At 53.5% G+C, this 57,671-nt stretch carries 50 protein-coding genes, 1 other RNA gene, 2 pseudogenes and 1 other annotated feature (1 of these 54 running past the window's edge); of the genes and pseudogenes, 26 read left to right on the top strand and 27 right to left on the bottom strand.

Annotated features, from left to right (window positions below):
• The 4 genes from AK59_RS0104030 to AK59_RS0104010 form a co-directional block, all read right to left on the bottom strand.
• Positions 1-869 carry the 5' portion of a TolC family outer membrane protein gene (locus AK59_RS0104030; protein ID WP_013098387.1) on the bottom strand. It extends 535 nt beyond the left edge of the window, so only the first 869 of its 1,404 coding nucleotides appear in the window; the start codon lies at positions 867-869; its stop codon lies beyond the left edge, outside the window.
• A gap of 83 nt (positions 870-952) precedes the next feature.
• The gene (locus AK59_RS0104025; RefSeq protein ID WP_029882105.1) at positions 953-11,593 is read right to left on the bottom strand and encodes a BapA/Bap/LapF family large adhesin; all 10,641 of its coding nucleotides are present in this window, start codon (positions 11,591-11,593) and stop codon (positions 953-955) included.
• Positions 11,594-12,290: 697 nt separating this feature from the next.
• Positions 12,291-12,647 carry a hypothetical protein gene (locus AK59_RS0104020; RefSeq protein WP_013098385.1) on the bottom strand — a complete coding sequence of 119 codons (357 nt, stop codon included), beginning with the start codon at positions 12,645-12,647 and terminating at the stop codon, positions 12,291-12,293.
• A gap of 359 nt (positions 12,648-13,006) precedes the next feature.
• Positions 13,007-14,413 (bottom strand): MFS transporter, encoded by a 1,407-nt coding sequence (locus AK59_RS0104010; protein WP_081852439.1) that lies wholly within the window; start codon positions 14,411-14,413, stop codon positions 13,007-13,009.
• A 340-nt stretch (positions 14,414-14,753) separates the two neighbouring features.
• Here AK59_RS0104010 and AK59_RS0104005 point away from each other — a divergent pair, with 340 nt between their 5' ends.
• Positions 14,754-15,668, top strand: a complete 915-nt coding sequence (locus tag AK59_RS0104005; protein WP_029882103.1) for a LysR family transcriptional regulator — start codon at positions 14,754-14,756, stop codon at positions 15,666-15,668.
• Here the strand turns inward: AK59_RS0104005 and AK59_RS0104000 are convergent.
• Together AK59_RS0104000 and AK59_RS0103995 are read right to left on the bottom strand one after the other, a co-directional pair.
• Positions 15,652-16,245 (bottom strand): L-threonylcarbamoyladenylate synthase, encoded by a 594-nt coding sequence (locus AK59_RS0104000; RefSeq protein ID WP_013098382.1) that lies wholly within the window; start codon positions 16,243-16,245, stop codon positions 15,652-15,654. The two genes, AK59_RS0104005 and AK59_RS0104000, sit on opposite strands and share 17 nt — an antisense overlap.
• A 38-nt stretch (positions 16,246-16,283) precedes the next feature.
• Entirely contained in the window at positions 16,284-17,063 is a 780-nt protein-coding gene (locus AK59_RS0103995) for an L-threonylcarbamoyladenylate synthase (RefSeq protein ID WP_023620864.1), read from the bottom strand.
• A gap of 235 nt (positions 17,064-17,298) precedes the next feature.
• Here AK59_RS0103995 and AK59_RS0103990 point away from each other — a divergent pair, with 235 nt between their 5' ends.
• From AK59_RS0103990 to AK59_RS0103960, 7 genes are all read left to right on the top strand, one after another.
• Complete coding sequence (locus AK59_RS0103990) at positions 17,299-17,775, top strand: YbhB/YbcL family Raf kinase inhibitor-like protein (protein ID WP_013098380.1); 477 nt, start codon at positions 17,299-17,301, stop codon at positions 17,773-17,775.
• A gap of 10 nt (positions 17,776-17,785) precedes the next feature.
• The gene (locus tag AK59_RS0103985; RefSeq protein ID WP_029882102.1) at positions 17,786-19,012 is read left to right on the top strand and encodes an HlyD family secretion protein; all 1,227 of its coding nucleotides are present in this window, start codon (positions 17,786-17,788) and stop codon (positions 19,010-19,012) included.
• Positions 19,013-19,024: 12 nt separating this feature from the next.
• Positions 19,025-19,630 carry an L-threonylcarbamoyladenylate synthase gene (locus tag AK59_RS0103980; RefSeq protein WP_029882101.1) on the top strand — a complete coding sequence of 202 codons (606 nt, stop codon included), beginning with the start codon at positions 19,025-19,027 and terminating at the stop codon, positions 19,628-19,630.
• On the top strand, positions 19,627-20,853 hold the full coding sequence (locus AK59_RS0103975; protein ID WP_029882100.1) for an MFS transporter: 1,227 nt from the start codon (positions 19,627-19,629) through the stop codon (positions 20,851-20,853). The genes AK59_RS0103980 and AK59_RS0103975 overlap by 4 nt, the downstream gene beginning before the upstream one ends.
• Before the next feature lie 108 nt (positions 20,854-20,961).
• Positions 20,962-22,317 carry a 3-isopropylmalate dehydratase large subunit gene (locus AK59_RS0103970; protein WP_029882099.1) on the top strand — a complete coding sequence of 452 codons (1,356 nt, stop codon included), beginning with the start codon at positions 20,962-20,964 and terminating at the stop codon, positions 22,315-22,317.
• Positions 22,307-22,846 carry a LeuD/DmdB family oxidoreductase small subunit gene (locus AK59_RS0103965; RefSeq protein WP_013098375.1) on the top strand — a complete coding sequence of 180 codons (540 nt, stop codon included), beginning with the start codon at positions 22,307-22,309 and terminating at the stop codon, positions 22,844-22,846. Before AK59_RS0103970 ends, AK59_RS0103965 begins: the two co-directional genes overlap by 11 nt.
• Positions 22,847-22,933: 87 nt before the next feature.
• Positions 22,934-23,944, top strand: coding sequence for a TauD/TfdA family dioxygenase (locus AK59_RS0103960; protein WP_013098374.1), 1,011 nt, complete (start codon positions 22,934-22,936; stop codon positions 23,942-23,944).
• A gap of 99 nt (positions 23,945-24,043) precedes the next feature.
• On the opposite strand, the gene AK59_RS0103955 is transcribed toward AK59_RS0103960, so the two are convergent.
• The gene (locus tag AK59_RS0103955; protein WP_231501486.1) at positions 24,044-24,457 is read right to left on the bottom strand and encodes a DUF7079 family protein; all 414 of its coding nucleotides are present in this window, start codon (positions 24,455-24,457) and stop codon (positions 24,044-24,046) included.
• Entirely contained in the window at positions 24,454-25,023 is a 570-nt protein-coding gene (locus AK59_RS0103950; RefSeq protein WP_231501485.1) for a hypothetical protein, read from the bottom strand. The genes AK59_RS0103955 and AK59_RS0103950 overlap by 4 nt, the downstream gene beginning before the upstream one ends.
• Before the next feature lie 283 nt (positions 25,024-25,306).
• Between AK59_RS0103950 and AK59_RS0103945 the strand changes: the two genes are divergently transcribed.
• Entirely contained in the window at positions 25,307-25,618 is a 312-nt protein-coding gene (locus AK59_RS0103945) for a hypothetical protein (protein WP_029882096.1), read from the top strand.
• Here AK59_RS0103945 and AK59_RS0103940 read toward each other — a convergent pair.
• Positions 25,599-26,399, bottom strand: a complete 801-nt coding sequence (locus AK59_RS0103940) for a DUF4225 domain-containing protein (protein WP_029882095.1) — start codon at positions 26,397-26,399, stop codon at positions 25,599-25,601. The two genes, AK59_RS0103945 and AK59_RS0103940, sit on opposite strands and share 20 nt — an antisense overlap.
• 489 nt (positions 26,400-26,888) lie before the next feature.
• Between AK59_RS0103940 and AK59_RS1000000124910 the strand changes: the two are divergent.
• Positions 26,889-27,215: pseudogene (locus AK59_RS1000000124910) on the top strand (phage polarity suppression protein); the annotation flags it as partial.
• Positions 27,216-27,494: 279 nt separating this feature from the next.
• Here the strand turns inward: AK59_RS1000000124910 and AK59_RS0103930 are convergent.
• From AK59_RS0103930 to smpB, 5 genes and pseudogenes are all read right to left on the bottom strand, one after another.
• Complete coding sequence (locus AK59_RS0103930; RefSeq protein WP_029882093.1) at positions 27,495-28,526, bottom strand: DUF262 domain-containing protein; 1,032 nt, start codon at positions 28,524-28,526, stop codon at positions 27,495-27,497.
• Positions 28,527-28,535: 9 nt separating this feature from the next.
• Positions 28,536-29,129, bottom strand: coding sequence for a hypothetical protein (locus tag AK59_RS0103925; RefSeq protein ID WP_032618395.1), 594 nt, complete (start codon positions 29,127-29,129; stop codon positions 28,536-28,538).
• Positions 29,130-29,239: 110 nt separating this feature from the next.
• Positions 29,240-30,397: pseudogene (locus AK59_RS1000000124210) on the bottom strand (integrase domain-containing protein).
• Positions 30,398-30,563: 166 nt separating this feature from the next.
• Positions 30,564-30,927: a transfer-messenger RNA gene (ssrA, locus tag AK59_RS1000000124205) on the bottom strand.
• A gap of 89 nt (positions 30,928-31,016) precedes the next feature.
• Positions 31,017-31,499, bottom strand: a complete 483-nt coding sequence (gene smpB, locus AK59_RS0103920; RefSeq protein WP_008502505.1) for an SsrA-binding protein SmpB — start codon at positions 31,497-31,499, stop codon at positions 31,017-31,019.
• 156 nt (positions 31,500-31,655) lie between these two features.
• On the opposite strand from smpB, the gene AK59_RS0103915 reads away from it, so the two are divergent.
• The gene (locus AK59_RS0103915) at positions 31,656-32,093 is read left to right on the top strand and encodes a type II toxin-antitoxin system RatA family toxin (RefSeq protein ID WP_008502504.1); all 438 of its coding nucleotides are present in this window, start codon (positions 31,656-31,658) and stop codon (positions 32,091-32,093) included.
• Positions 32,083-32,370, top strand: coding sequence for an RnfH family protein (locus tag AK59_RS0103910; RefSeq protein WP_028028154.1), 288 nt, complete (start codon positions 32,083-32,085; stop codon positions 32,368-32,370). The genes AK59_RS0103915 and AK59_RS0103910 overlap by 11 nt, the downstream gene beginning before the upstream one ends.
• 108 nt (positions 32,371-32,478) lie before the next feature.
• On the opposite strand, the gene bamE is transcribed toward AK59_RS0103910, so the two are convergent.
• The 3 genes from bamE to nadK all read right to left on the bottom strand — a co-directional run bounded on the left by bamE (position 32,479) and on the right by nadK (position 35,581).
• Positions 32,479-32,817, bottom strand: a complete 339-nt coding sequence (gene bamE / locus AK59_RS0103905; RefSeq protein WP_003863121.1) for an outer membrane protein assembly factor BamE — start codon at positions 32,815-32,817, stop codon at positions 32,479-32,481.
• A gap of 138 nt (positions 32,818-32,955) precedes the next feature.
• Positions 32,956-34,617, bottom strand: coding sequence for a DNA repair protein RecN (recN, locus tag AK59_RS0103900; protein WP_029882091.1), 1,662 nt, complete (start codon positions 34,615-34,617; stop codon positions 32,956-32,958).
• An 85-nt stretch (positions 34,618-34,702) separates the two neighbouring features.
• Complete coding sequence (nadK, locus tag AK59_RS0103895) at positions 34,703-35,581, bottom strand: NAD(+) kinase (protein WP_013098356.1); 879 nt, start codon at positions 35,579-35,581, stop codon at positions 34,703-34,705.
• A 122-nt stretch (positions 35,582-35,703) separates the two neighbouring features.
• On the opposite strand from nadK, the gene grpE reads away from it, so the two are divergent.
• A complete protein-coding gene (grpE, locus tag AK59_RS0103890; RefSeq protein WP_013098354.1) occupies positions 35,704-36,297 on the top strand; it encodes a nucleotide exchange factor GrpE in 594 nt (197 codons plus the stop codon).
• A gap of 52 nt (positions 36,298-36,349) precedes the next feature.
• On the opposite strand, the gene AK59_RS0103885 is transcribed toward grpE, so the two are convergent.
• Both AK59_RS0103885 and AK59_RS0103880 read right to left on the bottom strand, forming a co-directional pair.
• The gene (locus tag AK59_RS0103885) at positions 36,350-37,636 is read right to left on the bottom strand and encodes an HlyC/CorC family transporter (protein ID WP_028028086.1); all 1,287 of its coding nucleotides are present in this window, start codon (positions 37,634-37,636) and stop codon (positions 36,350-36,352) included.
• Positions 37,637-37,654: 18 nt separating this feature from the next.
• Entirely contained in the window at positions 37,655-38,446 is a 792-nt protein-coding gene (locus tag AK59_RS0103880) for a cytochrome C assembly family protein (RefSeq protein WP_014832951.1), read from the bottom strand.
• Positions 38,447-38,612: 166 nt separating this feature from the next.
• Here AK59_RS0103880 and ffh point away from each other — a divergent pair, with 166 nt between their 5' ends.
• The 7 genes from ffh (at position 38,613) to AK59_RS0103845 (ending at position 44,029) form a co-directional block, all read left to right on the top strand.
• Positions 38,613-39,974 carry a signal recognition particle protein gene (ffh, locus tag AK59_RS0103875; RefSeq protein ID WP_013098351.1) on the top strand — a complete coding sequence of 454 codons (1,362 nt, stop codon included), beginning with the start codon at positions 38,613-38,615 and terminating at the stop codon, positions 39,972-39,974.
• 116 nt (positions 39,975-40,090) lie between these two features.
• Positions 40,091-40,339, top strand: a complete 249-nt coding sequence (rpsP, locus tag AK59_RS0103870; RefSeq protein WP_003863133.1) for a 30S ribosomal protein S16 — start codon at positions 40,091-40,093, stop codon at positions 40,337-40,339.
• Positions 40,340-40,354: 15 nt separating this feature from the next.
• Complete coding sequence (rimM, locus tag AK59_RS0103865; RefSeq protein ID WP_013098350.1) at positions 40,355-40,894, top strand: ribosome maturation factor RimM; 540 nt, start codon at positions 40,355-40,357, stop codon at positions 40,892-40,894.
• Positions 40,895-40,925: 31 nt separating this feature from the next.
• Complete coding sequence (gene trmD, locus AK59_RS0103860) at positions 40,926-41,693, top strand: tRNA (guanosine(37)-N1)-methyltransferase TrmD (protein ID WP_008502493.1); 768 nt, start codon at positions 40,926-40,928, stop codon at positions 41,691-41,693.
• A gap of 43 nt (positions 41,694-41,736) precedes the next feature.
• Positions 41,737-42,084, top strand: coding sequence for a 50S ribosomal protein L19 (gene rplS, locus AK59_RS0103855; RefSeq protein WP_002914145.1), 348 nt, complete (start codon positions 41,737-41,739; stop codon positions 42,082-42,084).
• A gap of 132 nt (positions 42,085-42,216) precedes the next feature.
• Complete coding sequence (locus AK59_RS0103850; RefSeq protein WP_029882090.1) at positions 42,217-42,621, top strand: DUF2946 domain-containing protein; 405 nt, start codon at positions 42,217-42,219, stop codon at positions 42,619-42,621.
• 37 nt (positions 42,622-42,658) lie between these two features.
• Positions 42,659-44,029, top strand: coding sequence for a PepSY-associated TM helix domain-containing protein (locus tag AK59_RS0103845; RefSeq protein ID WP_029882089.1), 1,371 nt, complete (start codon positions 42,659-42,661; stop codon positions 44,027-44,029).
• A gap of 2 nt (positions 44,030-44,031) precedes the next feature.
• Here the strand turns inward: AK59_RS0103845 and AK59_RS0103840 are convergent, their stop codons facing one another.
• The 4 genes from AK59_RS0103840 to AK59_RS0103825 all read right to left on the bottom strand — a co-directional run bounded on the left by AK59_RS0103840 (position 44,032) and on the right by AK59_RS0103825 (position 46,808).
• A complete protein-coding gene (locus AK59_RS0103840) occupies positions 44,032-44,517 on the bottom strand; it encodes an OmpA family protein (protein WP_029882088.1) in 486 nt (161 codons plus the stop codon).
• 12 nt (positions 44,518-44,529) lie between these two features.
• A complete protein-coding gene (gene dgcN, locus AK59_RS0103835; RefSeq protein ID WP_029882087.1) occupies positions 44,530-45,750 on the bottom strand; it encodes a diguanylate cyclase DgcN in 1,221 nt (406 codons plus the stop codon).
• Positions 45,743-46,279 (bottom strand): YfiR family protein, encoded by a 537-nt coding sequence (locus tag AK59_RS0103830; protein ID WP_032618390.1) that lies wholly within the window; start codon positions 46,277-46,279, stop codon positions 45,743-45,745. The genes dgcN and AK59_RS0103830 overlap by 8 nt, the downstream gene beginning before the upstream one ends.
• A 154-nt stretch (positions 46,280-46,433) precedes the next feature.
• Positions 46,434-46,808 (bottom strand): DUF2799 domain-containing protein, encoded by a 375-nt coding sequence (locus AK59_RS0103825; protein ID WP_029882085.1) that lies wholly within the window; start codon positions 46,806-46,808, stop codon positions 46,434-46,436.
• A gap of 214 nt (positions 46,809-47,022) precedes the next feature.
• Here AK59_RS0103825 and aroF point away from each other — a divergent pair, with 214 nt between their 5' ends.
• Genes aroF through AK59_RS0103810 form a run of 3 tightly spaced genes read left to right on the top strand, consistent with a single transcriptional unit; the run spans position 47,023 to position 50,158 of the window.
• Positions 47,023-48,093 carry a 3-deoxy-7-phosphoheptulonate synthase AroF gene (aroF, locus tag AK59_RS0103820; RefSeq protein WP_013098343.1) on the top strand — a complete coding sequence of 357 codons (1,071 nt, stop codon included), beginning with the start codon at positions 47,023-47,025 and terminating at the stop codon, positions 48,091-48,093.
• Between the two features lie 10 nt (positions 48,094-48,103).
• Positions 48,104-49,225 (top strand): bifunctional chorismate mutase/prephenate dehydrogenase, encoded by a 1,122-nt coding sequence (tyrA, locus tag AK59_RS0103815; protein WP_013098342.1) that lies wholly within the window; start codon positions 48,104-48,106, stop codon positions 49,223-49,225.
• Positions 49,226-49,285: 60 nt separating this feature from the next.
• Complete coding sequence (locus AK59_RS0103810; protein WP_029882084.1) at positions 49,286-50,158, top strand: SMP-30/gluconolactonase/LRE family protein; 873 nt, start codon at positions 49,286-49,288, stop codon at positions 50,156-50,158.
• Here AK59_RS0103810 and pheA read toward each other — a convergent pair.
• The 4 genes from pheA to bamD all read right to left on the bottom strand — a co-directional run bounded on the left by pheA (position 50,155) and on the right by bamD (position 52,922).
• Positions 50,155-51,315, bottom strand: coding sequence for a bifunctional chorismate mutase/prephenate dehydratase (pheA, locus tag AK59_RS0103805; RefSeq protein ID WP_029882083.1), 1,161 nt, complete (start codon positions 51,313-51,315; stop codon positions 50,155-50,157). The two genes, AK59_RS0103810 and pheA, sit on opposite strands and share 4 nt — an antisense overlap.
• A gap of 30 nt (positions 51,316-51,345) precedes the next feature.
• Positions 51,346-51,471 (bottom strand) — a sequence feature (Phe leader region).
• A complete protein-coding gene (gene pheL, locus AK59_RS1000000124905) occupies positions 51,423-51,470 on the bottom strand; it encodes a pheA operon leader peptide PheL (protein ID WP_100249759.1) in 48 nt (15 codons plus the stop codon). It overlaps the preceding feature by 48 nt.
• A gap of 103 nt (positions 51,472-51,574) precedes the next feature.
• Positions 51,575-51,916 (bottom strand): ribosome-associated translation inhibitor RaiA, encoded by a 342-nt coding sequence (raiA, locus tag AK59_RS0103800; RefSeq protein ID WP_008502470.1) that lies wholly within the window; start codon positions 51,914-51,916, stop codon positions 51,575-51,577.
• A 268-nt stretch (positions 51,917-52,184) separates the two neighbouring features.
• Positions 52,185-52,922, bottom strand: coding sequence for an outer membrane protein assembly factor BamD (gene bamD, locus AK59_RS0103795; protein WP_013098339.1), 738 nt, complete (start codon positions 52,920-52,922; stop codon positions 52,185-52,187).
• Between the two features lie 131 nt (positions 52,923-53,053).
• Between bamD and rluD the strand changes: the two genes are divergently transcribed.
• The 3 genes from rluD to clpB all read left to right on the top strand — a co-directional run bounded on the left by rluD (position 53,054) and on the right by clpB (position 57,465).
• Complete coding sequence (gene rluD / locus AK59_RS0103790; RefSeq protein ID WP_029882082.1) at positions 53,054-54,034, top strand: 23S rRNA pseudouridine(1911/1915/1917) synthase RluD; 981 nt, start codon at positions 53,054-53,056, stop codon at positions 54,032-54,034.
• Entirely contained in the window at positions 54,031-54,762 is a 732-nt protein-coding gene (gene yfiH / locus AK59_RS0103785; RefSeq protein ID WP_029882081.1) for a purine nucleoside phosphorylase YfiH, read from the top strand. The genes rluD and yfiH overlap by 4 nt, the downstream gene beginning before the upstream one ends.
• A gap of 129 nt (positions 54,763-54,891) precedes the next feature.
• Entirely contained in the window at positions 54,892-57,465 is a 2,574-nt protein-coding gene (gene clpB, locus AK59_RS0103780; protein WP_029882080.1) for an ATP-dependent chaperone ClpB, read from the top strand.
• Positions 57,466-57,671: the final 206 nt, after the last annotated feature.

The raw sequence follows: 57,671 nt of genomic DNA, 5'->3' as shown, positions 1-57,671 counted from the left end.
GCGTAATCAAGGTTGGCCTGCGCAACGTTCGCCTGCGCCCAGGCCGCTAACACCGCTGGCACCAGACGATCGTCCGGTTCGGCGATATCACAGCTGCGGGCCAGCTTTTGCGGAAAATCGTTGCCCACCTCGTTGAGGGTGTTCCAGCCGAGAAAACTCATCAGCGTGGCGCGGGCGCTGTCGAGGCTGGCCTGGTACTGCATGAGCTGGGCGCGGGCCCCTTCGATACGGGCATCGGTCTGCACCACGTCAGAGAGCGAGGTGGCCCCTTCGTCGTTACGCTGGCGGGTCAGCTTGCCAATGGAGGAGAGGGCGTCGAGCTGTTCTTTGGCGGTATCGACCATCTGCTGCCAGGTTTGCACTTCCACCATGGCGATGGCGGTATCGTGGGCGATGGTGTCGATGCTCACCAGCACGTTGGCCTGCTGCTGGGCAACCCCGGCGTTTTCGGCACGCACCTGGCTTGCCACCTTGCCAAAGTCGTACAGCATCTGGGAAAGAGAGAGCACCAGCGATGGCGTAAAGCCATTATCGTCGCCGTCATGGGTATAGCCATTGTCCATACCGGCGTTAATTTGCGGGTAGTATTTCGATTTGGCGACGTCCACCTCTTCACTCTGTTGGTAGAGTTTTCCTACCGCTTCACTGATGGCCGGGTGCCAGGTGACGGCGCGGTTGACGGCGTCGCCAAGCTGCAGCGTGCCGGGGGCGGCGTTGCCCGCCACAGGCGCCACGCGGCCATTCAGGGAGGGGAGTTCCTGCGTTTCGCGAAGTTGTCCGGTATTAATCATCGCCGCCGGATTAGCGGAGAGTGCGGGCACAGATATCAGGCAGCACGAGAGCCACCAGTAAGGCATCATCTTTCCCATGTCATGTCCCTAATAAAAAATAAGTACAGCTTTATTGTTTATGCCCGGGCGCAGTGCGCCCGGGTCAGGTACTACAGGTGCTATCAGGTCACGATGTGTTGCTGGTTAACTAACTCGTCGTAGGTGGTCTGGACGTTATCAAGCGTCACGAGCGTGGTATTGGTATAGGTGCTTCCTGTACCGTCACGGTCGATGGCGATCACGGTACTGCCATTGCTGTTCGTCACATGCAGGTAATTACCGAGCGTTGACGCACTGCCGTTCCAGCCCACCAGCAGATCGCCGATGTCAATTTTGTCTCCCTGGGCCAGCGAGAAGTTGGTCCAGTGATCGCCGGCGGTACTGCTGACGTTACCCGCGGTGGCGTTGCCTGCGGTGCTGTTCAGCACCTGATAAATCAGCGTATCGCCGTACGCGGTGCCGGTAATGACATCGTTATGCTCAGAACTGACGAACTGCGGCGCCATATTGATGGTCAGCGTGGCAGTGTCCGTATTGCCGTTGGCATCGGTGAGGGTGTAGTTGAAGACCTCCTTCGACGTGATGGTTGAGAGCGACACCCCGCTGTTGAGGGTGTAGGTGTAGTGGCCGTCTGCGCCAATCGACAGCGTGCCGTAATGACCCGTGACGTTGACCAGCGTGCTGCCGGTGTAAGGATCCAGCGTGGTGGTGGTGCCGTCGAAGCCGGTAATGGTCACGCGGGTATCGACCGACTGCAGTTGATCCATCGCTCCGGCGGAATCCGTACCGTCGAAGATATTGCCGTCAACGGTGTGGCCGCTGGTGGAGTCGAACTGGGTCAGCGAGTAGGTGGTACCGTTCACGCTCGGGGTGATGGTGATATTGCCCACGCTCAGCCCGGGTACGCTGCCGGTATAGCTCAGCGTATAGGTCCCGGCATTCAGATCCAGCCCGGTCAGGGGCACGTCGATACTGCCGCCCAGCAGCGAGCCGCCGCTGAAGGAGCCGGTGCGGATAACACCGTTGGCATCACTGATCGTCCAGTTCACCGTCAGCCCGCCCAGCGCCAGCAGCGACGCGACGTCAAAGTGCAGCGACGCGCTATGCAGGGCGGTGTTCGGATCCACCACAAAGGTCCCGCTTCCGCTGCCCGTGGTGGTACCTAGCAACGAGGTGGTCCAGCTGGCGCTGCCGACGGTGGTGTCAGAGTAAGCCGAGGTATGGTGTACCGACGTGACACTCATCTCGGTGCTGACATCGTTCACCGCATCCATTGCCCGCGCGGTTGGGGTAATGTTGAGCGAGCCCGTATCTTTCGCGCCGTTTGGTGCCGTAATGGTATAGACGAAGGTGTCCGGCGTGCTGATATGGTCCGCACCCACGCCGCTATTCAGGGTGTAGGTGTACTGGCCGGACGAATCAATGGTCAGCGTGCCGTATTCTCCCTGAATGTCGGTTGTTCCACTGCTGTTAACCGCCACACCGTTCACTTCCGTCACCACCGTGCCATCCGGCACCGGATCGTTCGCCAGCACATCCCCCGTGGTGCTCTCCCCGATGCTGGAGACGCTGTAGACATGATCCTGCAGCACGCTCAGGGTGTAGGCCGTCAGCGCGGTGATCCCTGCCGCCGTATTGAGCAGGAACAGATACTCCCCGGCAGGCAGGTTCAGCGTCAGCTGCGAGGAGGTGCCGCCCAGCAGCGGCGCACGCAGCCAGCCCGGCTCAACGCGCATCTGCTCGAAGGTCTGGGTCGCGTTGTTGAACTTATAGACGTACAGGTCGAACACCGATGCCAGGGCTACGCCCCCCACGGAGGCCTGAATCGTCATGGTGCGGGTTGTACCTTCCTCCACGGTGTAGATGATCGGGTTGGTCATATCGTCCAGCAGGTTCAGCCCCAGCGTGTTGCCGAGATTGATCCCCACCAGGGTAAAGCCGCTTTGCGACGATGTGCCGTTATCGATGGCCTGGACGGTGGTGTCGAAGGTCAGGGAAGCCGCGTCGTCTACGGCGACAATGCCATTCGCCACGCTGCCCGAACCGAGCGACAGCACGAGATTTGCCGACGCGCTGACACCGTTATGGGTAATGGTGTAGGTGAAGCTCTCCGTGCGGCCAATCACCGCGGCACTGGTGTCGGTGAGGTTGTAGGTGTAGCTGCCGTCGCGGTTAATGGTCAGCGTACCGTACTGCCCCTGAATCACCGTGCCGTCGGCGTTAACGCTGGTGGTGACCCCCAGCGCGTTGGTCACGGCGGAGACGGTCGTACCTGCCGGGGCGTTATCGCTGCCTGCGGTAGGATCGGTATCCAGGATCACGTTACCGTCCAGGCTGGTGTCGCCCGTTACGGTCCCGGCGCTGGTCTCTTTCACCGCCACATCCAGACTAGTGTACGAGCCGGTTGCCAGCAGGTTGGTATTGTAGCTCAGCACGCGATACTGGCCATCAGCGAGCCCGGTCAGGTTCAGCGACACGCCGGTGGCCCCAAGGGTCAGCAGGTCGGCGAACTGCGGTTGTCCGGTATCCACGACGGTGGTCCAGGTGTTGTTGACGGTATCGAAACGCTGCACCACCAGCTCCAGGGTGTTGAGCAGCGAAAGTACCGCCCCCGTGGCGTTGGCATTGACCACAATATCCGCACTGCCGCCGCTGCCCACGTTGAACTCAACCTGGGCTGTATCGTTGCCCAGCAGGGTCAGCACGTTGCCTACGGCACCCACCAGCAGGAAGCCATAGTCGCTGTACTGGCTGTTGGTGACGGTGGCGGTGGTACTGAGATCCAGCTCTTCAACGTTATTGCTGGCAGAGAGCGGCACCACCGGCGCAAGGACCGAGCCCGGCTGCGAGGTGTTACCCGCCGCATCGGTGGCCGTGATCTGCAGCGTCTGGCCTTCGGTCTGCTTGTTGAGGAAGGTGTAGCTGTAGGCGCCATTGCTGTCTGCGGTGGTGGTCACCGTTGAGCCGTCCGCGAGGCGGATGGTGACGGTGCTGCCCGCTTCCGCCGTACCGGTCAATACGCTGCCGTCAGCGTTAAAGGTCCCGGCAGGCGCGTTTGGCGCCGTCACGTCGACGATAACGGTTGTCGAGAGCGAGATCGGGCTGGTGCCGGCTGAGTTGGTTGCCGTGGCGGTAAAGGCGTGTGATCCCTCGCTTAATGCCGGGGTCGTAAAACTCCAGTTACCGCTGGCATCCGCCACTACCGTACCCATCGACACGCCGTTGTTATACAGCGTGACGGTGGCGTTCGGCTGTGCGGTGCCGCTCAGGGTTGGCGTGGTGTCATCGGTGGTTTTACCGTTGGTCAGCCCTCCGGTAACGCTACCGACGTTATCGTCAATGTTGGCGATAACCGGTGCATTTGGAATGTTGGTTGATGGCGCAACCACCGAGGCGCTGACGCCAGCGTTACCGGCTTTATCGGTCGCATAGACCAGCAGCGCTTCACCGTTGGTCTGCGCCGTGGTGAGGGTAGCGCTAAAGTTGCCGTTACCGTCTGCCGTCGCGGTACCGAGCACCGTGCCGTTACCGCTGGTGATGGTGACGGTGCTGCCCGCTTCCGCGGTACCGGTGACCTGGGTTCCGTTAGCGATCACCTGCAGGCTGGTCGGTGCGCCCGGTGCCGTCAGGTCCACCAGGATTGTGGTCACGGTTGATGGCGCGCTGGTATTGCCCGCGGCATCGGTGGCGGTGGCGGTGAAGCTGTGCGAACCTTCCGTCAGCGTGGTGGTGGTCTGCGCCAGCGTCCAGTTGCCGTTGGCATCGGCGGTGACCGTGCCAACCAGCGTGCTACCGTCGTAGATACGCACCGTCGCATTGGCTTCGGCGGTACCGCTCAACGCTGGTCGGGTGTCGTTGGTCGGGTTATTGCCCGTCACCGGCCCGGTAACGCTGCCCACGTCGTCTACAATCGCGCTGATAACCGGTGCGGCTGGCGCGGTGGCATCCACGTTGATCACATACCCGCTGGTGGGTGCGCTGGCGTTGCCCGCCGCATCGGTGGCGGTAAACGTCAGGCTGTGCTGACCATCGCTGAGCGCCGGGGATGGCGTAAAGCTCCAGTTACCGCCGGTGGCGACAACGCTGCCAATCTGCACGCCGTTATCGAAGATTTTCACCGTCGCGCCCGCTTCCGCCGTGCCGGTGAGGGTTGGCTGCGCGTCGTTGGTCAATCCGCCATTGGCGACAGGCGTGGCGGCATTCCCGACGTCATCCACAATGCTGCTCAGCACCGGCTGCGCAGGCGGCGTGGTGTCGATGGTCAGGTTGAAGGTCGCTGACGGCGCGCTGGTGTTACCTGCCGCATCCGTCGCCTGAGCCGTAAAACTATGTGGACCGGTTGCCAGCGTAGTGGTCAGCAGAATGCTCCAGTTTCCGCTGGCATCCGCGGTACCGGTGCCCACCAGCGTCGTACCTTCATAAATGTTCACCGTGGCAAACGGCTCGCTGGTACCGACGAGACGCGGAATGGTGTCGTCGGTGCTTTGTCCGGAGCTGACAGGGCCGGTGATCGTGCCCACGTCATCAACCGCCTGGCTGATAACCGGCGCGTTAGGCGCGGTGGTATCCACCACCAGCGTAAAGTCAGGCGATGCGGGGCTGACGTTGCCCGCCGCATCGGTGGCCGTGACGGACCAGGTGTGGCTACCATTCGCCAGCGCTGTGGACGGGGTAAAGCTCCACGCGCCGCTGCCGTCAGCCTGGGCGGTGCCGACCTGCTGCCCGTCCTGATAGACAGTGATGGTCGCGTTGGCCGCGGCTGTGCCGCTAAGGGTTGGGGTGGTGTCGTCCGTGCTCTGCCCGGAGGAGAGCGGTGTCTGAACGCTGCCCACGTTATCGCTCGCGGTCAAAATGGACGGCGCTGTCGGTGCGGAGGTATCCACCGTCAGGTTAATCGGTGCCGACGTGCTGCCGGTATTGCCTGCCGCATCGGTGGTGTTGAAGGTGATGGCATGTGGCCCTTCGGTGAGCGCGGTACCCGGGGTGAAGGTCCAGTTCCCCTGAGCATTGACGACCGCGGTGCCAATCTCGCTGCCATCAACAATGATGTGCACCGTTGAACCGACTTCGCCCGTGCCGTTGAAGGTGGGTTTTGTGTCGTTGGTGCTGTTGCCGCTGGTGAGCGTCCCGGTGACCGGACCGACATCGTCAATCACACTGGTAACCACCGGCGCGGAAGGACCTGCGGTATCAACCGTGAAGACGAAGACCGGCGAGTTGGCTGAGACGTTACCGGCGGCATCGCTGGCGTTGATGCGAATGTTATAGCTGCCATCTCCCAGCGCCGGATTAGGGGTAAAGCTCCAGTTGCCGTTGCTGTCTACCGGTGCGGTACCGATCTCCACGCCATTGTTCAGGATGTGGATGGTACTGCCGACAGCGCCTGTCCCGCTGAGCGTTGGCGTGGTGTCATTGGTGACCTGGCCGGTGGTGAGATTACCGACAATCCCGCCCGCCACGTTGTCGCTGACGGTTTCCAGCACGGGGACCGTTGGCGCCGTCAGGTCAACCACCACGCTCCAGGCGTTTGACGACAGGCTAACGTTACCCTGCGGATCGGTGGCCTTGACGGTGAAGCTGTGCGCCCCTTCGACGAGGGCGGTCTCAGGCGTAAAGCTCCACGCGCCGGTACCGTCCGCCGTGACGATGCCAATCTGCGTATTGCCATCAAAGATCGTCACCACGCTGTTCGCTTCCGCCGTACCGGAGAGGGTAGGCGTTGCGTCGTTGGTGGTATTGCCGCTGACCACGGTCGTGGCGGTGTTGCCGACATCATCGGTGACGTTAACAATCACCGGGGTGGTGGAGCTGGTGTCAACCACGATGGTGAAGCCTGCCGATGGCGCACTCTGGTTGCCCGCCGGATCGGTTTCACGGATGGTCAGGACGTTATTGCCCTCCGCCAGCGCGGATGGCGTGAAGCTCCAGTTACCCGTCTGGCCGACCACGGTGGTGCCCAGCAGGGTGCCGTTGCTGTAAATGGATATGGTATCGCCCGCCGTGCCGCTACCGGTCAGGGTTGGGCGGTTGTCATTGGTGGTCTGCCCGTCCGTGAGTGGACCGGTGCCCGGGCCGACATCATCAATAACCGCGCCAATGGCAGGCGCGTCAGGGGCGGTGAGATCAACAGTGACGGTCGCCACCGGCGAACGTCCGCTGGTTTCGCCATTCAGCGTGGCGGTGACCTCAAAGGTGTGCGCTCCTTCACCCAGCGGCAGAGCTGGCGTATAGCTCCAGTTGCCGTTTGCATCGGCGGTCACGGTTGGCAGCAGAACCTGCACGCCATCCTGATAGACAGTGATTATGCTGCCTGGCTCTGCTGTCCCGACAAGGGTCGGCGTGGTGTCGTTGGTGGTTTTGTCTTTCACATCGCCCGTAACCGGGGCCGTATCGTCGTTGATGACCGTAATGACGGGCACGTCCGGGAGATTCGGCAGCGTACCAGTGACGGTATAGGAGGCTTCAGGGCTGAGATTCCCTGCAGCATCCGTGGCGGTGATGGTCAGCGCTGCGCCGTCCTGCTGGGCCGGGCTGAGCGCCACGGAGAAGTTGCCGCCTGAGACTACCCCGGTACCGATCACGTTACCGCTGGCGTCTGTAACGATAATGGTGGTGCCCTCTTCGCCGGTACCGGTCAGCGGCGTACCCTGTGCGGCCACGCTGATATTGTCCGGCGCTGCCGGAAGCACGGTATCCACCGTAACGGCAAGCGGCGCAGAGTCTCCGGAAGCGTTACCCGCCGGGTCGACTGACGAGACGGTGAAGCTGTGTGGGCCTTCCGGCAGTGTGGTGTCGGCGGTCCAGCTCCAGGTACCGTCCGGCTGGACGGTGACCTGGACTGTGGATGGCGTACCGTCCACGCTGACAATCACGGTGGAGCCCGGCTCGCCGGTGCCGTTGAGTGTTGGCGTACCGTCGCGGGTATAGAGCGTCCCGTTGGTGAGCTGGCTGTCTTCAACGCTGTTGATTAGCGGGATCTCAGGTGCAGTGGTATCGACGGTGACGGTAAAGACCGGGCTGAGTGCGCTGACGTTACCCGCAGCGTCGACTGCCGCAACGGTGATGTTCAGCGGGCCATCCGTCTGCGTGGGCAGGGTGAATGACCATTCGCCGTTAGCCACAACCACGCGTCCAAGCTCGACGCCATTGTTGTAGACGATTACCGTTTCACCCGTCACACCGGTTCCACCGACGGTTGGCGTGGTATCCGTAGTAACACCGCCATTCGGCTCACCGGCGATGGCGCCAATCACCGGGGTATCCGGTGCGAGGGTATCGACGGTGATGGTGATCCCCGTAGAAGGGTCAGAGACGTTACCCGCCTCGTCGGTGGCGGTAGCGGTAAATTCGTGGCTGCCCTCGTCAATAGCGCTTTCAGGACGCCAGCTCCAGTTGCCGTTGCCGTCTACCGTGACGGTACCCACGGCGGTTGGCGTGCCGCCATCAACGCTGTCGTAAATGGTAATCACATCGTTTGGCGTACCGGTGCCACTCAGTACCGGACGCGGATCGTTGATGGTTTCGCCATCGGCAACCGGGCCGGTTATCTGGCTGACGCTGTCGGTAATGACCGGGACCGCGGGCGCGGCCGGCGCGTCGGTGTCGATGGTGATAGTCACCGGCTGGGACGGGGCGCTTTCGTTGCCCGCGCCGTCCTTGTTGGTGACGGTCAGGGTAATGTCATAGGTGCCGTTGGGCAGGTCGGTGGATGGCGTCCAGCTCCAGTTGCCGTCGCCGTCCACCACGGCGTCACCGATTTTGTCTGTGCCGTTGTAAATCGTCACCGTATCGCCCGGATTACCGGTACCGCTCAGCGTCGGCGTGGTATCACGGGTGGTTTCCCCCGGGTTCAGCGACGTGGGTGCTGAGCCATCCGGGTTAACGGTGATGGCTGGCGTTTCCGGTGTGGCCGGTGCGACGGTATCAATCACCAGCTCGAACGGATCCGAAATCGAGGTATTCCCGGCGGCATCTGTGGCATGGATCGTCAGCGAATGCGGGCCGTCGGTGAGCGGCGTGGTAGGGGTAAAGCTCCAGCCGCCGCTGCCGTCGAGCGTTGCGGTACCGAGCAGCGTGGTGCCGTCATACACGGTGATGACCGTGCCGTCCGGGGCGCTCCCCTGAAGTAACGGCTGGGTGTCATCCGTGGTATCGCCGCTGCTGAGCGGGCCTTTAACGTCTCCGGCGTCGTCGGTGACGGTTGCCAGCGTCGCGACCGGCGGTGGGGTGGTATCAACGGTAAAAGTAAATCCACCGGATACCGGGCTGGTGTTACCGGCGACGTCGGTGGCGATCGCGGTCAGGGTATGCGTGCCGTCGCCAACCGGCGTGGTGGGCGTAAAGGTCCACGCGCCGCTGCTACCGACCACCGCGGTGCCAATATCGACGCCATCCAGACGGATGGTGATCGTTGAGCCGGGTTCACCGGTACCGTTGAGCGTCGGCGTTGCGTCATTGGTGGTGTCGTTGGCACCCACCGGGCCGGTGCCCCCAGGGACATTATCGACAAGCTGGGTGATGGCGGGCGCATCAGGCGCCGTTCCGTCAATGGTAATGGTCCAGGCGTTTGAAACGTTACCGTTGCTTGATGTCGCCGTCAGTACGTGGGCACCTTCGGCCAGCGGGGTGGATGGCGTAAAGGTCCACTGGCCAGATGATGGAACAACGACCGTGCCGAGGACGTCGCCGCCGCTATGGATGGTGATGGTCGAGCCTGGCTCCGCCGTGCCGTTCAGGGTAGGGGTGCGGTCATTGGTGATCCCATTCTGGCTGATGGGGCCTGTGACGCCGGGTTGATCATCCACCACAGAGAGGATATCGGGTGTCGTGTCCGGTGCGGTGAGGGACGCCGCCGGACTCTGGTTGCCCGCCGCGTCAGTGGCTACCACAGAAAGCTGCTCGCCGTTTGTTTGTGCAGGCGAAAGGGTCGCAACAAAGTTACCGTTGCCGTCAGTGGTGGCGCGGCCAATCACGTCGCCGTTGCTGTTGGTGATGACGATTTTGCTGCCTGGCTCGGCGGTGCCGGTAACCTGGGTTCCCACCGGGTTAATGGCAATAACGGGCAGCGCCGGTGGCGTGGTATCGACGGTAAAGTTCACCGGCTGCGACTCTGCGCTCTGGTTGCCCGCCGCATCGGTTTGTTTAATGGTGATCGAGTGCGGGCCTTCCGCGAGCGGGTTGTCTGGCCTGAGACTCCAGGTGCCGTTTGGCAGCACGGTGGTTTGCCCAATCAGCACACCTTTGTCATAGACCAGGATTGTGCCGCCAGGCTCTCCCCGTCCCGCCAGCAGTGGTTCAGAGGAGTCGGTGAACTGGCCTGCGGTAATTGCGCCTTTAATGGCCCCGGTCTCATCGCTCAGTACAATCGCCGTTGGCGTTGCCGGAGGGGTGAGATCCACGGTGAGGGTGAATACCGGAGAGGCGGGTCCGGTGTTGCCAGCGGCATCGGTTGCCCGGACGGTGAACTGGTGGGTGCTTTCACCCAGATTGACCGATGGCGTGAAGGTCCACGTGCCGTTGCTGCCGGTGACCGCCGTGCCAATAGCGACAGAGCCGTCATAGATGGTTACGGTGGAGCCTGGTTCGGCGGTGCCCGAGAGCTGAGGACGCGGATCGTTAGTGCTGCCTCCGCTGCTTACCGTTCCTTTGCCGGGATCAATATCGTCCGTTGCGCTGCTAATGGTGGGCGCGCCGGGCGCAACCGTATCGACAACAAAACTGACGGCAGCGGATGCCGGGCTGGTATTGCCTGCCGCATCGGTTGCGGTTGTGGTAATGGTGTGGCTGCCGTTGGCGAGATCGGTGGTGGGGGTAAAGCTCCAGCTACCTTTAGCATCCACCGTGGTGGTGCCAATCTGCTTGCCATTATCGTAGAGAGTGATGGTGCTGCCTGGCTCGCCGATACCGCTGAAGGTCGGGCGGGCATCATCGGTGCGCTGGCCGTTTTCCAGCGGTCCCGCTTTGTCGCCGGCATCGTCATTTACCAGCAGAATGTCCGGGGCATCCGGCGCGGTGGTGTCCGGGGCGGTTATGGTCGTGCCCGGGCTGGTATTCCCGGAGGAATCCGTCGCGGTGGCGGTAATTTGTTCGCCGTTAGTCAGCGGCGTCCCCAGGTCGATGGTGAATTTACCGTCGCTGCCGGTTTTACCGGTGCCGATGACGTTGCCGTCGGCGTCTTTCAGCGTGATGGTACTGCCCGGTTCGGCGGTACCGGAGACGGTTTTACCATCCGGCGAGAACTGCAGGCCGGACGGCGCATTCGGCGGAGTGGTATCTGGATCGGAAGGGTTTGTCGGCGTGCCGGGGTTGCTGCCGTTGTCATCATCGTCATCCCCACCGCCGCCACCGCCGGTGCTTGCCGCCGCCGCGATGCCACCCGCGGCGACAATGCCACCCAGTACCCATGGCCAGATGGCCGCGCCGCCTGCATCACTTCCGGATGCGGCAAGCAGGACGTCAGTGGAGGCAATAGATTCATAGGTGGCCGCCCCGGCGGGGTCCTGAATCCACCACAGCGCTCCCTCACTGTCCTGCAGTACCAGCTGGCTCGCCCCTTGCGCATCGGTGACGAAGAAATTTTTAACGGTAATCACCTCGCCGGAGTGTAGCGTGATCACCAGATCGTTACCGTTGCGGGCGAAGTCAGCGACATTGGCTCGCTCTACCTTAAGCTCAACGATAGAGGAATGGCTCAGCGTAACCTGAGTGCCTTCCGTGGTGGTTTCCACACCCGTAAGTTTCGATATAACAGAGATTTGGCTCATTTAGTGAGTACTCCAGCAGAGTTATCGTTAACGGCGAGCAAGATGAGCCATCTCTGTTAAGGGTAAAGCGCGCCCCCGGCGGAGTAACTGTTATTTAAAACAGCGCTCACCGTATTTATTTTCAGCGCGAACGATGCCCGCCAGAATGCAGAGTGGCAACATCAGAGCGAATCTATTTATTTGAGAAAAACTATCAACAATGTGATTTTGTCTTTTATATAACCTTGTATTTAATAGAGGAATTAATCCGGGACGGTATGAAAATGATATAGTCAGAAAAGTCTGGATATGCAAATTAAGCTTTAGTAAACATGGCGCAAGGATGTGAAGAGGGCATTACTTTATAGATTTTGTTTATAATTTAAAGTTTGTAAGTCATTGATTATTTGCGATTAATTCATTTTTGATGAGTCGGTTTTTTATGCGTTTTCGCCGCGGGAAAATAATTGGTAGGTGATAACTTTAATCGTATTCTGACATTGATTGTTTATGGTTGCTTAATTGCGGTTTAAGATAGGGTAATGTTTTTGATGTAAGATATATTATATTTATTCGCATTTTAAAAATATTCTTTTACAGGGTTAAATTTTCTGCTAGCAGGCGATATTTAATAGAATGGTGAGGGGGTAAAATACGCCTGACTTTATTTGAAGCAATAAAAAAGGCCGCGCAGGCGGCCTTTTTATCTGTGTTACGGTTACTCAGTGACTTTCTTTTCCAGCTCGCTGGCACCTTCTTTGGTTTTGTTCCAGCCTTTCTCAGCACCTTCTTTGGTGGCGTCCCAACCCTTCTCGGTGCCTTCTTTGGTTTTGTGCCAGACTTTCTGTGAGTCTTCGCTGACCTTGCTGCCAAAGCTTTCGCTTTTACCTTCTGCAGCATGTTTCTGTTTCAGCTTCAGCTCTTCACCTTTGTTCTGCTCTTCGTGCAGTTTTTGCTTCGCTTCGTTGGCGTTAGCGTTCGCCGCGGCGACGGTATCATCAGTTGCATGTGTGGTCGCAGCAAATACTGGAGAAGCCAGCAGAATGGCAGACAATGCGATAATTGTTTTTTTCATAATATCCTCATTTACGTTATCGGTTATGAGCGTGATTCAGCATGTCACAGACAAAGCGAAGCGGCTTTAGGAAAAAACTGTAAAAGGGTGGAGGCCATGACGGCGCTATTTCATGCGAAAGGCTAACCGAACGTGAGATATCCAATCTCAGCCAGTGCTGCCAGCGTCAGTAGAATAAAAAATACTATGGTGAAGGGTCTGTACATCGCTCTCTCCTTGTTTGCGCAAATATCATCCATGTTTTCCTGGTATGCTCCCGCCCGATGTTATTAGGGGCGACGTTATTATCTCCGGGGCAGCGAAAATAATCATGGATGCCGCTCACAAGTTGTGAGACGGCATTTTATTAGTCACCGTAATTAAATATTTTCCAGGTCGATACCGCGCGTGTTGGGACCAAAAATACCAATGGTGAGCATAACAATCAGCATACTGATCACAATAAAGGCAATGACCGCCGTTGAGCCGCTATATTGCAATATCAGACCGATAATTATACTGCTGAAGACGGTGGATAAACGGCTAAAGGAGTAACAAAAGCCGACCGCTCGCGCCCGGATACGGGTGGGGAAAATCTCTGACTGATAGGAGTGGTAACTGTAAGTCAGCCAGGCATTGGACCAGGTAATAAAAAAGCCGCAGGTAATGAGCAGCAGTGGGTTGCTCTGAAACGCAAACAGCGAACCAAAGATGACCGTGGTCAGACAGGACAACACGATTTGCCATTTATTTTCCATCCGATCGGCATAGCGGCTGCAGATAAGCGCGCCAAGAGGATAGGCCAGCGTGATGAAAAAGGCGTATAACAAACTGTGCGTGACGGATGTCCCGCTGCCGGACAGCAGGGCGGGCAGCCAGTTTCCGAAGCCAAAAAAGCCAATCGCCTGAAAGATATTCATCACCACCAGCATCGCAACCCGGCCACGGTAGCGCGGAGACCAGATATCTTTAAACCTGCCCTTGAGTGAAACCTGTTCGTTGTGCTGCCCGGCGCGGAGAGGGAAATCCGTCTGTTCGCCGCTGCCGCAGCGCTTTTCCATCTCCTGCATGACGGTTCTCACCTCGAGAAAACGCTTTTGCTGCAGCAGCCAGCGCGGAGATTCCGGCAGCCCCTTGCGTACCAGCCAGATAATGATGGACGCCAGCGCGCCAGCGATCACCACGAACCGCCATCCGCTCAAGCCAAACCACATCTGCGGCACCAGCCACCATGACATCAGCGCGACGGCAGGAACCGAGAGAAACTGAATGAAAAAGGCGAAAGCAAAGGCGCGGGTGCGAAGGTGAGCAGGTACCCACTCTGTCAGATAGGTATCAATGGTGACCAGTTCAACGCCGAGGCCGATGCCTACCATAAAACGAAAAAAGATCACCCATTCTGCCTGATGCTGAAACGCCATGACGAGGGAGAACAGCCCGTACCAGAGCAGGGCATACATAAAGGTCGCGCGTCGGCCTATGCGATCAGCATAGGGGCTGAGCAGGCTGGCACCGATAAAAAGCCCCAGAAAGGTCGCGGACGCAAACGCGGCCTGGTCGGCCATACCGAACACGCCCTGCTGGCCGGTGTGGAAGATGCCATCAGCAATGAGACCGGCGCTGATGTAGCCTGTCTGAAACAGATCGTAAAGCTCAAAAAAACCGCCAAGGGACAGCAAGGCGATGAATCGCCAAAGTCCGGCGGAAACCGGTAAGGCATCGATCCTTGCCGCAAGATCGTCCTCGCGGATGGGGTTTTGTGCCCCCCACTGTGTTCCTGAAACTATGCATTCACTCACGGTTAACCCTCTCGTAACATTCACCCTGAGTCGTTATGCTAGAGGGAAATCAGCGGATTTAAATTTTTAATTCGTATTCAGAAGCAATAAATAAAGCATAAAAAACCAGATATTTTTCTTTTAGTGCGTGGATATTCACCCTCTGAGTTAACCCATTTTTCGAAGAAAATATATTCTTGTTAGGCGGTGAAAAATAGCCGTGCGGTGCTGCGGAGTTATTATCGAACCGGGGCAGAACGACAATGCTGGAAAATTTTCACTTGACGATAGCAAGGACTTTTGCCACTAATTATCGGGTGATGTTTGCTGACCTGGTGCAGATTGTAGAATGGAAAAAATCGAGAATTTAATTCCGATGGTGGTTTTCGCGCGTGTCGTCGAAACCCTGAGCTTCACCGAGGCCGCACTCTCTTTGGGAATGTCGAAGTCATCAGTTAGCCGGGATATTTCAACGCTGGAAAAACGTATTGGTGCAATGCTGCTTAAGCGCACCACCCGGAAAATAGAGATTACGGAGCTGGGGCTGAGCTACTATCAGCACTGCTTCAAAATATTGAATGAACTGCGCGCCGCAGAACGCTTTATACGGGATTATTATGAGGAACCGGCGGGGACAATAAAAATACTTGCCCCGGTGACGTTCGGAAAACAGTATGTTGTGCCAGCATTAAATGCGTACTTAGAACGAAATATTATGGCCAACGTCGATCTCGATTTATCGGATAAAGCGGTGGATATCAAAGAGAGCCAGTACGATCTCTCGATCATTGTGGCGCAGGATACGCCAACCCATGAGCACACCAAATTTTTATGCTCCATCCAGTGGGGGCTTTATGCCACCCCTGACTGTATCGCCCGGATGCGTCCTGTCCTGACGCCGGGCGATCTCCCGGCCCACAACTACATTCTGTTTCGCGGTGTGGCGCGTACGGTTTCGCTGCCGTTCAGAAAAGAGAAACAGAAGGTCAATATTGACGTTCATAGCCGCTTCAGAAGCAACAACAGCGTGGCGCTGATCAGCATGGCGCTTTCCGGCCTCGGCATTGCTTACTTGCCCAATTACATTGCGCGAGAAAGTCTCGCCACCGGGAAACTGGTCCGGCTTTTACCCGGCTGGCAGATGGATGAATATAAAGTGTGGCTACTGTCCAAAAATAAAAACACGATGACCTCAGGCATTAAACGCTTTAGCGACGAACTTCAGCAGCTGATCGCCGGGGCCGAGGTCAAAGCAGGCTACTGATATCCAGCTCGCCATGACGCAGGATCGAGACTTTGTCATCCAGCAAAGAGATATGCGTGGTGGCGGTACGGCTGGGGTTTTTGCAGTTGGACGGGACAACCAGATCGACACAGTCTCCCATGTCTTCCCGGGCGAGCGTAAAACTGACAAGATCGCCCTCATCCTGCGGATATCCTGCCGGGATCACCACCAGCGGCCTGCCTAAGCGGCTGATGATGGTTCGCATCTGACTGTTTTTCACGCAGACGACCGGGAGAATATCGCCTGCGCCGGGAAGAAAATCGGCGCGCTGTTTCTTTCGCAGGCTGATTTTAAGGGTGCCGGGCCAGCAGGCCCGGCTGAGCATTTCAATTTTGCTTCTTTGCCACGGGCTGACATCCACCCATTCCCATATGTCCGCCAGTTCGCAGAAGCAAAACGTCATCTCTCTGGTACAGGGCGATCTTTTTAACAGCGTCAGTTTTTCCACGGCATCCGGGCTGTAAGGATCGGCTGCCAGGGCAAAGTGGGTATCGGTAGGGATCAGGATGATCCCGCTATTACGCAATACGGTAATGGCCTTGTCTATAAATGACATGATTATCGATATCCCTGTGACGCGGTTAAACCCAAAAATTAATAGTAATCGCCGTGGCGATAGTCCCAGGTATTAAACTGGGCGGACATGAAATTAATAATTTTATTCACGTCGAGACCTTTGCGAATTAATACCGGGCAAGGGGTCACTTTTCTGGCACTACCCTGTTCAGGGACCAGTTTCCCTTCGCTGTCCACCATGGACACCATCACGCCTTGTTCATAGCGACTCTCCTGGGTTTCATCAGGCTGAATAGACTTAACGTACTCGTTGGCACAAATAATTAAGTCTGCACGCGATTCGATGCGTTCCCCAATGAATTCCACCATGCCGCGGTTGCCTTTTCCTGACGGATTCGCCGAGCTGGCAAAAGAGAATTTCTGATGATTTTCCCACAGCTCTTTAGCAATCATTTCGCCGGGTTTGCCAAATTTAATCACGAAGCAGCTGGTTTTTCTGCCGTCCATCATCAGCTCTTTGAGGCCGTTATCGGGTAATCTGGCGATGGCATCTTCTCGCCACGGTAAAATACAGCCCAGTAATACGTCTGCATCCCAGTGGGCCTGATAAAATGCCTCGATTTCCGGGTTCATCTCCGCCAGCGATTTCAGCTGTTCCATACTGCCGCACAATACCACGCCGGGTTTATTACGGTTTCGCTGTTTGGCTTCGAATTTTCTCTCCAGCCCCTCTTTATCTGAGGTCATAATGATATAACCCACTTTCGTAGGGCAAACAATCATTCCGCCTTCAGCCGATAATACGTTAATCGCTTCCGGCTGAACCTGACCATTCCACGCGACTTTCTTATTCATCATTCAATTCTCCCTGCACCGCACTGGTGTCATAAATTTAGGCAAAGGATGTCGCGTAATAAGAGGCTTCGCAATCAGCAGAGAAATTTTCACCGCATTGTTTCAGTGTTGGAACAATATCGCGTTATTCCTGGGCAATATGCCGGGTTGGTTAATTCTGTTACCGGTTTTGCTTTCAATCGGTTACCAATAGAACAACCCACCGGTAAATACCGATTTTCAAACAGAGGTTAACGCTATGAAAGTATCTATTGCAGGTTTAAGTGACTACGCTTTTCTCTCCAAAGCGAACGAATATCATAATTTTGGGGGGAATGGCGATAATGTCTCGCCCGCCTTGTCCTGGGAAAATGTCCCGCAGGGAACCAAAAGTTTTGCCGTAACCGCGTACGATCCTGATGCGCCAACGGGCAGCGGTTTCTGGCACTGGGTGGCGTATAACATTCCTGCCAGCCTGACCGGGCTTGCGGCAGGAGCGGGAAATCCGGCGAACACACCTGACATCAAACACGCCAGCTCCGATTTTGGTGCGCCTGGCTACGGCGGTTGCTGCCCGCCAGAAGGGGATATTCCGCACCGCTATATCTTCACCCTGCACGCCCTGAGCTGCGATGACCTGGGCGTGACGCCGGATCTGCCAAACGCGGTGATACGTTTCCTCATCAACATGCATACCCTTGAGAAAGCCAGCGTCGTCACGCTGTATAAGCGTTAATGAGGCGTGTGTGATTAACCGAATCAGAGCGGTTTTCGCCCGGTATAGCCTGCTCAAATGGGGCGTGGCGGGTGGCGTGCTGGTGGCCATTGTTCTGCTGTTTTTTGCGGGAATGGGGGTCTCCAGCAAGGAGGCCTTTATCAATGGCCGAATATCCACGGTGCTCTCCCCGCTGCCGGGACAGCTGGTGCTGGCGAAGAACATCGCGCCGGGACAGGCGGTCCGGGCCCGGCAATCGCTGGGAAATGTGGTCACCACGCAGGCGAACGACCAGATCCCCGGCCTGGTGGCCCAGCGCAGCGCGCTGGAGATCCAGCTTGCTGAACTCGACAAGCAAATTTCGGGGATCGATCAACGACTGCAGGTTTATCAGCAGCAGCGGCAGCAGTACCTCGCCGAGAGCAGGATGCAGCAGCAGTTAGGTGAGAAACAATCGGCTGCCACGTTTGTACAACTGAAGGAGGAGCTGAGCGCAATTACGGCGCAAACTGCCTTCTCCCGACAGCAGCTTCAGCGCTATGAAAATCTCTACCAGCAGCGTTTCATCAGCCGCATGGAGTATGAAGAGCGTAAGAACAACACCCGGGTGTTGCAGGCCAGCCAGGAGGCGAAAGCGGCCGAGCTGCGTCAGCGTTTACTGGACGTGAATGCCGCCAAATCCGGTCTTCAGCTGACAGGGCCAAGAACGCTGGATGCGCCACAGCAGAATCAGCGCGATATGTCGCTCACAATCGAGAATATGCAGCAGGAGAAGCTACAGCTGATTGCCCGCAAGCAGGCGACGACGCAAAGCATTCAGGAAGTCGTTGCGCTCCTTCACTCCCGTCAGCAGGCGGCGCTCAACAGCAGCACGGACGGCGTGATCTGGGACGTGACGGAGGAGAGTGGTGCGAGCGTTCAGAACGGCACCCCGATTGTGCGCATTCTGGATTGCCGCACCCGCTGGGTAGAGGCGTTTTTTGATGAGGCTGACGCCGGCAGTCTGCGCCCGGGGATGGCGGTAACGGTGCGTCTGACCACCGCATCCGCCACGCACTGGAAAGGAACGATAAGAACCCTCCGCGCTGGGAGTGGACGCGTAGCGGTCGGGGAGAGGGACGTACAGCCCCCGCCTGAAATCGCGCGCCGGCAGTTGCCCGTAAAAGTGCTGACTGCACATATCGATATCGACTGGAAAGACGTGCCGGATCCCGCCAGTTTCTGCCTCGCGGGACGTAGCGTAACCGTCAACATTTAAACAGGAAAAGAGATGCAGCATATACACAATACGGTCGCCGCCCTGAAGCGCGGCGAGGTGGTTCTGGTCCCCACGGACACGAATTACGCCCTGGCGGCAGACCCGTGGAACATAGACGCCTGCCAGAAAATTTACGATCTCAAAAAACGCGAACGACAGAAACCGCTGACGCTTTTCGTCGCGGAACCGGCGCAGGCATGGGATTACATCGCCGTCGATAAGGTCCAGCACCGCGCTGCGCTCGACAAACTGATTGGTGCCATGCCCGGCGCGCTGAATGTGGTGGTTCCGGCATCGGACAATGTGCCGCAGAACCCGTATCTGAAGCCGGAATCCATCTCTCTGGTGTGCAATCATCAGAGCGTGTTGCGAGAGGTGATTGCGCTGTTTGGCCGCCCGCTGGGGATGAGTTCTGCCAATCTTTCCGGCGTGGAGTCTGACGGCCTGATCGACATTGATGCCGCCCGCCAGACGTTTGGCGACCGTGTGGGCTATATTCTGCCCGCAGCCCAGCGTCCGGTGACAACGGTCTCCAGCACCATCGTCTCGTTACTGGAGAAGGAGATTAAAATCCTTCGTGCGGGAGATATGGATATTATGGCGATGCTGGCGTCATGACGACGCGCCGGTTACATCCCGGGTCTGGCAACCATGGCCTGTTCCTGGCCTACCGTATTATTTCCCGTTGCTATTTCCATCTTCCCGTCTTGCTGCTCTATTTCTGGACAATAGACATGGGGATGTACCGGATTATTTTCCTGCTGGCGCTGTATGGATTGACCAGCACCTTCAGCAGCGGCATACCCGGCTGGCTGCTGCGCTTCTTGTCACCCAGACAGACGGTGATTGCAGGCGAACTGATGAAGGCGCTGGGAATGGCGCTGATGCTCTGGAGCACCCGGCAAAGTGAGGTCAGCCTCCCTCTGCTGGTGGTGTCGCAGCTGCTTGGCGGCGCGGGATTTACCATTGCGCTGACCACGGATGCGGCCCTGCTGCGCCAGCTCACCGCAGGCGATCAGCACCGGTTTATGCAGATCCAGACCACGTCGCAAAGCGGGATGTTTATTGCCACCCTGATCGCCGGATCGCTGGGGAGTATTCTGTTTGACTATAACCCCCAGTGGCCGTTTATCGCCGCCATTGTGGTGAGCGTTATCTCCTCCGGATGCGTGGCGTTGATTCGCGTGCAGGAGGCAGAGCCCGAACCTGCCCGGCCTGTTGAGCGGGTCTCTTTTTCGCCCAGAGGGGACCAGCTCTTCTGGATGCTGTTCTATTCCATTTCACGCGCTTTTACGCTGGCGCCGTTCATCGGCTTTATCCCGTTCTACTTTATTATGGTGAATGTCGACCCGCTGCTTTTCGGTGCCGTGCTGAGCTGCTTTACGCTCTCGTCCTGGGGAGCGATCAAAATAGCCGGGCCGTTTATCGCACGGTTTGGGGTAACGGCGTTACTGGCGACGACAAGCCTTTTTATGACGGCGGCGCTGGGGCTTTTTGCCAGCAATGAATGGCTTGCAGCGAGAGGCATGGACTATTTTGTCTCCGGGCTGCTGGCGCTGGTGCTGCTGGGGTTTGGCTCCGGGACGATCCGGCCCGTCACGCTTGCTAACCTCGATCTCTCTGCCAATACCCCGGATGAACGTATGCGCGTGTTCGGGCGCATGGAGCGTGATTTCGGGCTGGCCAATGCTTTTTTACTGGCCGTTGGGGCGTGGCTGCTGGTGAGCCGGGACTTTTCCACGCTGATGCTGATCTTCTGCCTGATCTATATTCTGGTGGCATGCATATCTGCACTGCTTTACTTAAAGAATTTGCGCAGCGGGGAGCACAGTTCCACCTGAGGAACAATTCATACGCAAAATGAAACTAATCTGACGAATAACGGATTCCCGTTGAAAGCCCCTCCTCTGTACGGTGTAATTTCCCCATCAGATAAAGAGGAGAGAAAAATGAATATTCACGAAACTGATGATTATGCGTCGGTAAATATAAAGCCGGGGATGACGTTAACCGAAAAAATAATCGCCAGAGCCAGCAAGAGATCGCATGTTTCACCGGGTGAAGTGCTTTTCGTGAATGTTGATGTATTAATGTCCCACGATCCCTGCACGCCTGGCGTCGCCAGCGTATTTAAAAAAGAATTTGGTGAAGAGGCAAAAGTCTGGAACCCGGATCGCTTTATTATGATCCCTGACCACTTTGTTTATTCCGCCGACCCGCAGGCGAATCAAAATATTCGGGTAATGCGGGAATTCGCAAAAGCGCAAAATATTACCCATTTTTATGATGTGGGCACCCCGGACTATAAAGGCGTGTGTCATATTGGCCTGGCGGAAGGGGGACACACCCGGCCGGGAGAGGTGTTGTTAGGGACCGATTCTCACACCGTGACCGCCGGGGCCTTTGGCACCTTCGCCATTGGCGTGGGGATCACCGACGGGGCGTATGCCCTGGGTACGGGGGAGATCCCGTTGATGGTTCCCGCCACCATAAAAGTGAATTACTACGGTAAAAAAGCGAAAAGCGTTCAGGCGAAAGATTTAATTCTGGTGTTAATGAAAGAGCTGGGCGTGGAAGGGGCGACCTATAATGCCATCGAATTTACCGGCAACGTCATCGATGAATTATCGGTCGAAGAGCGAATGACGATGTGCAATATGGTTGTGGAGTGCGGGGCTAAAAACGGCATTATGGTGCCAAACCAGGCCACGCTGGATTACCTGGCGACCAGAACCACCGTCCCGTATTCCGTGGTGACGCCTGATGAAAACGCGCATTACGTCCGCACGATTGATATTGACGTCTCGGCATTAACCAGCGTGATTGCGCGGCCACACTCCCCGGATAATGTGGTGGCAGTGGCACAGCTGGAAAATATTGCCATTTCGCAAGCCTATATTGGCTCCTGCACGGGCGGTAAAACGGATGATTTTATCGCTGCCGCGGAAATACTGTGGCAGCGCAAGGTGGCTATCCCAACCTACGCCGTTCCCGCGACCAAAGAGGTTTTTCATAATCTGATCACCACCCAGGTGAAGGGCCGATCCGTGTATGAAATCCTGACCCGGGCTGGCGTTAAATTATCTTCTGAACCCGGCTGCGCAGCTTGCTGCGGCGGGCCAGCGGACACCTTTGGGAGAGTCAGGGATCCGATAAGCGTGATTTCCACCACCAACCGTAACTTTGTGGGGCGGATGGGAAATAAAGGCGCGATGATTTATCTGGCCTCACCTTATGCAGTGGCTGCTGCGGCAGTGACCGGTTTTATTACTAATCCAGAACGGTACTTAACTAATGACTATTAATAACGTAATGCGCGGTACAGTTTATGTGTTAGGCGACAATATCGATACCGACCAGATATTAACGGCTGAATATTTGAAAATTAACCCGGCCTCTGCCGAGGGGCGTGAAGAGCTGGCAACGCTCGCCATGTGCGGACTGCCGGAAGGGGCGCTGCCGTTTATCAATCCGCAGACGCAGCGAGCAGGGTATGACTTTATTGTGGCCGGGAAAAATTTCGGCTGTGGCTCATCGCGCGAGCATGCGGTGGTGGCTCTGGGGGCATCCGGCGTGAAGGCCGTCGTCGCCCAGTCGTTCGCCCGCATATTTTTCCGTAACTGTGTATCCACGGGGCAAATCATGCCCGTCACGCTGAATGAAGGCTGTGATATCCGTGCGCTGAAAACGGGGGATACCATTGAAATCGATTTAGACGCTCATCAGATTGGTACTGCTGATGGGATTCTGAAAACCGCTCCGGTAGGGGAACTTGCGAACATTGTCGCCGCCGGTGGCTTGTTCGCTTACGCAAGGCAAACAGGAAAGATTTAATCCAATACAACCATAAGACTCAAAACAAGACGCCTTACTTTCTCAGGGTGCAGCGTCTGTTTTGAGCGTACATAAGGCAATCAAACTATGATCACCCAGCTAGAGTTTAACGATCTTCAAAAAGATGAGCTATCAAAACTTATCAGCCGTGTCACCATCAGCCCTTATACAGACTACAAACTCTTCAAGCAGTCCATCACCGAACTCATTGAAAATGGTCTGGTGCCCACTTTTTTTGTTCAGGCCTGCGAGCGCGTCAGGCAAGAGCGCAAGGATCAAGGCATTAACGCGCATTTATTAAAAAACGTACCACTCGACACCATCATTCCTGAATTTGATCAGTCCAATCCCGTTAACGATAAGTACGCTAAAAAGCTCACCTTTGTAGGAGAGGCCCTGCTGGAGCTGTTCGCTCAGCTCACCGACTCACCGTTACTGGCCTACCGTACGCGCAACAACGGTGATTTTTTCCATGATGTTTATGCCGACAAAAAATACAGCAACACACAAACGCAAAAAACGGACGGCGAACTTTATTACCACAACGATCGCACCGCTCACCCGGTGCGCGCTGATTTTCTCAGCTTATTAGGCATGCGTTGCAGCGAAGAAAACCTGATTTTTACCGGCTACCTGGACGGTAAAGCGATTCTGGATAATTTAAAGGCTGAATCCCAGGAGTGGTTACGCAAGCCACTTTTTATTACCCCTTTTGATGAATACTCTCGCGACTCGAACGCCAGCCAGATTGATTCTGAGCTGCATCCGATCCTGGAGAATATTCATACTTTCCGTTACTACGACACACGCACAACGTATTCTCCGGATGCGCCAGCAGAGGCGATCAAAGCATTAATTGACCTTAAGGTGGCCATCACCAAAGCGGCAAAAGGCCGCGTTGCTATTAACAAAGGCGACCTGTTCTCCTTCGCCAATCAGGACTCTTTACACAACCGGGAAATCATCCAGGTGAGAGATCCCTACTCTGCGGAAAAACGCTGGCTGCTGAAAACATACAGCTTCCGTAATCCCGAGGTGATGAATATGTATCACAACTACTTCGATGCCGATCTGCCGGGGTTTGTGGTCGCCGAGTAAGGGTGACCTTGCTGGTATAAAAAAGCCCGCATGCCTGAGGTGTGCGGTTTTTTTGTTTTTGCGAGAAGACCTGTGCTATTAACGTTCTTTGGTCATAACTTATGACAAGCCTTTGTCAAGCTCAGCGGATAGCCTGTTAAGTTCCTTGCTGATGTGTTTGCGCCGTTGTTTTAACAGTACCCGGGCCGGAATGATGCGTTCGATAATTGTCGGCTTTCTGTTCAAATACGCTGTCACAAGCCGTTTGATGTCTTCCTCTGACCAACCGTCCATCACCGGCGTTGGGTTGTAAAGCAGATTAGCCTGTAGAGCAGGGGCGACTTCCTCATCCACAATTCTGAAGATCTCTTCCCGGTTTAATCCGGATTTTTTCAGCACCTCTGCCATCCATTGATAGTCATACTCCTGGAGTTCACGCCCGGAAAAAAGTTCTGATAAGGCGTGCCAGACGGGGACGCGGGCGATCAGTTCTACGTCAGTTAAGGTGAGTATTCTGTTAAATAATGGCTTCAACTTATGTTTTCCGGCGTGGGAGTGGCAGAAATCGCTATGTATTTTTTCAGGCCTGACTCCCGTTTAACACCTTTCGGGTCGGAAATAAAAGGGAGGCGCAAGCGAGGTGAATCTGATACTTCCACTGTCCAGATATAATCCCCAATAAACCTGAAATTCACGCTATCGTCAGTGATCTGGAGGTCAGCAAAACTTCCTGTCGAGTATTCATTACCCAAACGAACAATTTCTTTAAGCCCGTCATGCACGTCGATAAAGGCAATGGTCAACGATTCCTCGAAAATGACGTCGTCTGTCAGAAACAGGATATAACGCTGGTCATTAACCTGAACCGCAGCTTCCAGTATGTGCCCGGGAACGAGAATACCCGTGCTTTCGCCATTGAGCATGACGTCACACTGAGCCTGGGTTAACTCGTTCGCTTCGCGGGTTAATATCAGAGAGAGTGATTGAACCTGCTGCATCATTAATTTCGGGTATGTTTCCATGTCTGGACTGGAAGCGTTCTGTGACTGTGGATTTGCTAAGAAGAAAACATAAGCTTTTGATGGTTTACTGGCAAACAAATTTGCCTGGCTGTAGAACTGTTCATGTTACTGAATTTATCAATAGAGAGCCGCATTCGCGTGTTGTAGTTCATTTTTTTGGAGCATGACCACTCGCGATGGCAGGGCCCCGTACTGTATCCAATTAAGCTATTACAGCTCTTGCATCAGCTTAATGAATTGTCCGAACGATTTAGCAAGAATTAGGCTTGTCAGGGGGCAGCATAAACTTCAGGTCAGTTGGCCAGTTTTTTTTTTCTGAGATCTCGGTATACTGGCTTCGCGTAGAAGGAAGGGGAATGACGTGGCGATATCGGAAGAAGTGTTACTTAAATCTGGTTTTACAAAAGAAGAGCTTCAAAGGCTTAAACGCTATGCGGATACGCAAAGTACTACATTGGATATTTTGCTTCCTGCTCTTTCAAATCGATTTAAAGGGATTATCATTCTTACAGCCATACTTATCGTTCTGTTCATCCTGGCAGTGTGCTTCGCGTCCTCAGAAAATATCATCTCATCAGGTGTAGCTGTACTGTTTATCTTTGGTATCTTCTGCTGGATGACCCCCCTCAAGTTAACTTATAAAGCCTGGCGGTTTAAGAAGGATTATCAATAGTCAGTAAGTCGAAAACGATTTTTGCGTTTATGCCATATCCGATGATTTTCATGGTAAGTTTTGGCCGACTCATTGAGTCCATTTTTCTGTAAAAATCTGAGCGCATAAAATAAAACAGGCGCCAGGAGCCTGGTTTTCGAAGTAAACCGAATACGCTGTACGCATTTGCAGCAAGACTTACCGTTTTATAGGCTGCCAGACCTGTTTCACTGCGAAATCCCATAAACTCCGCTACTGACATCGCTGTGTCAGCAACAAACCCTTGTGACCCAGGTTTGTTCAGTAATTGATTATTTACTTCTCTGGATACGGTATTTGCCGCATCAATCACTAATGTGGCACCCAACAAGACCCCGACGGGTGTCATTGAACTAGCAAGGATCAATCCACCTGCGGCTTGTAAACCTGCAACAACAACCTGCACAGCGGAGATCACATAGCCAACGATTTTGTTGTTTTCCTTGATGAATTCAACTTTGGCATAAATCTGTGCAGCTTTCGTCCTGAGTAGACGATCCTGTTCAAGAAGATTTTCGTTCTCTGCCCTTAGATTTTTTATGTAGGAAATCCCTTCTTCCTCAGACTTCGCTTTGCGGGCAAGAGAAAATTGCTCAGTGATGAAAGACTTAATGTCTTCCATGAACTGAATTCTGGTGAGCCCATCTTTGAGGTAGCTAGCCGCTACCATGTTTGCTGTGTTAATGAGTTTTCTAGCTTCAAGATTAATCATGGTCGCTGACCATGCGTTAGTCCGTTGTCCTGTAAGAAGCGAAATATCCATTATTACCCTCATGTACGATTTACGGTAGCACCGGCCAAGAGCATATAACAATCTATATTCGTTTGTATATATTCTTGCTATGCAGCAGCAATTTTCATAATCCAGGAAAGACCTCTTTGCTATCTTTGTGATATGCTGTAACGCCCCAGCCGAATTGTATTCAATTAGTGATACAAGTAATAAAGAACTGCATGTCTCTGACGATGTATTATTAACTGATGCCGGAAGAGATACTTTCTGACATAGTACTCAATGCTGATTCTCACTATCTTTTGGGCAATAATAGTGCTGCTATGTCTAAATGGGCGGTAGCCGTTTAATGTGCTGGCGCACAAGTATGGACAGCCATCCGAAGAGACTAAAGTGATCGTACTGACGCTACTCAAAGGTATGAGGAGTCCGGCAAGCATTTCCACCCGGCTGCAACTCAGGGATGAACTAACGTAGGTCGAAAAGGCATACCGAGTAAAGCTTGCTTCACTCGCATGAATAGGTGCAGGTAACCGTCTGAATGATTTTATGCAGGCGCACGGCGCGGAGTACGCCGCCGCCCTTGTCCCCGAGCTGATGAATTATTCCGGGCAGCATTCCGCCATTCAGCGCTGTGCCATGCAGCACTCAGTCGACTATCTTCGTGAGGCGTTACAGGTCTGGCTGGCCGCCGGTGAAAAAATTAATTATTCGGTGCAGGATAATGGCATTTTAACGACCATCGGATTCAGGCTAGACGCGGCTTCGTGGGATGATAATCGTGAAAAATTCACACCTGTACAGAGCCTGAATTACCCCCGCCGACGCGCAGAACTGGCCGCGCAGTTGTCCTTTCAACAATTCCAGAAAGTCCTGCTGTTTTCCCGTAAAAAAGCCATGCATGGAGAAGGTGCAGAGTTTTGCATGCGTTTACCGACACTGAATTCCCCTCCCGCGGCAGCACTGACTTACTCTGAGGCCGATCATGCACTTGCATTATAAGCGGTCCCTTAAGCGGACAGGCGGGGCGGGGAGAGCATTATGCGCTGGAATTGTAATTGTGATTTTGAAATTGGACTAAACAAAATATGGGCAGTCAAATTAAGACTGCCCTTAGTTATATACTTAAAGCTTAGAAAGTATCATTTTTTGAATTGTTTCTGAACGAATTATTCTCGATTTACGATTGTTAGTACCTTGATACATACAAGGGTAATACTCTTTATATGGGGACTGAGTGTCTTTGTATTTATAAAGATTTGAGGAAAAAGTATTAAGTAATGCCGAGAGAGTATCTACAACAGGTAAAACTTTGACTGGATCTGTTGTCTTAGTTTTTTCGTTTCGCTGAATTATAAATCCAGACAGTTCAACCAATAAAGAGAAGAAATTTGATTTTCTAAACCAAACCGAATCTGGCGGTAAGTTTGATTTGTCAATTAATGAGAATGCATTTACTAACACTTTAGTCATATATTCTTTTTTCGGATACTGCTCATTGAATTTATTAATAATATTTTCAAGTTCACCATCTTGGGAGAAATACCCACCATTTTCAATAGTTGCCATTATCAATAAAATATAATGAAGATCAGCCATCCTATCTAACTCTGAAGTCTTTAATACTCCATAATCTTTAATATCTACAGAATCTAAAATATCTTTAGCCGTTTGAATGAATTCCCCATCATAAATTGCATTCTGAATTTCAATTGCATCAAGGCTAAACTTCGTTAAGTTTATTCGCCTGAATACCTCTCTAATAATATGTTCTTCTACATTACCAATGTTACGAACAACAACTTTATAACCAAGGAATGATTCTTTTTCTTCGTTTGAAAGGTCAGCGTATTTAGGGATTTTTTTGAATTCGTCGGAACCGTCACCCTCTATATATCTTTTAATCGTAGTTAGTCGCTGTTGCCCGTCTATTACAAGGGTAGTCGAGTTGAAGCTAATTGTATCTATCTCACCATCGCATACATATACCTCTGGGAACGGGAAACCCTTGAGTATGGTGTCGATGAACTCTTCTTGATGTCGCATTGTCCATACAAAGTTCCTTTGAAAAGGTGGTTTTAAAATTAGAGAACCATCTCTTATTTGTTTATAAAGATCAGAAACTCTTGGCGTGATGCTATTTGTCTCAATTTTCATATGGTCAACTCAAAGTAGTTTGATTGTAAGTTTATCTAGACCGGTAAGAGTATACTTTTCAAAGCATTCATAAGATTTGAACACACCAGCTGTAACCTTATAGTTTCCAGCTATGCAATTCTTATATGAAATGCTATTAAAAAAATCAAACCAATCGCTTCTAAATTCGTTAGGATAAGATTTTATGGGTAATAAATCAGGTCTTATCCATCCCATAGCTGAATACTTAAGGAATTCGAAATAAAATTCTTGCTGTCGAGCGGTCAAAAAAACGTTACTTTGCCTGAGTGATATTTGAAAGTCGCCTACTATATTCATTACTTTATCAAAAAGAAAATTCGATATTATCGCAACGTCAATATCTGAGTTCAGGCTAAAGTCCGTCTTCTTAATAAATGAGAATCCAAGTTTTCCGGAGCCGGAAATATGTATGCTGTTAAAAGGTATTGAGAATTTTGTTGCAATTTGCTTTAAGAAGTAATAATAATCATCTTCTCTTTCCTTAAATACGAATGGTGTGCCATGGATTATTTTTCTTCGACAGAAATCCTTTAATGATTCAACGTCACTAGGCAGTGCGCGAATTTCATCTAAAAAAGCCATGTATCTTTCACTTACATGCATTTTTTGCCTTCGATACCTTTCGTTAAAATAACTGTCTTAAATATTTAAGACGCCGTTTTAATATATTTTTAGTTTCTAGCATGACTCCCTCACCATAGCATCAATTCACTCCTTTTTTGAAGTTATATGAACGGTTATAAGCACGGCGAACCTCATTCCTGTCACAATGAGCTAATGCTGACTCAATTACATCCGCATTAAACCCTCCTTCATTGTGCGCTGTGCGTGCAATAGCCCGTAGCCTACGGGCAACCAATTTACCACCATATCCGATTCTCTTTAAAGCAGCATTTGCAGTCTGGCTATTCATTGCTTGCTTTGGGTCATTTCTGCTCGGTAAAACATGTTCACGATGCGCATAGATTGGTTTCATCACTTCCAGAATCTCTAATGCCTGTGGAGATAGAGGCACTATATGCTCACGCTTTGCCTTCATCCGTTCCGCTGGAACACTCCTGAGTTTTGTTTTGAGATCGATCTCTGCCCAACGAGCACCAGAGGCCTCTGAAGGACGCACAAGCGTCAGTAGTTGATATTCAATGAGACTGCGAGTCGGAATAGACAGATTTGACATGATTAAAGAACGTATTAGTTTCGTCAATTCTTCTGGCCGCAGCGTTGGCATGTTTTGTTTTTTTGACTTCTAGAAGGCCATCCCTACACTTGATGCTGGATTAGCATCAATCAGGCCAGTGATTACAGCATAAATCATTATCTCGTTAATGCGCTGCACCTGCACCAGTCGACGTACAGTCTCAATCGCCCCACAAGTTTTGATTGGCTCTAGAGCCCGGGCTTTGATTTGCTAAACGGGGATCTCACCAATAGCAGGGAATACGTCTTTCTCCAATGAACGCCAAATGTCCTTTGCGTAATCAGGAGTAACGCTTTTGCTTTTGAGCTGGAACCAGTATCCCGAAACAGTCGAAAAAATACTGTCTAGAGCTATCTGTTGCTGTTCTTAAACAACTTCAGCCTGAACTTGGGGGTTATGCCATTAGCTAATAAGGCAAGGTAATCCGATCTCAACCCTCGGGGATCAGCCAGCGAAAGGGCGGGGAAGGCACCTAGCCCCATCATGCTCAGCTGCTTTGTTGCCGGACGTAGATATCGAAATCGCCAGTGTTTCTTGCCAATGGTTTTCACTATCAGAAAAGCCCGTTGCCAACACGCAGCGTTGGAACCTTCTCTAACGTTTTAGCGCGCAGGACTTCGGTTTTGGTCAGCGGGTGTGTAGTCCGTGGCACTATGGCCGCTCCTTCATGAATTGGTATAGCTAAATGTATACCAATAATCACCGGATTTAGCCGGATATTCTCGGACAAGACAGACACAAAAAAGCCCGCAGGGCTTGCGCCGTGCGGGCTCTTAGGACTTCATCGGATGACTCTGGTAATCACCGATGGAGAATTTTGGTGGAGCTGGCGGGAGTTGAACCCGCGTCCGAAATTTCTACATCCTCGGTACTACATGCTTAGTTTGTCTTTACATTCGCACGCCAGCTGCGGACAGACACGCCACTAACGAACTAGCCTGATTAGTTTTAACGCTTCAACCCCAGGCAGGGCTTCCACGCGATCTCTTTTGGGTTTGACCTCTCTTTGATCCCCGTCTTAAGAGCGGAAGCTAGGGAGAGAGGGCTCAGAGCAGGTTATTAAGCTGCTAAAGCGTAGTTTTCGTCGTTTGCGACTATTTTTTTGCGGCTTTTAACGAGGCAAACCGCCCCTCGGCATGCACCTTGGGTTTCGCAAATCCCGTCGAATCCAGAATCAGCCCCAATAGTGTTGAACTCAGTATACCAGATTTCACTTCCTGGATACCAGCCCGGAACGCTAACTTATTGAATAGTACAATAAGTGTGCAGAATCAACGTCCTGCGTTTTTCATAATGCGCGCTTTGTCGAGCTGCCATTCGCGCTCTTTCAGGTCAGTACGTTTGTCGTGCTGTTTTTTACCTTTGGCAACGCCAACTTTCACTTTGCACCAGGCGTTTTTCCAGTACAGCGACAGCGCGACCACGGTAAAGCCTTCACGGTTAATGCGCCCGTAGAGGGATTCCAGTTCACGCTTGTTCAGCAGCAGCTTACGGGTACGCGTTGGGTCACACACGTAGTGCGAAGAGGCGACGGTCAGCGGCGTAAAGTTGGCACCGAACAGGAAGGCTTCGCCATCTTTCAGGATCACATAGCTATCGCCGATGTTGGCTTTCCCGGCGCGCAGCGATTTTACTTCCCAGCCCTGCAGGGCAAGGCCAGCTTCAAATTCTTCTTCAATGAAATACTCATGGCGAGCACGCTTGTTGAGCGCAATGGTCGCCGAGCCTGGTTTATGTGCTTTTTTCTTCGTCATAAGTGTCGTAAAGCCGTCGGTAATCTGATTTCAAAAAGTCACCTCATTGCGTCCTGTGAGGTCTAACGCGCTATCTTAGCACGAGATGAGGCTTAGCGTTTTTTTAACAGGTGATAAATGTTATTATTTGTCCGTTGTGTGACCATGGGAAATGCTATGCCTCAGATTAGCCGTACTGCGCTTGTACCTTACAGCGCGGAACAAATGTATCAGTTAGTGAACGATGTTCAGTCTTATCCAGAATTTATCCCTGGGTGTACCGGGAGCCGCGTTCTGGAGTCTGGCCCGACGCAGATGACGGCGGCGGTGGATGTCTCCAAAGCGGGGATCAGCAAGACGTTCACCACCCGCAATACGCTGACGAACAATCAGAGTATTTTGATGCATCTGGTGGATGGTCCATTCAAGACCCTGATGGGAGGCTGGAAGTTTACGCCGCTGAGCGCTGATGCCTGCCGCATCGAGTTCCATCTGGACTTTGAGTTTACCAATAAGCTGATTGAGCTGGCGTTTGGCCGCATCTTCAAAGAGCTGGCGTCCAATATGGTTCAGGCGTTCACGACCCGCGCCAAAGAGGTCTACAGTGTCGCATAAGATAGCTGTGGAAGTGGTCTATGCGTTGCCGGAGAAGCAGTATCTGCAGCGCGTGACGCTGGAAGAGGGCGCAACCGTTGAGGCGGCTATCCGAGCTTCTGGCATTCTGGAGCTTCGTCGCGATATCGATCTGGCAAAAAATAAAGTCGGCATTTACAGCCGTCCGGTGAAGCTGGGTGATGTGCTGAAAGAGGGCGACCGGGTGGAGATTTATCGCCCGCTGATTGCCGACCCGAAAGAGCTACGTCGCCAGCGTGCGGAGAAATCAGCTAAGTAGTGCTTTCTTCTCCCGGTGGCGCTGCGCTTACCGTGGCTACGATCCAGTGCGAAATGTCGATACAAAAAAGGTGCTCATTGAGCACCTTTTTGCATTTCTGACGCCGGATTATTTGGTCAGGGCAGGCTTGTTGTCGATGTTGGTCAACACACCAGCGCTGCTGAAGGTCAGCGTCAGCGTCTGCTGGGTCACATCCTCGTGGCCTGGCTGCTGACGGAATACATAGAACCAGGTGTTGGTGCCGAACGGATCGGACATCATCGGGGTTCCCAGTGCATAAGCGACCTGCTGTTGTGTCATCCCTACACGGATTTTAGACACATCGTTAGGGGTAAGGTAGTTCCCCTGGTTGATGTCAGGACGGTAAACCACTTTCTCCAGAGTGGAACAGCCTGCGGTCAACATCAGAAGAACCGCAGCGGCAGCGGTCAGCGTTTTACAGCGCATAGTGATTTGATTCCTTTTCGGGCCCGAGCAGTACGCGGCTCATATGTAATATGCCGATGATAATAGACCTTGCCCCACTTTGAAACCGGTCTGGCGGCGTTTTTGTTGTTCTGTATGACCCTGAGATCCCGAAAAAGTTTATGCCGCCAGCAGTTCTTTCGCATTCGCGAGCGTATTGCGGGTGACTTCGCTGCCTCCCAGCAGACGAGCCAGCTCCTGCAGGCGTGAGCGTTTATCCAGCGGTTTCATGTGCGTTTCGGTCATTTCACCGTCCGTTTCTTTGCTGACGATAAAGTGATGATGACCACAGCCTGCCACCTGCGGCAGGTGGGTGACGCACATCACCTGAGTCGATTCACCCAGCTGGCGCAGCAGTTTACCCACTACCGCCGCCGTCGGGCCGCTGATCCCCACATCCACTTCATCGAAAATCAGGGCTGGGGTTTCCATTTTACGGGCGGTGATAACCTGGATCGCCAGAGCAATACGGGAGAGCTCACCGCCGGATGCCACTTTGGAAATAGGCTGTAACGGCTGGCCTGGGTTGGTGGTGACATGGAATTCGATGCGATCCGCGCCTTCCGCCGTCAGGGAGTTCTCTTGGAAGTGGACATCAATCGTGAATATGCCGTGCGGCATCGCCAGCGTATGCATACTGTCGGTGATGTGCTGGCTGAGTTCCTGAGCATAATGCTGACGAACATCATGCAGCTTTTTCGCCGTGGTCAGCGCCTGCTGATGGTGCTGGTTTACTGCCAGAGTCAGCGTTTCCAGTGAATCAGCCTGATCGTCAAGTTGCTGCTGTTCATCAAGGAGAGACTGATAAAAAGCAGGCAACTCTTCCGGCGTGACGTGGTGCTTGCGCGCCAGAGAAATCTGACGGGAAATGCGCTGTTCCAGCTCAAACAGGCGATTGGGATCGAGATCCAGACGTTCACAGTAGTGGCGCAGTTCATCACCGGCTTCAGAGATTTGAATCGCCGCCTCTTCCAGCATATCCAGCACGCCGGACAGTTTGCTGTCCATGCCCGCCAGCTCGGTAACAAGCTGACGCACGTTATACAGCTGGCTTTGCAGATTAACGTCTTCGCCATCTGCCAGTAAGGTGAGGGCGTTCTGGCTGGTAGAGAGCAGATGGCCACTGTTGGCCAGACGCTTGTACTCTTCGTCAATAAGTTCGAACTCACCCGCCTGCGGATTAAACTCGTTCAGCTCTTTGAGCTGATACTCCAGCAGCTCGGCGCGTGCGGCACGCTCCTGGCTTTGCTGCTGGTGCTGAGCCAGCTCGCGACAGCTCTGGTGCCACTGGCGATAGTGTTCTGCCATCAACTGAGTAAGTGCATACTCACCTGCATAGCCATCGAGCAGTGATTTTTGCTGCTCCGGCTTAACCAGCTGCTGATGCGCGTGCTGACCATGGATCTGAATAAGCAACTGACCCAGCTCGCGAAGCTGAGAAAGCGGTACCGCCGTGCCGTTGATAAAACCGCGTGAACGACCGTCGCTGTTGATAACGCGACGAAGTAAACACTCACGTCCATCTTCAAGCTGGTTTTCTTCGAGCCAGCGCAGGGCTGCAGGGGTGTCTTTCAGGGAGAAGCGAGCACAGAGGTCAGCACGGTTGGCGCCCATGCGCACCATGTCACCCTCAGCACGCCCGCCAAGGCACAAGCCGAGGGCATCAATGGCAATGGATTTACCCGCACCGGTTTCCCCGGTGATCGCCGTCATGCCGCTGTGGAAATCGATCTCAAGCTCACGAACAATGGCAAAGTTGCTGATGGTCAGTTGTGCCAGCATAATTGTTTTCCTGTATGAAAAACCATAACTGTGTTTTCATACAGTATAAACTGGTTTTTTATACAGTAAAGTACTGGATGCAAAATCAGAACAATTTTTTTGACCAGCCAAGCTTCGAGCTTAATGTATTGAAATAGCTATAATCTTTCGGGTGAATAAGATTCAGGTGATAATCACACCGACGAATCAGTACATCTTCACCTTCCTGAATAGGCAGCGCGATCTGGCTGTCGCAGCTGATCTCCAGGTCATTACGGCGGTGCGAGAAACGCAGCCGGATGGTGCTGCTGCCGTTAATCACCAGCGGGCGGGCAGAGAGGGTGTGCGGGAACATCGGCACCAGCGTAATGGCATCCAGCGAAGGCGTCAGGATTGGTCCTCCCGCGGAAAGCGAATAGGCGGTCGAGCCCGTCGGCGTGGAGATAATCAGCCCGTCAGAGCGCTGGGAGAACGCGAAGATTTCATCGATATACACTTCGAACTCAATCATATGCGCCACTTTGCCGGGGTGAAGTACCACCTCGTTAATGGCGGTACTGATGCGTTTCTGGCAGTCCTGCTGACACACCTGCGCTTCCAGTAAAAAACGTTTTTCGCTGATGTAATGTCCTTCCAGCACATCGGCCAGCTGCTGCTGCGCGTTGTCCGGGTCGAGGTCAGTCAGAAAACCGAGATTGCCACGGTTGATGCCGATGACTTTTATGTCGTAGCGCGCCAGCGTGCGAGCCGCGCCGAGCATGTTGCCGTCGCCGCCGACCACCACGGCAAGATCCGCCTGCTGTCCAATCTCTGCCAGCGTGCCGGTTTTGACGCTCTTAAGCTGCAGCTCCTGAGCGATCTGCTGCTCAACCATCACTTCATAGCCTTTGCTACACAGCCAGCGATACAACATTTCATGTGTCGTCAATGCCGTAGGGTGACGCGGGTGCCCGACGATCCCAATACACCTGAAATGATTATTCATTTTCTGGAGGTCCTTGTGCCTGATGAATGATGACAATCTCTCTTGTTCCCTTGAATCCAGGAAACTGATCCCCATAATAAGCGAAGTTAGCGAGATGAATGCAGAAAAACGCGGAGAAATTCATGAGTAGTAAAGAACAGAAAACGCCTGAGGGGCAAGCCCCTGAAGAAATTATCACGGAACAGCACGATGAAGTTGAGGCTGTAGAGCCAGACGCATCTGCTGAGCAGGTGGACCCGCGCGATGAAAAAATTGCGAATCTGGAAGCCCAACTGGTAGAAGCACAGAATCGCGAACGCGACAGTGTTCTGCGCATCAAGGCGGAAATGGAAAACCTGCGTCGTCGTACCGAACAGGACGTTGAAAAGGCGCATAAGTTTGCGCTGGAGAAATTCGTCAACGAACTGCTGCCGGTAATCGACAGCCTCGATCGCGCGCTGGAAGTGGCTGATAAAGCGAATCCGGACAACGCGGCGATGATCGAGGGTATCGAACTGACGCTGAAATCCATGCTAGACGTGGTGCGTAAGTTTGGTGTGGAAGTGATTGCCGATACCGACGTCCCGCTGGATCCTAACGTACACCAGGCAATTGCGATGGTGGAATCAGAAGACGTTGAAGCCGGTAAAGTGCTGGGCGTGATGCAGAAAGGGTATACCCTAAACGGCCGTACCATCCGTGCTGCGATGGTAACCGTGGCGAAAGCGAAAGCGTAATTTGCCGTCCCGTAGTGCCGGGCGGCGGCTTCGCCTTGCCCGGCCTACAACTTTATTCCGCGATACTTTCGCGCAGTGGTTTAACAGGCAGGACCTTCACCTGCTTAATCATATTGTCCTGCACGTCCAGGATATCAATATCATACTGTTCAATGCGCACCCGCGTGCCCGCCGCCGGGATCTCTTCCAGTGCTTCCAGAATCATCCCGTTCATGGTGCGAGCCTCATCTTCCGGCAGATGCCAGTTAAAGGCTTTATTGAGTTCGCGAATATTCGCGCTGCCGTCAATCAGCACCGAACCGTCGTTTTGCGGTGTGACCTCTTCCGCAAGAGAAGGGGACATGGAGGTGGTAAAGTCTCCAACAATCTCTTCCAGAATATCTTCGACCGTCACCAGCCCCTGAATATCGCCATACTCATCGACCACCAGGCCGACTTTCTTCTTGTTACGCTGGAATTTCACCAGCTGCGTGCTGAGCGGCGTTCCTTCCGGCACGTAGTAAATCTCGTCGGCGGCGCGCAGCATCACCTCTTTAGTGAACTCTTTTTTCTCGGTCATCAGGCGATAGGCTTCCCGCACGCGCAGCATACTGATGGCGTCGTCCAGGGAGTCGCGATACAGCACAATGCGTCCGTGCGGGGAGTGGGTCAGCTGGCGGACGATGGCCTTCCAGTCGTCGTTAATATCAATCCCGACGATTTCGTTACGCGGCACCATAATGTCGTTAACGCTGACCTTTTCCAGATCCAGCACCGACAGGAGCATGTCCTGATTGCGGCGTGAAATCTGCGAGCGGGATTCGTTCACGATGGTGCGCAGCTCGTCTTTGCTGAGTGCACTGCTGATGGCGACGTCGGCTTTGATGCCGACCATGCGCATCAGGATACGGGTGACCATATTCAACAGCCAGACCAGCGGCATCATCAGGATCAGCAGCGGTGCCAGCAGGAAGCTGCTCGGGTAAGCCACTTTTTCCGGGTAAAGCGCAGCGATGGTTTTGGGCAGCACTTCCGCAAACACCAGCACCACAAACGTCAGTACGCCGGTAGCAATCGCGACCCCGGCGTTGCCGTACAGGCGCATCCCGACAATGGTGCCCAGCGCAGAGGCGAGGATATTGACGAGGTTGTTACCGATAAGCACCAGGCTTATCAGGCGATCCGGTTTACGGAGCAGCTTTTCAACGCGACGTGCGGCACGATTACCCTGTTTAGCACGATGACGTAACCGGTAGCGGTTTAAGGTCATCATGCCGGTTTCCGAGCCAGAGAAATAGGCGGAGATGACCACCATGACGATCAGCGTAACGATCAGCGTGGTGGTAGAGATGTGTTCCAGGGGGAACTCCTTTGTTACTTAGCCAGCAAATTGCTGTATGAAGCGACTTCCGAAATAGGCAAGGGTGAGTATGCCCGCACCCGCGACATTGAACCAGACCACGCGACGACCGCGCCAGCCCTCATGATAATGGCCCCATAACAGCACAATATAGACAAACCACGCGATGATGGAGAGCACCGCTTTGTCGATATTCTCCACGCTGAACAGGTTTTTCATATAAAACAGGCCAGTGCAGAGCGTTAAGGTCAATAATACTACGCCGACCTGGGTGATGTGGAACATCTTACGCTCAATGACCATCAGCGGCGGCATCTCATGGTTAAACGCCAGTTTTTTGTTTTTCAACTGGTAGTCAATCCAGGCGAGCTGCATGGCATAGAGCGCGGCAATGATCAGCGTTGCGTAAGAGAACAGCGACAGGCCGATGTGCACCAGCATGCCCGGCGTGGCTTCCAGATGCGTAATGAACTCATTGGGCATAAAGGTAGCCAAGGCCAGATTGATCAGCGCGAAGGCATAAACAATGGGCAGCAACAACCAGCCGCGATTCTTAGAGGCGACAATGGTCATCACCGTACAGATCATCAGGCTAACCAGCGAACCGACGTTCAGCACGCTCAGGTTTTGCACGCTGCCGTCACCGGGAATGATGCGCGATTCCAGCGCAAAAGCGTGACTAATCAGTGCGATCACCGCCGACAGAATAGCCATGCGCCGCCAGCCGCTGTTTTTTTGCAGCAGTCCGGGAATGATCAGCGCAAGGCTGACAGAGTAGGCAACAAGGGCGATCAGTGCGAAAACAGGCATATAGGCATCGACAGTTGTCTTAATAAGAAAGAGAAGCAGTATAACGTTACGTGACGCCTGCTCCAACCGTTGCATAACAACAAAGGCGCCTTCATGTTATACTCCGGCAAAATTCTGTGTATGTGTCGCTCATGGCGGCCCAACGTTTCTACTCAGGCGAGAGACAATGTTTGATAATTTAACCGATCGTTTGTCGCGCACGCTGCGCAACATCAGCGGCCGCGGACGCCTTACCGAAGACAACATCAAGGAAACGCTGCGCGAAGTGCGCATGGCGCTGCTGGAAGCAGACGTCGCGTTGCCGGTTGTTCGTGATTTTATCAACCGCGTTAAAGAGAAGGCGGTTGGTCATGAAGTTAACAAGAGCCTGACCCCGGGTCAGGAGTTCGTCAAAATCGTTCGTAACGAACTGGTTTCGGCGATGGGCGAAGAGAACCAGGTCCTGAACCTGGCGGCTCAGCCTCCGGCCGTCGTGTTGATGGCGGGTCTGCAGGGGGCGGGTAAAACCACCAGCGTCGGTAAGCTGGGTAAATTCCTGCGCGAGAAGCACAAGAAAAAAGTGCTGGTGGTTTCTGCGGACGTTTATCGCCCGGCGGCGATCAAACAGCTGGAGACCCTGGCGCAGCAGGTTGGGGTCGATTTCTTCCCGTCTGACGTGGCACAGAAGCCAGTCGACATCGTGAACGCAGCGCTGAAAGAGGCGAAGCTGAAGTTCTACGACGTGCTGCTGGTGGATACCGCCGGTCGTCTGCACGTCGACGAAGCGATGATGGACGAAATCAAACAGGTGCATGCTTCTATCAACCCGGTAGAGACCCTGTTTGTGGTTGACGCCATGACCGGTCAGGATGCGGCGAACACCGCGAAAGCGTTCAACGAAGCGCTGCCGTTAACTGGCGTGGTGCTGACCAAAGTGGACGGTGACGCCCGCGGCGGTGCGGCGCTTTCTATTCGTCATATCACCGGTAAGCCGATCAAATTCCTCGGTGTGGGCGAAAAAACCGAAGCGCTGGAGCCGTTCCACCCGGACCGTATTGCCTCCCGTATCCTCGGCATGGGCGACGTGCTGTCGCTGATTGAAGATATCGAGAGCAAAGTTGACCGTGCGCAGGCCGAGAAGCTGGCCAGCAAGCTGAAAAAAGGCGACGGTTTCGATCTGACCGACTTCCTTGAGCAGCTGCGTCAGATGAAAAACATGGGCGGCATGGCAAGCCTGATGGGCAAACTGCCGGGCATGGGCCAGATCCCAGACAACGTAAAAGCGCAGATGGATGACAAGGTGCTGGTGCGTATGGAGGCGATCATCAACTCAATGACCCTCAAAGAGCGCGCTAACCCGGATATCATCAAAGGTTCCCGTAAGCGCCGTATCGCAGCCGGTTGCGGCATGCAGGTGCAGGACGTTAACCGCCTTCTGAAACAGTTCGACGACATGCAGCGCATGATGAAGAAAATGAAGAAAGGCGGCATGGCGAAAATGATGCGTGGCATGAAAGGCATGATGCCACCCGGTTTTCCTGGGCGATAATCGCTTTTGAGATTGCTTTTTGCCCGAAAATGAGTAAAATTTTCGGGCTTTTAATATGACACCCGGGCTCCGTTCCTCGATGGGGCCCGGTTGTTTTATTCACACAAGAGGATGTTATGGTAACTATTCGTTTAGCACGTCACGGCGCTAAAAAGCGTCCGTTCTACCAGGTTGTTGTGACTGACAGCCGTAATGCACGCAACGGTCGCTTCATCGAGCGCGTTGGTTTCTTCAACCCACTGGCCGCTGGCGCAGAAGAAGAAACTCGTCTGGATCTGGATCGTATCGCTCACTGGGTTGGCCAGGGCGCGACTGTTTCCGATCGCGTTGCTACGCTGATCAAAGCAGCAAACAAAGCAGCTTAATCTGTCACGGTGGTCATGATGAGCAATAAAGCACCTGTTGAACCGATTGTATTGGGCAAAATGGGTTCTTGCTACGGTATCCGTGGTTGGCTCAGAGTGTTTTCCTCCACTGAAGACGCTGATAGCATTTTTAATTACCAGCCCTGGTTTATTCAGAAAGGCGGTAAGTGGGAAGAGGTCGAGCTGGAAAGCTGGCGTCACCACAATCAGGACATCATCATCAAGCTGAAAGGCGTTGACGATCGTGATGCCGCGAATGCACTGACTAATTGTGAAATTGTCGTGGATTCGTCGCAGTTGCCGGAGCTCGAAGAAGGCGACTATTACTGGAAAGACCTTATGGGTTGCCAGGTAGTCACTACTGAAGGCTACAGCCTGGGGAAAGTCATCGACATGATGGAAACCGGGTCCAATGACGTTCTCGTCATTAAGGCAAACCTGAAAGATGCATTTGGCATCAAGGAGCGGTTGGTTCCGTTCCTCGATGGACAGGTTATCAAGAAAGTCGATCTCGCTACTCAAACGATTGAAGTAGATTGGGATCCTGGTTTTTAAATTCTCCGGATAAACGGTAAAAGACGGCGCTATGTGGATTGGCATAATTAGCCTGTTTCCTGAAATGTTCCGCGCGATTACCGATTACGGGGTAACTGGCCGGGCAGTAAAGAATGGCCTGCTGAGCATCCAGAGCTGGAGTCCTCGTGACTTCACGCATGACCGGCACCGTACCGTGGACGATCGTCCTTACGGCGGCGGACCGGGGATGTTAATGATGGTGCAACCCTTACGGGACGCCATTCACACAGCAAAAGCCGCGGCAGGTGAAGGCGCAAAGGTGATTTATCTGTCACCTCAGGGACGCAAGCTTGATCAAGCGGGCGTCAGCGAACTGGCGACGAATCAAAAACTGATTCTGGTCTGTGGTCGCTACGAAGGGATAGATGAGCGCGTAATTCAAACCGAGATTGACGAAGAATGGTCTATCGGCGATTACGTTCTCAGCGGTGGTGAGTTACCCGCAATGACGCTGATTGACTCCGTCGCCCGGTTCATTCCGGGAGTACTGGGCCATGAAGCTTCGGCAACGGAAGATTCCTTTGCCGATGGGTTGCTGGACTGTCCACACTATACCCGTCCTGAAGTGTTAGAAGGGATGGAAGTCCCGGCAGTGTTACTGTCAGGAAACCATGCTGAGATACGTCGCTGGCGTTTGAAGCAGTCGCTGGGCCGAACCTGGCTTAGAAGACCTGAACTTCTGGAAAACCTGGCTCTGACTGAAGAGCAAGCAAAGTTGCTGGCCGAGTTCAAAACTGAACACGCGCAACAGCAGCATGAACATGATGGGAATGCGTAATACGCTCCCGAATATCAGTTTACCCAGGATAAGAGATTAAATTATGAGCAACATTATTAAGCAACTTGAACAAGAGCAGATGAAGCAGGACGTACCTTCCTTCCGTCCAGGTGACACCGTGGAAGTGAAAGTATGGGTTGTTGAAGGTTCCAAAAAACGTCTGCAGGCATTCGAGGGCGTGGTTATCGCTATTCGTAACCGCGGTCTGCACTCTGCATTCACTGTTCGTAAAATTTCCAACGGCGAAGGCGTTGAGCGTGTCTTCCAGACTCACTCTCCGGTAGTTGACAGCATTGCTGTTAAACGTCGTGGTGCTGTACGTAAAGCTAAACTGTACTACCTGCGTGAGCGTACTGGTAAGTCTGCTCGTATTAAAGAGCGTCTGAACTAAGATTCGCTTAAGCGACATCCTGTTAGAAAGGGCTGGCCGAAAGGCTGGCCCTTTTTTTATCCCATCGCATCTCTCGTGTTAACCCTTTCGTCATAAATCATTTACAATGCTGGCCTCTTCCGTGGAGGGTAAGTGATTAACGTACTGCATCAGCATAACTGGAAACGCGCAGCGGCATTGACCGCGCTGTTTGCGATCCTGCTGATCGTGATCGCACCGCTGATCTCCGTCTCGCTGCAAAAAGATCCCATGAGTGCCATGCCGGGGATGCACCATGACATGAGCATGATGTCGATGGATGAGCACCACGGCGATAAGCAGCACAGCATGCCGGTTGACTATGCGGAAGCCTGTGGCTACTGCGTGCTATTAGCCCACGTGCCGGGCATGATACTTGCGCTGATTGTGCTGCTCAGTATCGTGCTGCAAAGGCTGCGTGTCAGGACGCCGCGTCAGGCGGTCAGCCACTGGCACTTTTTCCCCTGGCTTTATCCTGATACCCGCGCGCCGCCGCGGCAGTCTGCTTTTTCCCTTTAAAAAATATCGATAACTTTTTGCCTTAAAAAGGAAAAGTATGACTACCTGCACTCCGCGCGCGGCATGGGGAAACCTGCTGCGTCGACTCCATTTCTATGTCGGGCTGTTTGTCGGCCCATTTATCTTCTTCGCCGCGCTGACCGGTACGCTGTACGTGGCGACACCGCAGCTGGAAAATATCCTGTACCGGCACGCGCTCCATACGGATTCCGTGGGGGAACTCCAACCGCTGGCGGAACAGATCGCCGTGGCGGAAAAAAACATCAGCACCGATCTGCGTTTATACGCCGTTCGTCCTGGCCTGGCTGCGGGTGAAACCACCCGGGTGATGTTTGCCGACCCGTCGCTTGGCCCATCGGAGACCCGCGCTATTTTTATCGATCCCGTTACTCTTGCGGTGCGTGGCGATATGACCGTGTATGGCACCAGCGGGATTTTACCGCTACGCCAGACTATTGATTATCTGCATACGTCCCTGATGCTGGGTAACGTTGGTCGGCTCTACAGCGAGCTGGCCGCCTCGTGGATGTGGGTCGCCGCGCTGGGCGGGATTGCGCTGTGGTTTTATACCCGGCCAAAACGTCGGCTCAACAATCGTTTTCAGAACCGGCGTCGCCTGCATGTCACGCTGGGCTGGGTGCTGCTGGGGGGAATGTTGCTGTTTTCTGCGACCGGCCTGACGTGGTCCCAGTGGGCGGGCGGCAACGTGGATAAACTGCGCGCGCAGATGAACTGGCTCACGCCGCAGGTGAACACCACGCTTTCGGGTGAGCCCGTCACGATGGATGAGCACGCTGAACACCATGGGCATCATGCTGGCATGATGATGCCCGACATGACGATGGATCTGACCCAGTTCGATGGCGTATTGCACGTTGCCCGCCAGGCCGGGATTGATGCGAATAAACTCGAAATCCGCCCGGCGAAAAGCGCTGACCAGGCGTGGACCGTGACGGAAATTGACCGCAGCTGGCCGACCCAGGTGGATGCCGTTGCGGTGGATCCAAATTCCATGCAAATTCTGGACAGAACCCGCTTTGAGGATTTCCCGTTAATGGCAAAGCTGACCCGCTGGGGTGTGGATTTCCATATGGGGATCTTATTCGGGCTGGTTAACCAGTTACTGCTCGTCGCATTTGGCCTGGCGCTGTGTGTGCTGATTGTCTGGGGATACCGGATGTGGTGGATGCGTCGTCCGGCGCAATCGACGGCGGATCCGCTTCAGACGCTTTGTCAGTGCTGGCTGGCGCTCCCGGGATGGGGAAAAGCCGTCACGGTGGTGGTCAGCGTATTGCTGGGGCTGGCATTGCCGGTGATGGGCGTGAGCCTGGCGCTGTTTATGCTGATTGACTGGCTACGCTGGCGAGCGGCAACTGGCGTGTCGCTCGCACAATCATCCATTAAATAAGGCTATGGCGTGCTGATGACCACCGCGACCCGACGGTTTTCAGCACGCCCTTGCGCCGTACTGTTGCTGGAAACCGGATATTTTTTACCTAATCCCTGCGTGGTGAGGTTGCTGCGCGGGATATTGGCGCCTTTGGCCCAGACGTCAGCCACTGCATTGGCACGTTTTAACGACAGCGCTTCATTGTAGCTCTCTTCACCGTAATTATCGGTGTGGCCATCCATACGCGCGTGTTTCAGGCCGGTAGCCGCCAGGCGAGAGGCCATGGAGCGGATCTGCGCTTCACTTTCCGGGCGCAGTCTGGCGTCATTTTTATCAAACAGGATCGTATCTGACAGGCCCAAAGACCAGTCGCCATTCAGTTCGTTAAAACCGTATGACTTCATCGCCGCAATTTGCTCAGGGGAGAATTTACCTTCAGGCGGTGACTGACAACCCGTCAGTACCATCGAAGCGAGAAATAACGGCGCGAAGTATCGCTTTAACATATCGTATCCTTTCTAAGTTATTGCTTTTGTACGCTGGTTTTTATCCTGGTACATGTTGCGGTCGGCTTGCTCCAGTAATGCTTCCACAGAGGCACTTTCCCACGCCAGAGCAAAGCCAATGCTAAGTGACATCGTTGCTGTCTGCCCGTTATGCAGATCGAACGGGCGCATAAACTGCTGCGACAGCGCAGCACAAATCTGTTGAACCTCTGCGGCAGACTGCACGCCGTACAGCACCATCGCAAACTCGTCACCGCCAAGGCGGTATGACTGATGACGCTTATCGCCAAACTCAACCATCCGGCGGGCGACTTCAATCAGGACGCAATCGCCCGCAGCATGTCCCCAGGTATCGTTAATAAACTTGAAATTATCACCGTCGAGGAAGAGCAGGGCAGTGTTGGTTTTTGCGGAGGCGTCGTGCATTAATGCCGCGATGCTGCTACGAAACGCCGCCCGATTGGCGAGGCCGGTGAGAGGATCGTGCATGGCGGTACGCAGTAGCTGAGCGTTTTTCGCCTGCAGCTTAAGCTGCCACTCTTCCATTTCATCCAGCAGACTGTTGAAATCTTCGCCAAACTGGTGGAATTCTTCGATGCGACCATCCTTCACCCGCCGGGAAAAGTTGCGGTTGGTGCGTACGTCATGCACGACGTCGGTGATGTTTTGCAGCGCCGTGACCATGCCATGATGCAGAGATTGTGTAATCGTAAGCGCGACGGCGGTGGCAAAAAGAATACAGCCGGTAAGAACGGCAAACGACAACCAGATGAAATGGCTGATGAGATTATCGCGTGCGGTCAGGCGAATTTCGCCGATCGCATTACCGTTATGCATGATGGGCTGTGCGACCGGGTCGGGGAACAGCCAGCGGCTAACCAATGCACCCAGCGTGTCGTTATTCTCTTCCGGGTTCCAGGACCAGTAAGCAAACCGCTTTTTATGCGCGTTAAGAACCTCAGCCACGGCAAACTGGCCCTGTTTACCCAGGGTGGCGAGCGTTTCGTTAGCCGCCAGCGAATCATTAAACACCAGTGAGGCTTCAAGGCTGTGGCTCATTGTTGCGCCGGTTAATTCGAGATTTTTTTGGGCGTATTGCTTTAATGTCACCACGGAAGCAAAACAGAGCAGGAGCCAAATTAACGTCATGGTGATGATGACGCTTATCATGCTGATTCGTCTCAACGTGCTTTTAAACGTTGGACGTGGCGTTGAAGTGATTTCTTTATCCATGCTGCTTATTCCGTGCCAGCATTAATACATCCGGATTGACGCGTACGCCACTGCGCGCCAATGCATCCAGATTAACGGAAAATCTGACCTGGTTATGATCGATTATCAGGCAGAATGCACTGCCAATAACACATTCCGGATTCTGCTCTGAGATTAATAGCAATGCTCTGCCCTGATATTGACTTATTAATTCAAGTTGTTTTGCAGGCGATTCAGCCCCGAAATAAATAGCATCACACGTCGCGGACAGGGCTTCCTGATCGTTACGTACAATGACGGGAGTATAAGGTAACTCGCTTTGCCCCTCTTCGCTGCTCAGTGCTTGCGTGTAGTGAGACGAGGCATAAATGCAGAGTTTAGGTTGCCCGGAAAGTGACGGCCATCGGGTATAGCTCACAATACCCGATACAATCGAACGTACCGATTTATCGGTTTCTGTGAACGTGGCTGCCGGTGCTGGGCCCACCATAAAGAACAGCATTAGCACCAGAGTGAGTCGGAACAAAGAGATCAAGAATGAATTTCTCACCAGAATCCGCCATACCGCTCTGGAAAATAGATGTCCTTACGAGTTGTCGGCAGAATACCATTGTTTATCAAAGCCGTCATTATGTCAGAAATGTACTGAGTACGACCTAAGCTAAATCCTACAGTTGTATATATTCCGGCGTATAAAAAACGGCTTAATTAAGTCTGCTGGAACGCATACTTTCATCCATTCCTTGTTGCCATGATTCATGCAGTTTTGCTGCGTTTTCAACAGTATCACAACTGGCCGGGAAAGATTTGCCTGCTACTCCCCAGGCGTGAATAAAACCTTCCTCACACACTTTTTTCTGTCCGTCGGCGTAGCCACGAAGATATTCACTACGATCAACCTGCGGGTCGTTAAAACTATCGGCCAGCGTCTGATTATCTTTAACCGGCAGACCATTCATGGCGTCTTCTTTACCCGCATCAAACCAGCTGGGACTGGTCCAGTCGGGCTGGAAGGTATAAGGATTGATCTGACAGCCCGATAAAAACAGCGACAACAGCATCAGAGCGATTGAACGCATAGCCATTCTCCTTTTTTCTTCAGCATAGCCTGGCAAAAGAAAGTGGGGGTGTAATTTTATGTTTACTATTTTGTCGGCTGATTTTTGCAGTAAAATGGCTTTTGTAAAGTAAAGTGTACGTATTTTGGATTGAAATCTTTACTTGTTGTGGTATCGTTGTTTCACCTCTTCGAGGAAAACACCTATCGCAAACGAGCTTTACAGGATCGCCATCATGCAAAAAGACGCGCTGAACAACGTACATATCACTGACGAACAGGTTTTGATTACACCGGATCAACTGAAAGCGGAGTTCCCGCTGAGCGCCGCGCAGGAGGCTCAAATTGAGCACTCGCGCCAGACCATTTCTGACATTATCGCTGGCCGCGATCCGCGTCTGCTGGTGGTATGTGGTCCTTGTTCCATTCACGATCCTGAAACCGCCATTGAGTACGCTCGTCGATTTAAAGCATTAGCGGAGGAGGTCAGCGATAGCCTCTACCTGGTGATGCGCGTCTATTTTGAGAAGCCACGTACCACCGTTGGCTGGAAAGGGTTGATTAACGATCCGCACATGGATGGCTCGTTTGATGTGGAAGCCGGTCTGAAGATTGCGCGTCGCCTGCTGGTTGAGCTGGTCAGCATGGGGCTGCCACTGGCAACCGAAGCGCTGGATCCGAACAGCCCGCAGTACCTGGGCGATCTGTTTAGCTGGTCTGCGATTGGTGCGCGTACCACGGAATCACAAACCCACCGTGAAATGGCGTCTGGTCTGTCGATGCCGGTAGGTTTTAAAAACGGGACCGACGGTAGCCTTGCCACGGCGATCAACGCCATGCGCGCCGCGGCCATGCCGCATCGCTTTGTAGGTATTAACCAGGCGGGCCAGGTTTGTCTCCTGCAGACGCAGGGTAATCCGGACGGTCATGTGATCCTGCGTGGCGGTAAAGCGCCAAACTACAGCCCGGCAGATGTGGCACAGTGTGAAAAAGAGATGGAGCAGGCGGGACTGCGCCCGGCACTGATGGTAGATTGCAGTCATGGTAATTCGAACAAAGATTACCGTCGTCAGCCTGCGGTGGCGGAATCGGTGGTCGCACAAATCAAAGACGGCAACCGTTCTATTATCGGTCTGATGATTGAGAGCAATATTCATGAAGGCAATCAATCATCTGAACAACCGCGCAGCGCAATGAAGTACGGTGTGTCCGTGACGGATGCCTGCATCAGCTGGGAAACCACCGATGCGCTGCTGCGTGAGATCCACAAAGATATAAACGGCCAGCTGGCGACGCGTCTGGCTTAAGAGGTTAGGTATGGTTGCTGAATTGACCGCATTACGCGATCAAATTGATGAAGTGGATAAGGCGCTGCTGGATCTGTTAGCACGCCGTATGGCGCTGGTTGCCGAGGTGGGTGAGGTCAAAAGCAAATATGGCCTGCCGATTTACGTTCCGGAGCGCGAGGCCTCCATGCTGGCTTCCCGTCGTAAAGAGGCCCAGGCGCTGGGCGTCTCGCCGGATTTGATTGAAGATGTCTTGCGTCGTGTGATGCGGGAGTCCTACTCCAGCGAAAACGATAAAGGCTTCAAAACCCTTTGCCCGTCCCTGCGCCCGGTCGTTATTGTGGGCGGGGCGGGCCAGATGGGGCGGCTGTTTGAAAAAATGCTGACCCTGTCTGGCTATCAGGTGCGTATCCTGGAAAAAGAGGACTGGGCAAAAGCGCCGGAGCTGATGAAAGATGCCGGAATGGTCATTGTCAGCGTGCCGATTCACGTGACGGAGCAGATCATTGCGAAGCTTCCTCCGCTGCCGGCAGATTGCATCCTGGTGGACTTAGCATCCGTGAAAAATGGTCCGCTGCAGGCAATGCTGGCTGCGCACACGGGGCCGGTCCTGGGGCTACATCCTATGTTTGGCCCGGACAGCGGCAGCCTGGCGAAACAGGTGGTGGTCTACTGCGATGGTCGTCAGCCGGAAGCCTACCAGTGGTTCCTGGAACAGATTCAGGTTTGGGGCGCGCGGCTGCACCGCATTAGCGCGGTTGAACACGATCAGAACATGGCGTTCATCCAGGCGCTGCGCCACTTTGCGACCTTTGCCTATGGGCTGCATCTGGCGGAAGAGAATGTGCAGCTTGAGCAGTTATTGGCACTCTCTTCGCCTATCTATCGTCTGGAGCTGGCGATGGTGGGGCGTCTGTTTGCTCAGGATCCCCAGCTTTACGCCGACATTATTATGTCGTCTGAGAACAACCTGGCACTGATTAAGCGTTACTACCAGCGATTTGGCGAAGCCATTACGCTGCTGGAGCACGGCGACAAGCAGGCGTTTATCGACAGCTTCCGTAAGGTCGAACACTGGTTTGGCGATTACGCGCAACGTTTCCAGAGCGAGAGCCGCACGCTGTTGCGTCAGGCAAATGACAGTCGCCAGTAATGCGATGATGTATATACTGAAAGCCAGCATTGCTGGCTTTTTTCATTTTGGGGAACTGTCATGGCCGAACCGCAGCTGCTGTTGAACTACACCGGGCATCTGCCCGAATGCCCGACGTGGAGTGCAGAGGAAAATGCGCTTTACTGGGCGGATATTCTTGAAGGTGAGATCCACCGTTATCATTTACCCACGGCGGAACACACCGTGCTCTCTTTCCACGAAGAGGTGGGGTGTTTCGCCCTGCGCGAACGCGGCGGCTTTATCGTCGCGATGCGAAGCGGCATCTGGCTTTCCGATAAACACGGCCTGCTGCAGCGCAAAGTCTGTGATAACCCGTCGAATCCGCAGCTTGCGCGTTTCAATGATGGGGGAACCGATCACCGGGGCCAGTTCTACGCCGGGACCTTCTGGGCACCGGGTGATTACAACGGGGCGCTGCTGATGCGCATTGATAACGATCTGACGCCAAAAGTTATCCAGTGCGACATTCATGGCCATAATGGTCTGGCATTCAGCCCCGACCAGCGGTGGATGTTTACTTCTGATACGCCAAACGGCGTTATCTACCGTACCCCACTGGATGAGCAGGGGGAACCCGGTAAAAGGGAGGTATTCCGCCGGTTCAACGACGGCGAAGGGATACCTGACGGTGCCGCGATGGACATGGAAGGCTGTTACTGGAGTGCGCTGTTTGATGGCTGGCGCATCGCGCGCTTTTCACCTCAGGGAGAGCAACTAGAAGAGTACCGAATGCCGGTCCGTTGCCCAACGATGGTCTGCTTTGGCGGTGACGATATGAAAACGCTGTTTATCACGACCACCCGGGAAAATATGGATGCGCAGGAGGTGGCGCAATATCCCCTCTCCGGCGCTATCTTCACCCTGCCGGTCAGTGTGGCAGGGATGAAGAAAAGCCGGTTTATCGAACGTTAGCTTGGGTCAACCGGTACCACGTTTTCGCTCGGATAACAGCCCAGCACCTTCATTGAACGGGTGATTTCACTCAGTTCGCGCAGGGCTTTCTGCATGGACGGCGATTCCAGGTTGGCCTGAATGTCGAGATAGAACATCTCTTCCCACGGATTGCCGTGAATCGGGCGCGATTCGAGCCGGGTCATGATCAGATTGTGGTTACGCAGTACCAGCAGCGCTTCAACCAGTGCGCCTGCCTGCTGCCCGGTTGCCATCAACAGGGTGGTTTTGGCGGGCACCTGATCAGAGACATTAATGGCTTTGCGTGCCAGCACGATGAAGCGGGTAATGTTTTGCGTCTGGTTTGCCAGGTTACGTTCCAGAACCTGGAGACCATACAGCGCACCGCCCGCCTCGCTGCCCAGCGCCGCGACGGTAGGGGATTTTGCCTGGGCGACTTTTTCCATCGCTGCGGAGGTGCTTTCGGTGTACTCAATTTTCCAGTTCGGATAACGGTTCAGGAACTGACTGCACTGCTGGAACGGCTGCGGATGGCTGTAGACCGTCTCGATGGTGCTCAAATCGGTTGAGCCAGAGACCAGCACGCAGTGATCGATAGGGATTGTCAGCTCCCCAACCAGCGACAGGCTGGTGTGTTGCAGCAGATCGTACACGTCGTTGATAGCACCTGAACTGGTATTCTCAATCGGCACGACGGCGTAATCCGCCTGGCCGGTTTCCACCTGATTGAAAATATCGGCGAACTTTGCGCAGCCGCTCTCAATGAACTCTTCAAAATGACGTGCAGCGTACTGGCGGGCAGCCAGATGGGAGTAGGAGCCCTTAGGGCCAAGAAACGCGATGCGGGCAGAGTGCGGGTTGGTTTTATTCAGATGCTGCTGCAACAGCGCTTGCTGGGTCAGAACAGAGTCTTCGATAATGAGCTGGAACAAACGGGTGATGTAATGTGCGTCAAGGTGATGGGCTTTGCCGAGTTGAATCAGACGTTCCAGCAGGTCGCGTTCGCGGTCGATATCACGTACCGGACGGTGGGAGTCCAGTTTGGCTTTACCCACTTCGATGGCGAGCGCGCGGCGTTCAGCCAGAAGTGTCAGTAATTTTTCATCCAGCGCGCTGATTTTTACTCGCAGATCCAGTAACGGGTTTTCCGGTGTCATAGTGTTGTCTGTCTCGTTTTATCGTTATCAATAAAAAAGGCCCCCCGGTGTGGGAGGCCTTGTTGTTCGTCTTCGCATTCTTTATCACACGACGAAACGCCTCCCGTTCAGGGGAAGGTAAAAAAGAATGCGAAGAAAAACGGCGTCAGTTTCATGAAATCATCCTGTGGTTGATAACGTTAAAGTACCCGTACTGTTTTCACCCTGTCAATAAAAAACGCGCCCGAAGGCGCGTTGGCGGTAAACTCAATTTAAAGGATTACTCTTCTTCAACTTCTTCCGCGAAGCTGGCGTCTTTCACCGAGGTCGTGGCGCGACGGGCTTCACCTTTGTGCTGCACTTTATTGAGCTGCCGTTCCAGCTTGTTGATCAAATCATTAATAGCGGTGTACATATCCTCGTGTTTTGCGCTGGCGACCAGATGGCCGTTTGGAGTATTGATAGTTGCGTCAGCGATGAAACCCTGCGGCTCCTTAGACAGGATGATATGTGGATTAATCAAGTGTGTTTGCCATTTATCCAGTTTGGCGAGACGGTCTGCGACGTGCTGGCGAATTGCCGGGGTAATTTCCATTTGTTTGCTGGTAATGTTCATTGTCATAAATTTTACCTCTTGTCTTTCCGTCTTGGTGATTCCAGCATACCTGTCCTAATGTCAAAATGTGTGATTTATATCACGTTATTTTGTCGGTTTTTGTCAGGGAATCTTTTTTGTGAGGCAGGGCAGGAAGAGGTGAGATTTACCTTGTCGAAGGCAAAAATTGCGGTCATAGTTGATAGGATGTGTTGAAGCTAAACCGCTTCAGCTTTGTCTGAATTGAATAAAAAAACGGCAGCCCGCGGGCTGCCGTTTTGCTTTGATGTCACTATCAGGTGTTGCTGCTGTTCGCTGCGATGATTTTTGCTACCTTGTCTGCCTGTGCGGTCATCTGCATCTGGCGGTAAGCATTCTCCATCAGCTTCAGGCCGTCGCGGGTCGCCTGCGTATCCGGATAATCACGCAGCATTCCTTCTACACGGTTAACCACGGCAACCCATGCGCCACGGCGGGTGTAGTATTCAGCAACCGAGTATTCGTATTTCGCCAGACGGTCTTTCAGGAACACCAGACGTTTGGTGGCGTCGGTCACGTACTGACTGTTCGGATAGCCGCGCACCAGTTTGGAAAAGTCGTTGAACGCATCACGCGCATGCTGCGGGTCACGGTCGGAGCGATCCACACCGAAGAAGCCCTGCAGGGCACTGTCATCCAGCGCCATGTTGGTCAGACCGCGCATGTACATTACATAGTCGATGTTAGGATGAGTCGGGTTCAGACGCATGAAACGATCGATGGTTGCCTGAGCCAGCGGCAGATCGGCATTTTTATAGTATGCGTAGATGAGATCTAACTGTACCTGCTGCGAATACGGACCAAATGGATAGCGATTATCCAACGCTTCCAGTTGCGTTATCGCCTGTTTCCAGTTACCGTCCTGCAACTTTTGTTGTGCAGTCGCATAGATTTCATTCGGCGGATTGTCAGGGACCTGTTCATTTGAACCGGAGCAGCCCACCAAAGCCAGGCTCAACGTGGCCGCTGCCACCAGATATTTCATGCGCGTCATGACGTTTTGACTTTCCTCAAATGTTTGTCCGGGAGAAACTCTGTTCCTGCTCCCGATTAAGACCAGCTACAATAGCACACTATATTAAACGGCAAAGCCGTAAAACCCAACGTTAAACGAAGAAGCAGTTTATGGCACAACGAGTAGAACTCACCGCAACAGTCTCCGAAAATCAGCTCGGTCAACGCTTAGATCAAGCTTTGGCCGAATTGTTCCCTGATTATTCGCGTTCACGCATAAAAGAATGGATTCTTGACCAGCGCGTGCTGGTAAACGGTAAAGTCTGGGACAAACCGAAAGAGAAAGTGTTAGGTGGGGAAGCTGTCGCCATCAATGCTGAAATCGAAGAGGAAATCCGCTTCGAGCCACAGGATATCCCACTGGATATCGTCTATGAAGATGATGACATTCTGGTGATTAACAAGCCGCGCGACCTGGTTGTTCATCCGGGAGCGGGGAATCCTGACGGTACGGTACTTAACGCACTTCTCCATTATTATCCGCCGATTGCTGATGTGCCGCGTGCCGGTATCGTGCATCGTCTGGATAAAGACACCACCGGTCTGATGGTGGTGGCAAAGACCGTACCTGCCCAGACTCGCCTGGTGGAATCACTGCAGCTGCGTGAGATCACCCGCGAATATGAAGCCGTGGCTATTGGTCATATGACCGCTGGCGGTACGGTTGATGAGCCGATCAGCCGTCACCCTACCAAACGTACTCATATGTCGGTGCATCCGATGGGTAAACCGGCGGTAACGCACTATCGCATTATGGAACATTTCCGCATTCATACGCGTCTGCGTCTTCGTCTGGAGACCGGTCGTACCCACCAGATCCGCGTGCATATGGCGCACATCACCCATCCGCTGGTGGGGGATCAGGTTTACGGTGGTCGTCCGCGTCCGCCAAAAGGGGCATCGGACGAGTTCATCAGCGTACTGCGCAAGTTTGATCGTCAGGCGCTGCACGCCACCATGCTGCGCCTTTATCACCCTATTTCAGGGATTCAAATGGAATGGCATGCGCCGATCCCGCAGGATATGGTGGAGCTTATTGACGCCATGCGCGCGGATTTTGAAGAACACAAAGATCAAGTGGACTGGTTATGACCAAACTGATTGTTCCGGAGTGGCCACTGCCTGAAGGTGTGGCTGCCTGCAGTTCAACCCGCGTTGGCGGGGTAAGTCAGGGGGCGTGGGCGTCTTTGAACCTTGGCGCACACTGCGGCGACAACCTGGAACACGTTGAAGAAAACCGCTCGCGGCTGTTTGCTGCGGGCAACTTACCGTCTAAACCGGTGTGGCTTGAGCAGGTTCACGGTAAAGCCGTGCTGAAGTTGACGGGAGAATCCTACGCGTCTAAACGTGCCGATGCCTCCTACAGCGATACGCAGGGAACAGTATGCGCGGTGATGACAGCCGATTGCCTGCCGGTGCTGTTTTGTAACCGTGCGGGTACCGAGGTTGCGGCTGCTCATGCGGGCTGGCGTGGTCTGTGTGAAGGCGTGCTGGAAGAGACCGTCGCCTGCTTCAAAGACGATCCTGCAAATATCATTGCCTGGCTTGGCCCGGCAATTGGTCCTCAGGCATTCGAGGTGGGCCCAGAGGTTCGTGAAGCGTTTATGGCAAAAGATCCGCAAGCCGTTAACGCTTTCGAACCCGTGGGGGAAAAATATCTGGCCGATATTTATCAGCTTGCACGTCAGCGTCTGAATAATGTCAAGGTGACGCAGATCTTCGGCGGTGACCGCTGTACGTTCACCGAAAAGGGTGATTTCTTCTCTTATCGCCGCGACAAGACGACGGGGCGTATGGCAAGTTTTATTTGGCTGATATAACCTAAAGAATCAAGACGATCCGGCACGTGCCGTTTTCTTTTCACATAATTCAGGTTATTAACCTTGAATAATTGAGGGATGACCTCATTTAATCTCCAGTAGCAAATTTGACCTGTTATGGGAGGAGTTATGCGTCTGGATCGTCTTACTAATAAATTCCAGCTTGCTCTCGCCGATGCCCAGTCCCTTGCACTGGGGCACGACAACCAATTCATCGAACCTCTTCATCTAATGAGCGCCTTGCTGAATCAGGAAGGGGGATCGGTACGTCCATTATTAACGTCTGCTGGCGTTAATGCTGGCCAGTTACGCACTGCCATCGATCAGGCGCTGAGCCGTTTACCGCAGGTAGAAGGTACCGGCGGCGACGTTCAGCCGTCCCAGGATCTGGTGCGGGTGCTGAACCTTTGCGACAAGCTGGCGCAAAAACGTGGGGACAACTTTATTTCGTCGGAACTGTTTGTTCTGGCGGCGCTTGAATCACGCGGTACCCTGACCGACCTGCTGAAAACTGCCGGCGCAACCACGGCCAATGTGACTCAGGCGATTGAGAAAATGCGTGGGGGTGAAAGCGTGAACGATCAGGGAGCCGAAGATCAACGTCAGGCTTTGAAAAAATTTACGGTCGATCTGACCGAGCGTGCTGAGCAGGGTAAACTTGACCCGGTGATCGGCCGTGATGAAGAAATTCGCCGTACTATTCAGGTTCTGCAGCGCCGTACCAAAAACAACCCGGTGCTGATTGGTGAACCGGGTGTTGGTAAAACCGCCATCGTTGAAGGTCTGGCGCAGCGTATTGTAAACGGTGAAGTACCGGAAGGACTGAAAGGCCGCCGTGTACTGGCGCTGGATATGGGGGCGCTGGTGGCCGGGGCGAAGTATCGCGGTGAATTCGAAGAGCGTCTGAAAGGCGTGCTTAACGATCTGGCAAAACAGGAAGGCAATGTCATTCTGTTTATCGATGAGTTGCACACCATGGTCGGTGCCGGTAAAGCAGACGGCGCGATGGATGCCGGGAACATGCTGAAACCTGCACTGGCACGCGGTGAACTTCACTGTGTGGGTGCCACGACGCTGGACGAGTACCGTCAGTACATTGAAAAAGATGCTGCACTTGAACGTCGTTTCCAGAAGGTGTTTGTCGCGGAACCAAGCGTGGAAGATACCATCGCGATCCTGCGTGGTCTGAAAGAACGTTATGAGCTGCACCACCATGTGCAGATCACTGACCCGGCGATTGTTGCGGCAGCGACGCTTTCGCATCGTTATATCGCCGACCGTCAGTTACCGGATAAAGCGATCGACCTTATCGATGAGGCCGCATCCAGCATTCGTATGCAGATAGACTCGAAACCGGAAGAGTTGGACAGACTCGACCGTCGTATTATTCAGCTCAAACTGGAACAGCAGGCACTCAAGAAAGAGTCTGATGAAGCCAGCAAAAAACGCCTCGATATGCTCAATGAGGAACTGGACGATAAAGAGCACCAGTATTCTGAGTTAGAAGAAGAGTGGAAGGCAGAGAAAGCGTCACTCTCTGGCACTCAGACCATTAAGGCTGAACTCGAACAGGCAAAAATTGCCATCGAACAGGCGCGTCGTGTGGGTGACCTGGCGCGAATGTCAGAGCTGCAGTACGGCAAAATCCCTGAGCTGGAGAAACAGCTTGAGATTGCGACGCAGTCTGAAGGCAAAACGATGCGTCTGTTACGTAACAAAGTAACGGATGCGGAAATTGCAGAGGTGCTGGCGCGCTGGACCGGTATTCCGGTAGCACGCATGATGGAAAGCGAACGCGATAAACTGCTGCGCATGGAGCAGGATTTGCATCAGCGCGTGATTGGCCAGGACGAGGCGGTTGAAGCGGTTTCCAACGCCATCCGTCGTAGCCGCGCCGGATTGTCTGATCCTAATCGTCCGATTGGTTCGTTCCTGTTCCTGGGCCCTACCGGGGTGGGGAAAACCGAGCTGTGTAAGGCGCTGGCTAACTTTATGTTCGACAGCGACGATGCGATGGTGCGTATCGACATGTCCGAGTTTATGGAGAAACACTCCGTTTCACGTCTGGTGGGTGCGCCTCCGGGATATGTCGGTTATGAAGAAGGTGGTTACCTGACAGAAGCGGTACGCCGTCGCCCTTATTCCGTCATCCTGCTGGACGAAGTGGAAAAAGCGCACCCGGATGTGTTCAACATTCTGCTGCAGGTCCTGGATGATGGTCGTCTGACCGACGGGCAGGGGAGAACGGTGGATTTCCGTAATACGGTGGTGATCATGACATCGAACCTGGGTTCCGATTTGATTCAGGAACGTTTCGGTGAACTGGATTACAGCCATATGAAGGATCTGGTTCTGGGTGTGGTTAGCCATAACTTCCGTCCGGAGTTCATCAACCGTATCGATGAAGTGGTGGTATTCCATCCTCTGGGTGAGAAACACATTGCGTCGATTGCACAGATCCAGCTGCAGCGTCTGTACAAACGTCTGGAAGAGCGTGGATATGAAATTCACATCTCTGACGATGCGCTGAAACTGCTGAGCGAAAATGGTTACGATCCGGTTTACGGGGCGCGTCCGTTGAAACGTGCTATCCAGCAGCAGATCGAAAACCCTCTGGCGCAGCAGATACTGTCAGGCGAACTGGTTCCGGGCAAAGTTATCCGTCTGGAAGCCAACGACGACCGAATTGTGGCAGTGCAGTAAGTCACAAAACGCAAAAACGAGCCGCTTGCGGCTCGTTTTTGTTTAAAAACCAGGCCAGAATTGAGGTCTGGGATGTGATTTGCCTGGAAAGTGAGCAGTCAGTAAATAATTTTCACTTTATCCTTGCAGCTTCAGAATTACTCCCTATAATGCGCCTCCACTGACACGGAACAACGGCACACACGCCGCCGGGTCAGCAGAGAAAA

The organism is Enterobacter sp. T1-1 (assembly GCF_000710795.1).
Lineage (GTDB): Bacteria > Pseudomonadota > Gammaproteobacteria > Enterobacterales > Enterobacteriaceae > Enterobacter > Enterobacter cloacae.
This window is presented reverse-complemented; position numbering and strand designations above follow the sequence as displayed.

Bases quoted from the DNA above. Each gene is read 5' to 3' on its own strand.
- AK59_RS0104025 (WP_029882105.1), bottom strand. From the start codon at position 11,593: ATGAGCCAAATCTCTGTTATATCGAAACTTACGGGTGTGGAAACCACC.
- AK59_RS0104020 (WP_013098385.1), bottom strand. From the start codon at position 12,647: ATGAAAAAAACAATTATCGCATTGTCTGCCATTCTGCTGGCTTCTCCA.
- AK59_RS0104005 (WP_029882103.1), top strand. From the start codon at position 14,754: ATGGAAAAAATCGAGAATTTAATTCCGATGGTGGTTTTCGCGCGTGTC.
- AK59_RS0104000 (WP_013098382.1), bottom strand. From the start codon at position 16,245: ATGTCATTTATAGACAAGGCCATTACCGTATTGCGTAATAGCGGGATC.
- AK59_RS0103995 (WP_023620864.1), bottom strand. From the start codon at position 17,063: ATGATGAATAAGAAAGTCGCGTGGAATGGTCAGGTTCAGCCGGAAGCG.
- AK59_RS0103990 (WP_013098380.1), top strand. From the start codon at position 17,299: ATGAAAGTATCTATTGCAGGTTTAAGTGACTACGCTTTTCTCTCCAAA.
- AK59_RS0103980 (WP_029882101.1), top strand. From the start codon at position 19,025: ATGCAGCATATACACAATACGGTCGCCGCCCTGAAGCGCGGCGAGGTG.
- AK59_RS0103975 (WP_029882100.1), top strand. From the start codon at position 19,627: ATGACGACGCGCCGGTTACATCCCGGGTCTGGCAACCATGGCCTGTTC.
- AK59_RS0103970 (WP_029882099.1), top strand. From the start codon at position 20,962: ATGAATATTCACGAAACTGATGATTATGCGTCGGTAAATATAAAGCCG.
- AK59_RS0103965 (WP_013098375.1), top strand. From the start codon at position 22,307: ATGACTATTAATAACGTAATGCGCGGTACAGTTTATGTGTTAGGCGAC.
- AK59_RS0103960 (WP_013098374.1), top strand. From the start codon at position 22,934: ATGATCACCCAGCTAGAGTTTAACGATCTTCAAAAAGATGAGCTATCA.
- AK59_RS0103940 (WP_029882095.1), bottom strand. From the start codon at position 26,399: ATGGATATTTCGCTTCTTACAGGACAACGGACTAACGCATGGTCAGCG.
- AK59_RS0103930 (WP_029882093.1), bottom strand. From the start codon at position 28,526: ATGAAAATTGAGACAAATAGCATCACGCCAAGAGTTTCTGATCTTTAT.
- AK59_RS0103925 (WP_032618395.1), bottom strand. From the start codon at position 29,129: ATGGCTTTTTTAGATGAAATTCGCGCACTGCCTAGTGACGTTGAATCA.
- smpB (WP_008502505.1), bottom strand. From the start codon at position 31,499: ATGACGAAGAAAAAAGCACATAAACCAGGCTCGGCGACCATTGCGCTC.
- AK59_RS0103915 (WP_008502504.1), top strand. From the start codon at position 31,656: ATGCCTCAGATTAGCCGTACTGCGCTTGTACCTTACAGCGCGGAACAA.
- bamE (WP_003863121.1), bottom strand. From the start codon at position 32,817: ATGCGCTGTAAAACGCTGACCGCTGCCGCTGCGGTTCTTCTGATGTTG.
- recN (WP_029882091.1), bottom strand. From the start codon at position 34,617: ATGCTGGCACAACTGACCATCAGCAACTTTGCCATTGTTCGTGAGCTT.
- nadK (WP_013098356.1), bottom strand. From the start codon at position 35,581: ATGAATAATCATTTCAGGTGTATTGGGATCGTCGGGCACCCGCGTCAC.
- grpE (WP_013098354.1), top strand. From the start codon at position 35,704: ATGAGTAGTAAAGAACAGAAAACGCCTGAGGGGCAAGCCCCTGAAGAA.
- AK59_RS0103880 (WP_014832951.1), bottom strand. From the start codon at position 38,446: ATGCCTGTTTTCGCACTGATCGCCCTTGTTGCCTACTCTGTCAGCCTT.
- ffh (WP_013098351.1), top strand. From the start codon at position 38,613: ATGTTTGATAATTTAACCGATCGTTTGTCGCGCACGCTGCGCAACATC.
- rpsP (WP_003863133.1), top strand. From the start codon at position 40,091: ATGGTAACTATTCGTTTAGCACGTCACGGCGCTAAAAAGCGTCCGTTC.
- rimM (WP_013098350.1), top strand. From the start codon at position 40,355: ATGATGAGCAATAAAGCACCTGTTGAACCGATTGTATTGGGCAAAATG.
- trmD (WP_008502493.1), top strand. From the start codon at position 40,926: ATGTGGATTGGCATAATTAGCCTGTTTCCTGAAATGTTCCGCGCGATT.
- rplS (WP_002914145.1), top strand. From the start codon at position 41,737: ATGAGCAACATTATTAAGCAACTTGAACAAGAGCAGATGAAGCAGGAC.
- AK59_RS0103845 (WP_029882089.1), top strand. From the start codon at position 42,659: ATGACTACCTGCACTCCGCGCGCGGCATGGGGAAACCTGCTGCGTCGA.
- AK59_RS0103840 (WP_029882088.1), bottom strand. From the start codon at position 44,517: ATGTTAAAGCGATACTTCGCGCCGTTATTTCTCGCTTCGATGGTACTG.
- dgcN (WP_029882087.1), bottom strand. From the start codon at position 45,750: ATGGATAAAGAAATCACTTCAACGCCACGTCCAACGTTTAAAAGCACG.
- AK59_RS0103825 (WP_029882085.1), bottom strand. From the start codon at position 46,808: ATGCGTTCAATCGCTCTGATGCTGTTGTCGCTGTTTTTATCGGGCTGT.
- aroF (WP_013098343.1), top strand. From the start codon at position 47,023: ATGCAAAAAGACGCGCTGAACAACGTACATATCACTGACGAACAGGTT.
- tyrA (WP_013098342.1), top strand. From the start codon at position 48,104: ATGGTTGCTGAATTGACCGCATTACGCGATCAAATTGATGAAGTGGAT.
- AK59_RS0103810 (WP_029882084.1), top strand. From the start codon at position 49,286: ATGGCCGAACCGCAGCTGCTGTTGAACTACACCGGGCATCTGCCCGAA.
- pheA (WP_029882083.1), bottom strand. From the start codon at position 51,315: ATGACACCGGAAAACCCGTTACTGGATCTGCGAGTAAAAATCAGCGCG.
- raiA (WP_008502470.1), bottom strand. From the start codon at position 51,916: ATGACAATGAACATTACCAGCAAACAAATGGAAATTACCCCGGCAATT.
- bamD (WP_013098339.1), bottom strand. From the start codon at position 52,922: ATGACGCGCATGAAATATCTGGTGGCAGCGGCCACGTTGAGCCTGGCT.
- rluD (WP_029882082.1), top strand. From the start codon at position 53,054: ATGGCACAACGAGTAGAACTCACCGCAACAGTCTCCGAAAATCAGCTC.
- yfiH (WP_029882081.1), top strand. From the start codon at position 54,031: ATGACCAAACTGATTGTTCCGGAGTGGCCACTGCCTGAAGGTGTGGCT.
- clpB (WP_029882080.1), top strand. From the start codon at position 54,892: ATGCGTCTGGATCGTCTTACTAATAAATTCCAGCTTGCTCTCGCCGAT.